The 55,792-nt window shown below is 62.5% G+C and carries 54 protein-coding genes and 1 tRNA gene; 35 read left to right on the top strand and 20 right to left on the bottom strand.

Features of this window, described 5'->3' with window-relative positions:
* Positions 1-275: 275 nt before the first annotated feature.
* From ftsZ to lpxC, 3 genes are all read left to right on the top strand, one after another.
* Positions 276-1,466 carry a cell division protein FtsZ gene (gene ftsZ, locus ACODSZ_RS12055; RefSeq protein WP_008334544.1) on the top strand — a complete coding sequence of 397 codons (1,191 nt, stop codon included), beginning with the start codon at positions 276-278 and terminating at the stop codon, positions 1,464-1,466.
* Between the two features lie 194 nt (positions 1,467-1,660).
* A complete protein-coding gene (locus tag ACODSZ_RS12050) occupies positions 1,661-2,167 on the top strand; it encodes a peroxiredoxin (RefSeq protein WP_175342922.1) in 507 nt (168 codons plus the stop codon).
* A gap of 196 nt (positions 2,168-2,363) precedes the next feature.
* Positions 2,364-3,299, top strand: a complete 936-nt coding sequence (gene lpxC, locus ACODSZ_RS12045; protein ID WP_008334548.1) for a UDP-3-O-acyl-N-acetylglucosamine deacetylase — start codon at positions 2,364-2,366, stop codon at positions 3,297-3,299.
* Between the two features lie 116 nt (positions 3,300-3,415).
* Here the strand turns inward: lpxC and ACODSZ_RS12040 are convergent, their stop codons facing one another.
* Complete coding sequence (locus ACODSZ_RS12040; RefSeq protein WP_175342921.1) at positions 3,416-3,970, bottom strand: DciA family protein; 555 nt, start codon at positions 3,968-3,970, stop codon at positions 3,416-3,418.
* A 53-nt stretch (positions 3,971-4,023) separates the two neighbouring features.
* On the opposite strand from ACODSZ_RS12040, the gene ACODSZ_RS12035 reads away from it, so the two are divergent.
* The 7 genes from ACODSZ_RS12035 (at position 4,024) to ACODSZ_RS12005 (ending at position 12,373) form a co-directional block, all read left to right on the top strand.
* The gene (locus ACODSZ_RS12035; protein ID WP_008334553.1) at positions 4,024-5,001 is read left to right on the top strand and encodes a M23 family metallopeptidase; all 978 of its coding nucleotides are present in this window, start codon (positions 4,024-4,026) and stop codon (positions 4,999-5,001) included.
* Between the two features lie 299 nt (positions 5,002-5,300).
* Positions 5,301-8,057 (top strand): preprotein translocase subunit SecA, encoded by a 2,757-nt coding sequence (gene secA / locus ACODSZ_RS12030; RefSeq protein WP_175342920.1) that lies wholly within the window; start codon positions 5,301-5,303, stop codon positions 8,055-8,057.
* Between the two features lie 172 nt (positions 8,058-8,229).
* Positions 8,230-9,036 (top strand): DUF2272 domain-containing protein, encoded by an 807-nt coding sequence (locus ACODSZ_RS12025; protein ID WP_175342919.1) that lies wholly within the window; start codon positions 8,230-8,232, stop codon positions 9,034-9,036.
* Positions 9,037-9,049: 13 nt separating this feature from the next.
* Positions 9,050-9,802 (top strand): SGNH/GDSL hydrolase family protein, encoded by a 753-nt coding sequence (locus tag ACODSZ_RS12020; protein ID WP_488927664.1) that lies wholly within the window; start codon positions 9,050-9,052, stop codon positions 9,800-9,802.
* Positions 9,803-9,837: 35 nt separating this feature from the next.
* Positions 9,838-11,073, top strand: a complete 1,236-nt coding sequence (gene argJ, locus ACODSZ_RS12015) for a bifunctional glutamate N-acetyltransferase/amino-acid acetyltransferase ArgJ (RefSeq protein WP_488927663.1) — start codon at positions 9,838-9,840, stop codon at positions 11,071-11,073.
* An 8-nt stretch (positions 11,074-11,081) separates the two neighbouring features.
* Positions 11,082-11,957 (top strand): ATP-binding protein, encoded by an 876-nt coding sequence (locus ACODSZ_RS12010; protein ID WP_008334570.1) that lies wholly within the window; start codon positions 11,082-11,084, stop codon positions 11,955-11,957.
* Positions 11,957-12,373 (top strand): NUDIX domain-containing protein, encoded by a 417-nt coding sequence (locus ACODSZ_RS12005; protein WP_175342916.1) that lies wholly within the window; start codon positions 11,957-11,959, stop codon positions 12,371-12,373. The genes ACODSZ_RS12010 and ACODSZ_RS12005 overlap by 1 nt, the downstream gene beginning before the upstream one ends.
* A 42-nt stretch (positions 12,374-12,415) precedes the next feature.
* On the opposite strand, the gene yacG is transcribed toward ACODSZ_RS12005, so the two are convergent.
* The 9 genes from yacG to ACODSZ_RS11960 form a co-directional block, all read right to left on the bottom strand.
* Positions 12,416-12,601 (bottom strand): DNA gyrase inhibitor YacG, encoded by a 186-nt coding sequence (gene yacG, locus ACODSZ_RS12000; protein ID WP_034351612.1) that lies wholly within the window; start codon positions 12,599-12,601, stop codon positions 12,416-12,418.
* Between the two features lie 36 nt (positions 12,602-12,637).
* Positions 12,638-13,393: a cell division protein ZapD gene (gene zapD, locus ACODSZ_RS11995; protein ID WP_008334573.1), complete on the bottom strand. Its 756-nt coding sequence runs from the start codon at positions 13,391-13,393 to the stop codon at positions 12,638-12,640.
* Positions 13,394-13,609: 216 nt separating this feature from the next.
* Complete coding sequence (gene coaE, locus ACODSZ_RS11990; RefSeq protein ID WP_488927662.1) at positions 13,610-14,230, bottom strand: dephospho-CoA kinase; 621 nt, start codon at positions 14,228-14,230, stop codon at positions 13,610-13,612.
* A 4-nt stretch (positions 14,231-14,234) separates the two neighbouring features.
* Entirely contained in the window at positions 14,235-15,098 is an 864-nt protein-coding gene (locus tag ACODSZ_RS11985) for a prepilin peptidase (protein ID WP_008334584.1), read from the bottom strand.
* A gap of 55 nt (positions 15,099-15,153) precedes the next feature.
* Positions 15,154-16,410: a type II secretion system F family protein gene (locus ACODSZ_RS11980; protein ID WP_488927661.1), complete on the bottom strand. Its 1,257-nt coding sequence runs from the start codon at positions 16,408-16,410 to the stop codon at positions 15,154-15,156.
* Positions 16,397-17,536, bottom strand: coding sequence for a GspE/PulE family protein (locus tag ACODSZ_RS11975; protein WP_488927660.1), 1,140 nt, complete (start codon positions 17,534-17,536; stop codon positions 16,397-16,399). The genes ACODSZ_RS11980 and ACODSZ_RS11975 overlap by 14 nt, the downstream gene beginning before the upstream one ends.
* 150 nt (positions 17,537-17,686) lie before the next feature.
* Entirely contained in the window at positions 17,687-18,979 is a 1,293-nt protein-coding gene (locus ACODSZ_RS11970) for an HlyC/CorC family transporter (RefSeq protein WP_034351614.1), read from the bottom strand.
* Between the two features lie 152 nt (positions 18,980-19,131).
* Positions 19,132-20,100: a 2-hydroxyacid dehydrogenase gene (locus ACODSZ_RS11965; RefSeq protein ID WP_488927659.1), complete on the bottom strand. Its 969-nt coding sequence runs from the start codon at positions 20,098-20,100 to the stop codon at positions 19,132-19,134.
* Positions 20,097-20,954, bottom strand: coding sequence for an IclR family transcriptional regulator (locus ACODSZ_RS11960; RefSeq protein ID WP_008334598.1), 858 nt, complete (start codon positions 20,952-20,954; stop codon positions 20,097-20,099). Before ACODSZ_RS11960 ends, ACODSZ_RS11965 begins: the two co-directional genes overlap by 4 nt.
* Positions 20,955-21,219: 265 nt before the next feature.
* On the opposite strand from ACODSZ_RS11960, the gene ACODSZ_RS11955 reads away from it, so the two are divergent.
* The 11 genes from ACODSZ_RS11955 (at position 21,220) to ACODSZ_RS11905 (ending at position 32,366) form a co-directional block, all read left to right on the top strand.
* Positions 21,220-22,305, top strand: coding sequence for an ABC transporter ATP-binding protein (locus tag ACODSZ_RS11955; RefSeq protein WP_008334600.1), 1,086 nt, complete (start codon positions 21,220-21,222; stop codon positions 22,303-22,305).
* A complete protein-coding gene (locus ACODSZ_RS11950) occupies positions 22,302-23,219 on the top strand; it encodes an ABC transporter permease (RefSeq protein ID WP_175342909.1) in 918 nt (305 codons plus the stop codon). Before ACODSZ_RS11955 ends, ACODSZ_RS11950 begins: the two co-directional genes overlap by 4 nt.
* Positions 23,220-23,222: 3 nt before the next feature.
* Positions 23,223-24,017, top strand: coding sequence for an ABC transporter permease (locus ACODSZ_RS11945; protein ID WP_008334602.1), 795 nt, complete (start codon positions 23,223-23,225; stop codon positions 24,015-24,017).
* Positions 24,014-24,328: a (2Fe-2S)-binding protein gene (locus ACODSZ_RS11940; RefSeq protein WP_008334604.1), complete on the top strand. Its 315-nt coding sequence runs from the start codon at positions 24,014-24,016 to the stop codon at positions 24,326-24,328. The genes ACODSZ_RS11945 and ACODSZ_RS11940 overlap by 4 nt, the downstream gene beginning before the upstream one ends.
* Complete coding sequence (locus tag ACODSZ_RS11935) at positions 24,325-25,776, top strand: NAD(P)/FAD-dependent oxidoreductase (RefSeq protein ID WP_175342908.1); 1,452 nt, start codon at positions 24,325-24,327, stop codon at positions 25,774-25,776. The genes ACODSZ_RS11940 and ACODSZ_RS11935 overlap by 4 nt, the downstream gene beginning before the upstream one ends.
* Positions 25,773-26,945, top strand: a complete 1,173-nt coding sequence (locus ACODSZ_RS11930; protein WP_008334608.1) for an NAD(P)/FAD-dependent oxidoreductase — start codon at positions 25,773-25,775, stop codon at positions 26,943-26,945. The genes ACODSZ_RS11935 and ACODSZ_RS11930 overlap by 4 nt, the downstream gene beginning before the upstream one ends.
* Positions 26,942-27,991, top strand: coding sequence for an ABC transporter substrate-binding protein (locus tag ACODSZ_RS11925; protein WP_008334609.1), 1,050 nt, complete (start codon positions 26,942-26,944; stop codon positions 27,989-27,991). Before ACODSZ_RS11930 ends, ACODSZ_RS11925 begins: the two co-directional genes overlap by 4 nt.
* Positions 27,992-28,500: 509 nt before the next feature.
* Positions 28,501-28,764, top strand: coding sequence for a translation initiation factor IF-1 (gene infA, locus ACODSZ_RS11920; protein WP_006713209.1), 264 nt, complete (start codon positions 28,501-28,503; stop codon positions 28,762-28,764).
* A 105-nt stretch (positions 28,765-28,869) separates the two neighbouring features.
* On the top strand, positions 28,870-29,130 hold the full coding sequence (locus ACODSZ_RS11915; RefSeq protein ID WP_488927658.1) for a hypothetical protein: 261 nt from the start codon (positions 28,870-28,872) through the stop codon (positions 29,128-29,130).
* Between the two features lie 577 nt (positions 29,131-29,707).
* Positions 29,708-30,784 carry an acyltransferase family protein gene (locus tag ACODSZ_RS11910; protein WP_175342906.1) on the top strand — a complete coding sequence of 359 codons (1,077 nt, stop codon included), beginning with the start codon at positions 29,708-29,710 and terminating at the stop codon, positions 30,782-30,784.
* Positions 30,785-31,166: 382 nt separating this feature from the next.
* Positions 31,167-32,366 (top strand): hypothetical protein, encoded by a 1,200-nt coding sequence (locus tag ACODSZ_RS11905; protein ID WP_488927657.1) that lies wholly within the window; start codon positions 31,167-31,169, stop codon positions 32,364-32,366.
* Positions 32,367-32,449: 83 nt separating this feature from the next.
* Here ACODSZ_RS11905 and ACODSZ_RS11900 read toward each other — a convergent pair whose 3' ends face one another.
* The 5 genes from ACODSZ_RS11900 to ispB form a co-directional block, all read right to left on the bottom strand.
* Positions 32,450-32,935: a PIN domain-containing protein gene (locus tag ACODSZ_RS11900; protein ID WP_488927656.1), complete on the bottom strand. Its 486-nt coding sequence runs from the start codon at positions 32,933-32,935 to the stop codon at positions 32,450-32,452.
* Complete coding sequence (locus ACODSZ_RS11895; protein WP_488927655.1) at positions 32,935-33,987, bottom strand: helix-turn-helix domain-containing protein; 1,053 nt, start codon at positions 33,985-33,987, stop codon at positions 32,935-32,937. The genes ACODSZ_RS11900 and ACODSZ_RS11895 overlap by 1 nt, the downstream gene beginning before the upstream one ends.
* 259 nt (positions 33,988-34,246) lie before the next feature.
* Complete coding sequence (locus ACODSZ_RS11890) at positions 34,247-34,450, bottom strand: hypothetical protein (RefSeq protein ID WP_488927654.1); 204 nt, start codon at positions 34,448-34,450, stop codon at positions 34,247-34,249.
* A gap of 153 nt (positions 34,451-34,603) precedes the next feature.
* Positions 34,604-34,680 (bottom strand) — tRNA-Pro (locus ACODSZ_RS11885).
* A gap of 16 nt (positions 34,681-34,696) precedes the next feature.
* The gene (ispB, locus tag ACODSZ_RS11880) at positions 34,697-35,626 is read right to left on the bottom strand and encodes an octaprenyl diphosphate synthase (protein WP_175342997.1); all 930 of its coding nucleotides are present in this window, start codon (positions 35,624-35,626) and stop codon (positions 34,697-34,699) included.
* A 379-nt stretch (positions 35,627-36,005) separates the two neighbouring features.
* Between ispB and rplU the strand changes: the two genes are divergently transcribed.
* The 4 genes from rplU (at position 36,006) to proB (ending at position 39,164) form a co-directional block, all read left to right on the top strand.
* Positions 36,006-36,317, top strand: coding sequence for a 50S ribosomal protein L21 (gene rplU, locus ACODSZ_RS11875; RefSeq protein ID WP_006713215.1), 312 nt, complete (start codon positions 36,006-36,008; stop codon positions 36,315-36,317).
* Between the two features lie 48 nt (positions 36,318-36,365).
* Positions 36,366-36,623, top strand: a complete 258-nt coding sequence (gene rpmA / locus ACODSZ_RS11870) for a 50S ribosomal protein L27 (protein ID WP_013232410.1) — start codon at positions 36,366-36,368, stop codon at positions 36,621-36,623.
* A gap of 201 nt (positions 36,624-36,824) precedes the next feature.
* Entirely contained in the window at positions 36,825-37,934 is a 1,110-nt protein-coding gene (gene obgE, locus ACODSZ_RS11865) for a GTPase ObgE (protein WP_008334622.1), read from the top strand.
* Between the two features lie 111 nt (positions 37,935-38,045).
* On the top strand, positions 38,046-39,164 hold the full coding sequence (gene proB, locus ACODSZ_RS11860) for a glutamate 5-kinase (protein WP_008334624.1): 1,119 nt from the start codon (positions 38,046-38,048) through the stop codon (positions 39,162-39,164).
* Between the two features lie 144 nt (positions 39,165-39,308).
* Here proB and ACODSZ_RS11855 read toward each other — a convergent pair whose 3' ends face one another.
* Positions 39,309-39,887, bottom strand: coding sequence for a CNP1-like family protein (locus ACODSZ_RS11855; protein ID WP_175342905.1), 579 nt, complete (start codon positions 39,885-39,887; stop codon positions 39,309-39,311).
* 5 nt (positions 39,888-39,892) lie between these two features.
* On the bottom strand, positions 39,893-40,483 hold the full coding sequence (locus ACODSZ_RS11850; protein WP_008334627.1) for an RNA pyrophosphohydrolase: 591 nt from the start codon (positions 40,481-40,483) through the stop codon (positions 39,893-39,895).
* 226 nt (positions 40,484-40,709) lie between these two features.
* Here ACODSZ_RS11850 and ACODSZ_RS11845 point away from each other — a divergent pair, with 226 nt between their 5' ends.
* Positions 40,710-42,437 (top strand): proline--tRNA ligase, encoded by a 1,728-nt coding sequence (locus ACODSZ_RS11845; RefSeq protein WP_488927653.1) that lies wholly within the window; start codon positions 40,710-40,712, stop codon positions 42,435-42,437.
* Positions 42,438-42,508: 71 nt separating this feature from the next.
* Here ACODSZ_RS11845 and ACODSZ_RS11840 read toward each other — a convergent pair whose 3' ends face one another.
* The 3 genes from ACODSZ_RS11840 to ffh all read right to left on the bottom strand — a co-directional run bounded on the left by ACODSZ_RS11840 (position 42,509) and on the right by ffh (position 45,497).
* Positions 42,509-42,925, bottom strand: a complete 417-nt coding sequence (locus ACODSZ_RS11840; RefSeq protein ID WP_175342903.1) for a hypothetical protein — start codon at positions 42,923-42,925, stop codon at positions 42,509-42,511.
* A gap of 331 nt (positions 42,926-43,256) precedes the next feature.
* A complete protein-coding gene (locus ACODSZ_RS11835) occupies positions 43,257-43,709 on the bottom strand; it encodes an SWIB/MDM2 domain-containing protein (protein ID WP_488927652.1) in 453 nt (150 codons plus the stop codon).
* A gap of 417 nt (positions 43,710-44,126) precedes the next feature.
* Positions 44,127-45,497 carry a signal recognition particle protein gene (ffh, locus tag ACODSZ_RS11830; RefSeq protein ID WP_008334631.1) on the bottom strand — a complete coding sequence of 457 codons (1,371 nt, stop codon included), beginning with the start codon at positions 45,495-45,497 and terminating at the stop codon, positions 44,127-44,129.
* A 319-nt stretch (positions 45,498-45,816) separates the two neighbouring features.
* Between ffh and ACODSZ_RS11825 the strand changes: the two genes are divergently transcribed.
* From ACODSZ_RS11825 to ACODSZ_RS11785, 9 genes are all read left to right on the top strand, one after another.
* Positions 45,817-46,782, top strand: coding sequence for an ABC transporter substrate-binding protein (locus ACODSZ_RS11825; RefSeq protein WP_008334633.1), 966 nt, complete (start codon positions 45,817-45,819; stop codon positions 46,780-46,782).
* Positions 46,783-46,798: 16 nt separating this feature from the next.
* Complete coding sequence (locus ACODSZ_RS11820) at positions 46,799-47,620, top strand: ABC transporter permease (RefSeq protein WP_008334639.1); 822 nt, start codon at positions 46,799-46,801, stop codon at positions 47,618-47,620.
* A 1-nt stretch (position 47,621) separates the two neighbouring features.
* Entirely contained in the window at positions 47,622-48,443 is an 822-nt protein-coding gene (locus ACODSZ_RS11815) for an ABC transporter ATP-binding protein (RefSeq protein ID WP_488927651.1), read from the top strand.
* Positions 48,444-48,579: 136 nt separating this feature from the next.
* Positions 48,580-49,392: a cytochrome C assembly family protein gene (locus ACODSZ_RS11810; RefSeq protein ID WP_008334647.1), complete on the top strand. Its 813-nt coding sequence runs from the start codon at positions 48,580-48,582 to the stop codon at positions 49,390-49,392.
* Positions 49,389-49,688: a PP0621 family protein gene (locus ACODSZ_RS11805; RefSeq protein WP_008334650.1), complete on the top strand. Its 300-nt coding sequence runs from the start codon at positions 49,389-49,391 to the stop codon at positions 49,686-49,688. The genes ACODSZ_RS11810 and ACODSZ_RS11805 overlap by 4 nt, the downstream gene beginning before the upstream one ends.
* Positions 49,689-49,690: 2 nt before the next feature.
* Entirely contained in the window at positions 49,691-50,314 is a 624-nt protein-coding gene (ampD, locus tag ACODSZ_RS11800; protein ID WP_175342899.1) for a 1,6-anhydro-N-acetylmuramyl-L-alanine amidase AmpD, read from the top strand.
* A gap of 398 nt (positions 50,315-50,712) precedes the next feature.
* Positions 50,713-53,697, top strand: a complete 2,985-nt coding sequence (locus ACODSZ_RS11795) for a ribonucleoside-diphosphate reductase subunit alpha (RefSeq protein WP_175342898.1) — start codon at positions 50,713-50,715, stop codon at positions 53,695-53,697.
* Between the two features lie 211 nt (positions 53,698-53,908).
* Positions 53,909-55,075, top strand: coding sequence for a ribonucleotide-diphosphate reductase subunit beta (locus ACODSZ_RS11790; RefSeq protein WP_008334654.1), 1,167 nt, complete (start codon positions 53,909-53,911; stop codon positions 55,073-55,075).
* Between the two features lie 503 nt (positions 55,076-55,578).
* On the top strand, positions 55,579-55,792 hold a 214-nt coding region (locus ACODSZ_RS11785; RefSeq protein ID WP_488927650.1), incomplete at its 3' end, for a hypothetical protein.

Raw genomic sequence — 55,792 nt, 5'->3', positions numbered from 1 at the left:
GTAAAAGCATTGGTTGTTGCTGGCGGTTCAGTTGTAGGGTTCTGGCAGTAAAAAAATGATGAAGACCGCAGCAAATTTGCAGCAGGGTTTTCTTGGAATAGCGGTATCAAGGCATCATTCGCAGTATTCGCAGTATTCGCAGCATTGGCAGTACGGCATTAGAAGAAACAACAGGGAATCAAGTACATAGACAGCAGTGATCAGTTGCTAGTCGTCACACCGCGTGATGCCTATCAACTGCCAGCTGCAGGACACATATATTTTAAGGAGTCATCATGGAAATCGATATGGTCGACAATGCGACGCTGGGTACGATCATCAAGGTCGTGGGCGTTGGCGGTGCTGGCGGCAATGCCGTGCAGCACATGATTAACAAGGGTGTGTCCGGCGTCGAATTCATCGCCGCCAACACGGATGCCCAGGCACTGAAGCAATCCAAGGCGCACAACGTCATCCAGATCGGCGACACCGGTCTGGGCGCCGGCATGCAGCCCGACGTCGGTCGTCGGCTGGCCGAGGAAACCCGGGCCCGCATCGAAGACTCCCTGCGCGGCGCGCACATGGTCTTCATCGCCGCCGGCATGGGCGGCGGCACCGGCACCGGCGCTGCTCCGGTGGTGGCGCAGGTGGCCAAGTCGCTGGGCGCACTGACGGTGGCCGTGGTCTCCAAGCCCTTCTCCTACGAAGGCCAGAAGTGCATGGACATCGCCGATGCCGGACTGGAAGAGCTGACCCAGCACGTCGATTCGCTGATCATCATCCTCAATGAAAAACTGGAAGAGATCTACGAAGACGACAGCATGATCGAATGGCTGTCTCACGCCGATGACGTGTTGAACAATGCGGTGGCCGGTATCGCCGAAATCATCAACGTGCCCGGCCACATCAACGTCGACTTCAACGACGTCAAGACCATCATGGGCGAGCAGGGCAAGGCCATGATGGGCACCGCTACCGCTGCCGGTGTCGACCGCGCCCGCGTGGCCGCCGAGCAGGCCGTGGCTTCGCCGCTGCTCGATGGCATCGATTTGTCCGGCGCGCGCGGCGTGCTGGTCAACGTCACTGCCAGCCGCGGCCTCAAGGGCAAGGAAATCAAGGAAGTCATGGCCACCGTGCGCGCCTTCGCCGCACCGGACGCCTCGATTGCCCAGGGCATCGCCTACGATGACAGCATGGGTGACGAGATCCGCGTGACCGTCGTGGCCACCGGCCTGGGCCGTGCCCGCAAGGCCGTGCAACTGGTGCAGACCCCGGTCATGCGCACCGGTACCCACAACGAGCCGATGATGGCCGTCGGTGGCGCCATGCCGCAAGGTACGGCACAACCGGCCGGTGCCACTTTCGGTGGTTTGAAGGCCCCGGCCGTGTGGCGTCGCGAGTCGGCTTCGGACACCGTGCGCGCCCTGGAAAAGAACGGCATGGAAACCTACGACATCCCGGCCTTCCTGCGCAAGCAGGCGGACTGATCGTCGTTGTCGAGGAGCGGTCGGCGGCTTCAAAGCAGGCCGGCCGGTTCCAAGGCATACTAACGCCGCGCCACGTGCGCGGCGTTTTTTCGTGCGCAGCGTGCCGGCAATTCATCTGCTGAATCGATCAATCGCGGCAGAGGCATCTGTTTCACCAATTAATTCACAGTCCTACAACCAGACGAGGAAACACCATGACCATCAAGATCGGCGACCGCCTGCCCGAAGGCACCCTGACCGAATTCATCGAGACCGAAACCGAAGGCTGCAGCCTGGGGCCCAATGCCTTCAAGGTGTCGGACCTGGTCAAGGGCAAGAAGATCGCCCTGTTCGCACTGCCCGGCGCCTTCACCCCGACCTGTTCGGCCAAGCACGTGCCGGGCTACATCGCCCTGGCCGACCAGTTCAAGGCCAAGGGTGTGGATGAGATCTGGTGCCTCTCGGTCAACGACGCCTTCGTCATGGGCGCCTGGGGCCGCGACCAGAAGGCCACCGGCATCGTGCGCATGTTCGGTGACGGCAGCGCCACCTTCACCAAGGCCCTGGGCATGGAATTCGACCTGACCGAACGCAACATGGGGGTGCGCTCGCAGCGCTATTCCATGCTGCTCGACGACGGCGTGGTCAAGCAACTGAACCTGGAAGCCCCGGGCAAGTTCGAAGTCTCCAACGCCGAAACCCTGCTGGCCCAGCTGGGCTGATGCGTCCGGGGAACTCCCCGGCCAGGCAGTGAGCGCAAGACGGCATGCTGCGGCATGCCGTTTTTCCTGGGGGAAAGATATTCATCGATCTGATTGCTCAATCCCCCCGCCGTTGCCTGTTTTACAGATAGGAACGATTTGCAACAAAGCCGTACCATACGGGGCGGGGCCGGGGCATCTTGGCTATAATGACCGGATGTTGAAACAGCGCACAATCAAGAATCTGGTCAAGACCACGGGCGTGGGCCTGCACTCCGGCACCAAGGTCGAGCTGACCCTGCGTCCGGCGGCAGCCGATACCGGCATCCTGTTTCGCCGCGTGGATCTGGACCCGGTGGTCGAGCTGCCGATGATCGCCACCGGCGTGGGCGATACCCGCATGGCATCGACCCTGACCAAGGATGGCGCCAAGGTGTCCACCGTCGAGCACCTGCTGTCGGCCTGCGCCGGCCTGGGCATCGACAATCTCATCATCGATCTGACCGCCGAAGAAATCCCCATCATGGATGGCTCGGCTTCGTCCTTTGTCTTCCTGCTGCAGCAGGCTGGCCTGCAGGAGCAGAACGCGCCCAAGAAATTCATCCGCGTGAAAAAGCCCGTGGAAGTGCGTGAAGGCAGCGGCGACAAGGAAAAATGGGCGCGTCTTGAACCGTACGACGGTTTCCGCCTGAAGTTCTTCATCGAATTCAATCACCCGGCCGTGGACGGCACCGGGCAGGTGGCCGAGGTCGATTTCGGCATCGACTCCTACGTCAAGGAAATCGCCCGCGCGCGCACCTTCGGTTTCATGCAGGATGTGGAAACCCTGCGCGGCATGGGCCTGGCCCGTGGCGGTTCCTTCGAGAACGCCATCGTCATGGATGAGTACCGCATCCTCAATGCCGACGGCCTGCGCTACGACAACGAGTTCGTGCGCCACAAGATCCTGGATGCCATCGGCGACCTGTACATCATCGGCCATCCGCTGCTGGCCAGCTACGATGCCCACAAGTCCGGCCACGGCCTGAACAATCTGCTGTTGCGTGAACTGCTCTCGCAACCGGATGCCTATGAAATCGTCAGTTTCGACCAGCTCGACCAGGCACCGCAGACCTATGTGATGCAGGCCCAGCAGGAGTGGGCACTGAACTGACCGATCCCCGCATCGACCCCATGAACGAACGCCCCGGCCTGGACCGGGGCGTTTGGTTTTCTGGCGATCTGACGAAAGAAATCTCGTAAATTTTTTATAAGGATTTCGTCAAGCGGCTATTTTCCCTCGGGAAATGGCGGATCTTCGCCTGCCTGTTTGGCCAATATGCGCTGGTCGCGGCGGCGTATCATGGCGTCGATGGCTTCCTTCAAGCCTTGGCTGCGCGGGTCGCGCGCCAGCGTACTGCTGAGTTCGGCAAAGGAGGAGAGGGCGTTTTCGGTCAGTTCCAGCACCCGTTTGGGCGCTGGGGGAGGGGCCGTCCGGCCAACTTGCACTTTGATTCGGATTGAATTAACCTGCCATCCGTCCTTCAGCAGGCGGTCCTGCAGCTTCGGGGTTTGCTGCTTCAACCGTGCCGCCAGCGCTGCATTGGGCGCGCTCATGACCAGCACGCCAGCTTCAAACTGCAAGATCTGACACGCGGCAAACATCGCCGGCAAGCTCGCGGCGACCGACTGCTGCAGCGTGCCCATGCGAGCCAGGGCGGGCAAGAGCGCCGCCATCGTCGAATTCGACCGCAAGAAATCCGCGGCTCCCTTCGTGCTCTTCGCCATGCGTTGGGCGCTCGTGGGAGCGGGCCGATAAGGGGTAAACGTAGATGGGACCTTCATCTTTAAACCTTATCACATCCGGTGTCTGACCGGCCGGAGACCAAGGAGCAAAGATGCAAATTATCCTGCTGCACCCCCGCTTTACCAAAGCCCGGTCTGTCACCCTCGGGACCCGGCACCTGCTGCTGATGATGTTGCTGCTGGTGGTGCTGATCGCCGCTTCCTCGCTGGGGATCACCTACTTCCTGATCAACAAGGCCACCGATCCGGATGCCGCGCCCATGCTGCACAAGCTGGCCGTCTCGATGAGCCAGGAAGAAGATGGCCGCAACGAGAAATTCCTCAAGGAAAACCTCGCCATGATGGCCGTGAAGGTCGGCGAGATGCAGGCCCAGATGATGCGTCTGGATGCCCTGGGCGAGCGGGTGCAGGGCCTGGCCGGCATCCGCCCCGAGGAATTCAACTTCAAGGAGTCACCCGGTCGCGGCGGCGCCGAAGTCTCCAGCCTGGCCGGACCCGGCCGCGACGTCGGCATGGACGAGCTGCGCCGCATGCTCGACACCCTGGCCGTGGACGCCGGTCACCGCACCGACTACCTCAACGCCGTCGAATCCACCCTGATGGGCGACAAGATCAAGTCGCGCCTGTTGCCGACCAATCAACCGGTCAACGTGGCCTACAACTCGTCGAGTTTCGGCTGGCGCCTGGACCCCTTCACCGGCCACAACGCCTTCCACGAGGGCCTGGACTTCCCGGCCCCGGTGGGCACCCCCATCGTGGCCGCCGCCGCCGGGGTGGTGATCGCCTCCGAATATCATTACCAGTTTGGCAACATGCTGGAAATCGACCACGGCAACAACATCATCACCCGCTACGCCCACGCCTCGCGGCTGTACGTGAAGGTGGGCGACATCGTCAAACGCGGTCAGCGCGTGGCCGATGTGGGTTCGACCGGGCGTTCGACCGGGGCGCACCTGCATTTCGAGGTACGTATCCGGGGCGTGGCCCAGGATCCGCGCAAGTTCCTGGCCTTGGGCGCCACCGGCGGCAACCAGCCCAAGCAGTTGCCGGTCTTCGTGGCGGGGCGCTAGGCCGGACGGGTGTTTCCGGCCAGGCGAGCCGTCTGCAGGCCGCATTCCCGGCAAATTGCTGCATGCCGGGCAAGCGCAATATGGCGATTTCTGCCAAATTGCGTCCCCCCATTGAAACCTTGCAAACACGCCCGATCTAAAGCGAATGCTGTGCGTGGCCGCCCCGGCGAGCCAATGCCTTCGGCCTGCGTGCTAGAATCCATGGTTTATTTTCGGGCGTTATCGGCTGGAATCCCGCGAGCCGGGAGCCCAACGTCATTCTGCCGGATCGTTCATCGGCGCTTTTATAGAATCCAAGCATGTCATTCCTGACCAAGATTTTCGGCAGCCGTAACCAGCGACTGCTCAAACAATATCAAAAAATCGTCCGCCAGATTAATGCGCTGGAGCCGTCGGTCGAGAAGCTGAGCGACGCCGAACTGCAAGCCAAGACGCCCGAATTCAAGCAACGCATCGCCGGCGGCGAGGCGCTGGACGCGATCCTGCCGGAAGCCTTCGCGGTCTGCCGTGAAGCTTCCCGTCGCGTACTCAAGATGCGCCACTTTGACGTTCAGCTCATCGGCGGCATGGCGCTGCACTTCGGCAAGATCGCCGAAATGCGCACCGGTGAAGGCAAGACCCTGATGGCAACCCTGCCGGCCTACCTCAATGCCCTGGCCGGCAAGGGTGTCCACGTGGTGACCGTCAACGACTACCTGGCCCAGCGCGATGCCGAAGACATGGGTCGCCTCTACAGCTGGCTGGGCCTGACCACCGGCGTGAACCTGTCGCAGATGGAACACGACGTCAAGCAGGAAGCCTACGCCGCCGACATCACCTACGGTACCAACAACGAGTTCGGTTTCGACTACCTGCGCGACAACATGGTCTTCGACGCCGATGACCGCGTGCAGCGCGCCCTGAACTTCGCCATCGTCGACGAAGTGGACTCGATCCTGATCGACGAAGCGCGTACCCCGCTGATCATCTCCGGCCAGGCCGAGAACCACACCGAGCTGTATCACAAGATCAACGCCGTACCGCCGCTGCTGACCCTGCAGATCGGCGAAGAAACCCCGGACGGCAAGGGCAAGATCGAAGTCCCCGGCGACTACACCAAGGACGAGAAGAGCCACCAGGTCCTGCTGACCGAAGCCGGTCACGACAAGGCCGAGGAAATCCTCACCCAGATGGGCCTGCTGCCCGAAGGCGCCTCGCTTTATGATGCCGCCAACATCACCCTGATCCACCATCTGTATGCCGCCCTGCGTGCACACACCCTGTATCACCGCGACCAGCACTACGTGGTGCAGAACGGTGAAGTGGTGATCGTCGACGAATTCACCGGTCGCCTGATGACGGGCCGTCGCTGGTCCGACGGCCTGCACCAGGCCGTCGAAGCCAAGGAAGGCGTGAAGATCCAGAACGAGAACCAGACCCTGGCCTCGATCACCTTCCAGAACTACTTCCGCATGTATGCCAAGCTGTCCGGCATGACCGGTACGGCCGATACCGAAGCCTACGAATTCCAGGAAATCTATCACCTGGAAACCGTGGTGATCCCGCCCAACCGTCCCAATGCCCGCAAGGACCGCCAGGACCAGGTCTACAAGACCGCGCAAGAGAAGTACATGGCCATGGTCAAGGACATCCAGGACTGCTACGAGCGCGGCCAGCCCGTGCTGGTGGGCACCACCTCGATCGAGAATTCGGAACTGCTCTCGGGCATCCTGACCAAGTCCAAGCTGCCGCACAATGTCTTGAACGCCAAGCAGCACGCGCGTGAAGCGGAGATCGTGGCGCAGGCCGGCCGTCCCAAGATGATCACCATTGCCACCAACATGGCCGGTCGCGGTACCGACATCGTGCTGGGCGGCAACGTGGGCAAGCAGATCCAGCTGATCGAAGCCGACGAGTCCCTGTCGGAGGCCGACAAGGCCGCCAAGTCGCAGCAGCTGCGCGATGAATGGCAGTCCCTGCACGACCACGTGGTCAATGCCGGCGGCCTGCACATCATCGGCACCGAGCGTCACGAATCGCGCCGCGTGGACAACCAGCTGCGTGGCCGTTCGGGCCGCCAGGGCGATCCGGGTTCCTCGCGCTTCTACCTGTCGCTGGACGATGCGCTCTTGCGCATCTTCGCCGGCGACCGCGTGCGCGCCATCATGGACCGCCTGAAGATGCCCGAAGGCGAACCGATCGAAGCCGGCATCGTGAGCCGCTCCATCGAGTCGGCCCAGCGCAAGGTGGAAGCCCGCAACTTCGACATCCGCAAGCAATTGCTGGAATACGACGACGTCGCCAACGACCAGCGCAAGGTCATCTACCAGCAGCGCAACGAGTTGCTGGAGTCGGTCGAGATGGCCGAGATGATCGCCTCCCTGCGCGAAGGTGTCTTCACCGACCTGTTCCGCCAGTACGTGCCGGCCGAGTCGATGGAAGAGCAGTGGGATATCCCCGGCCTGCAAGCGGTGCTCAACAACGAATGGCAGCTCGAGGTCGATCTGGAAGCCCTGCTCAAGGACGAGCCCGACATGGCCGACGACGAGCTGCTGGAACGCCTGCTCACCGCCGCCAAGGATGCCTACGAATCCAAGGTGGCCGTGGTTGGCGTGGAGGCCTTCGCCGGCTTCGAGCGCAGCGTCATGCTGCAGAGCATCGACAACCACTGGCGCGAACACCTGGCCGCGCTGGATCACCTGCGCCAGGGCATCCACCTGCGCGGCTATGCGCAGAAGAACCCCAAGCAGGAATACAAGCGCGAAGCGTTTGAGCTGTTCGCCCAGATGCTGGACCTGATCAAGAACGAAGTCATCAAGGTCGTCATGACCGTGCGCATCCAGAGCCGCGAAGAAATCGAGGCGGCCGAGGAAAGCATGTCCGGTGGCTCGCCCATCAACGTCAACTACCAGCACGCCGACTTCGACCCCGAAGCCGCACCGGAAGAACTGCTGGCACCGACCGCGCAGGCCGGGTCCGAGGACGATGGTTCGGAATACCCCAAGGTCGGCCGCAACGATCCCTGCCCCTGCGGCAGCGGCAAGAAGTACAAGCAGTGCCACGGCAAGCTGGCCTGAACCAGAGTCCCCGGTTCGGCCGCAAACTGGCCAGATGTGAAGAGGCTGTCCACCCAAGCGGGTGGGCGGCCTTTTTTACATCCTGCAGGTGAAGGCTTCTGCAAAATTGCCCCGGCTCCCCTTATGATGAGCGCTCCGGCAGCCAACGCCTGCCGCCCAGGAGAACAAGAAGATGTCCCTCGCCAAGATGTTTCGTGCGTCCCGTTCCGGCTTCACTGCCACCGCCATCGCCGTCTTGCTGGCCGGCTGCGCTTCCTCGCCGCTACCGCAATGGCGCGACAGCGATAACCCGGGCTATGCGCCCATCACTCCCTCCATCCCGGTGACCAACACCGGCGTGCCCGCCGTGGCCATCAGCACGGCTGCGCCCACGCGTGCGGCACTGGTGGAAGCGGCCAAGGCCGAGTGGGATTTCTTCGGCAACCAGCAGATCGACATGCGCCATGAGCCCTTCAGCGCCCCGCGCCTGGGCTTGCTGGAAGACGAGGGCGAGGCCGTGCAGCGGGTAGCCGAATACTGGCACGCGGTCGGCAAGAACCTGACCGGAGCGGACTGCCAGCAAGCCTGGTCGGCTGCCTTCATTTCCTGGCTGATGGTGAGCACCAATGTGCCGCCCCAGGATTTTGCGCCCAGCGAAACCCATTTCAATTACCTCAGTTTCCTCAAGGAGCGGCAGTCACGCCCCTCGCCGCAATTCGTCCTGCGCCCCCCCGAGAGCGAGCCGATTGCACCCGGCGACCTACTCTGCGCCCCGCGCGGCAACAACAACATCACCTCCATTGACGAGATCCGTCCCGGTCTGGCCGGCCACTGCGATATGGTGGTGGAGGTGCATGCCGATGATGGCTGGGCCGGGGTGATCGGCGGCAATGTCTTCAATTCGGTGTCCGAATCCCTGATCCCGGTGGATGAGCAGGGCCGCGCCCAGCCGATTGCGGCGCGTCCCTGGCTGGTGGTGGTCAAGAATCTGCTGCCCTGATGCGCAGGCTGTCATGCTGATACTGGCCAAGCTGCTGTTAGGTCCGCTGTTGCTGGCGCAGGCCAGACGCCTGCGCAAGACCGCGCTGCGGCTGCCGGAAGCGGCCGGTCCGCGCAGCGGCGTGGAGTTCGCCCCCCTGCGCGGGACGCTGGTGGCTGAACCTTTGCGCGTGCTGGTGGTGGGCGACTCTTCCGCAGCGGGCGTCGGCGTCGAGCATCAGGAGCAAGCCCTGGCCCAGCCGCTGGCGCGCCAGCTGGCCGAGCGCACCGGACATCCGGTGGCCTGGCAGTTGGTGGCGCAGAGCGGTGTCAATTCGCTGGAAGCGCTGGATCTGCTGGGACGCCACGAGATCGGCCCGGCCACCGTGCTGGTGGTGGCGCTGGGAGTGAACGATGTCACCTCGCAGATGAGTCCGCAGCGCTACGTGGCCAACCTGCGCCTGCTGTGCGAGCGTCTGATGGCGCAGGCCGGGGTGGAGCACATCGTCTTCTCGGGCTTGCCGCCCATGCACCTGCTGCCGGTGGCACCGCAGCCGCTGCGCTGGTATCTGGGGCGCTATGCGCGCAAGCTGGACCGGGCGCTGCGCGACTGGATCGGCGCCGACGCCGCGCTGCGCTACTGCTCGCTGCAATGGGCGCTGCCGCATGAGATGGCCATCGACCGCTTCCACCCTGGCCATGGCCAATATGCAGAATGGGCGAGGATGAGCGCCGAGATCATCGAAAGCGAGTTCCTGCGTCATCAGCCGGTGACGGAAAGTGTTTAAAATACGCGTTCCGATTTTTACGCTGAAAGCTCGCCATGGCCGTCAATTCCCCGATTCCCGTTCCTTCTGACCTGAAAGCCGTTGCCGGCATCGAACTCGGCCATGCCGAAGCGGGCGTGCGCAAGGCCAATCGCAAGGACGTGCTGGTCATGAAGCTGGCCGAGACGGCTACCGTGGCGGGCGTCTTCACCAAGAACCGTTTCTGTGCCGCCCCGGTGCAGATCTGCCAGGCCAACCTGGCGCAGCTGAGCGCCGGCAAGCCCATCCGTGCCCTGGTGATCAACACCGGTAACGCCAACGCCGGCACCGGCGAAGAAGGTCTGCAGCGCGCCAAGTCGGTCTGCGCCGCGCTGGCCCGGGAGATGGGCGTGGAGCCGCAGCAGATCCTGCCGTTCTCGACCGGCGTGATCCTGGAGCCGCTGCCGGCCGACCGCATCATCGCGGGCCTGCCGCAAGCCATCGGCAACCTCAAGGCCGACAACTGGTTCAACGCGGCCGAGTCCATCATGACCACCGACACCCAGCCCAAGGCCGCTTCGCGCACCCTGACCATCGGCGGCAAGCAAGTGGTGATGACCGGCATCAGCAAGGGGGCTGGCATGATCAAGCCCAACATGGCCACCATGCTGGGTTTCCTGGCCTTCGACGCCAAGCTGCCGCAGGCGCTGCTGAACCAGCTGGTCAAGGACGCCGCTGACCATTCCTTCAACTGCATCACCATCGATGGCGATACCTCGACCAACGATTCCTTCATCCTGATGGCCACCGGGGCCGGCGAACTGGAGATCACCAGCGCCGACAGCGAGGAATACAAGCAACTGGCCGCAGCCGTCACCGACCTGTCGCAGCATCTGGCGCACCAGATCGTGCGCGATGGCGAAGGCGCGACCAAGTTCATCGAAGTGGCCGTGGAAGACGGCAAGAGCATCGAGGAATGCCGCCAGATCGCCTATTCCATCGGCCATTCGCCGCTGGTCAAGACGGCCTTCTTCGCCTCCGACCCGAACCTGGGCCGCATCCTGGCCGCCATCGGCTATGCCGGTATCGATGACCTGGATGTGTCGAAGATCAACCTGTGGCTGGACGACGTGTGGGTCGCCAAGGATGGTGGCCGCAACCCGGATTACCGCGAAGAAGACGGCCAGCGCGTCATGAAGAAAGCCGAGATCGTGGTGCGCGTGAAGCTGGCGCGCGGCACCGCCAAGGCCTCCATCTGGACCTGCGACCTGTCGCATGACTACGTGTCGATCAACGCCGACTATCGTTCCTGAGCATCGCCATGACCCAGCTAGATCAATTCCTGCAGCGTGCCGAAGCCTTGCTGGCGCGCGTCGAAGCCATCCTGCCCAACGCCGCCGCCCGTGAACCCGACTGGAACGCCGCCGTCGCCTTCCGTTGGCGCGGCGCCACCGCGCAGCGTGCCGGTTACTTGCAGGCGGTGGGCCACATCTCCAGGATCGGCCTGTCGGACCTGCACAATATCGGTCCGCAAAAGGAACAGATTGACCAGAACACCCGCCAGTTCGTCGAAGGCCGCCCGGCCAACAACGTACTGCTGACCGGTGCGCGCGGTACCGGCAAGTCCTCGCTCATCAAGGCTTGCCTGAACCAGTACGCCGACCGTGGCCTGCGCCTGATCGAGGTGGACAAGGATGACCTGCACGACCTGCAGGACATCGTCGAGCTGGTGGCCTCGCGCCCGGAGCGCTTCATCGTCTTCTGCGACGATCTTTCCTTCGAGGAAGGCGAGGGCGGTTACAAGGCCCTGAAGGTGGCGCTGGACGGCAGCATCGCCGCACAGTCGGACAACGTGCTGATCTACGCCACCTCCAACCGTCGCCACCTGATGCCGGAGCGCCTCTCCGACAACAGCACCTATACCCACACCGAGGACGGCGACCTGCATCCCGGCGAGACGGTGGAAGAAAAGATTTCGCTCTCCGAGCGCTTTGGTCTGTGGGTGACCTTCTACCCCTTCAAGCAGGATGATTTCCTGGACATCGTGGCGCACTGGCTGCGCCACTTCGGTTGCAACGATGCCCAGATCGCCGACGCTCGCGCCGATGCCCTGCGCTGGGCCCTGCAACGCAGCTCGCGCTCGGGCCGCGTGGCCTGGCAGTTTGCGCGCGACTACGCGGGCAAGGCGCAAGGCTGATGGCGGCGACGCCATCCAGGCCCATCGACGTGGCCGTGGGCATCCTGATGCAGCCCAATGGCGACGTGCTGCTGGGCCAGCGTCCGGAAGGCAAGCCCTATGCAGGCTACTGGGAATTCCCCGGTGGCAAGGTGGAGCAGGGGGAAAGCATCTTCGCGGCCTTGCAGCGCGAGTTCAAGGAAGAACTGGGTATCGAGGTGCTCGATGGCGAACCCTGGTGCGGCGTCGAGCATGTCTATCCGCATGCCCATGTGCGTCTGCATTTCTACATCAGCCGCCAGTGGCGCGGCCAGCCGCAGAGCCTGGAAGGCCAGGCCTTTGCCTGGCAGGGCGGTGTGGACGTGGCGCCACTGCTGCCGGCCACCATCCCGCTGATCCAGTGGCTGGATCAGCTCAGGTACGGCGACAAAGGCTGAAAATAGGCGGGTTTGAGGCGATATGAAGGAAAAAGCCCGTGATCACTGCACGGGCTTGTCGCCTTCGTCTTCCAGGGGCAGGTTCACTGCGGGGATGGTGTACTTTTCTTCCGCCCAGGCACCCAGGTCGATCTGCTTGCAGCGTTCGGAACAGAAGGGGCGGTACTTGTTCTTCTCGTTCCATTCCACTTTGGTGCCACAGGTCGGGCAGTCTACGATCGTTGCCATACGTTTTACTTCACTTCATTTCATTCAGATTACAGGTCAAAAGCCGCACAGCGCCAGCTCGAAGGGCACTTCGCCATCGAAGGCACGCGGCTTTTCGTCGCCATCCTGCTGGGTGAACCGCACCCACAGCATGTATTTGTTGGCCGAGATCTCGGGAATTGCGCCGAGTTCAATGTCGAGCGACAGGCGCAGCATCTGGTAGACCTTTCCCTGCAGCATCTGCTGGTAACTGCCGCCTTCGGCGTTGATCTTGACGGCATGTCCCGATTCGCGCAGCAGCCGCATGACGATGCCGATGGCATCGAACAGCGGGATCAGCGGGGCGAACCAGTTGGAGATGTCCTGGAAACGGCGGTCGAATGGATGCTGTTGCCAGGCGTAATAGGCCGGCAGGTCGAATTCGCAGGCCCCGCCCGGGATGATGGTGCGTCCGCGGATGCTCATCAACCATTCATTGTCGCGGATGTTCTGCCCGGTCTTGCCCTGGGCGGCTGCGAGGGCGCTGCTGGCCTGGTCGACTTCGGCCAGGATGGCGCTGAGCATCTCGGGCTCGACATTGGGGTTGGACTGGTAGGCCAGCAGGATCTGCTTCTGTCGTTCCAGCTCTTGCAGCAGGTCGGACTTGAGGTCGGCGCGTCCGGCGACCTCCAGCATTTCGAAAATGGTGGCAAGGGCGATGTGATGCTGATGCGGGCTTTCCTGGTGCAGGAAGAAGACGAATTTCTCGTAGAGGTCTTCCAGTCGCAACAGCGTGCGAATACGCTCGTTGAAAGGGTATTCGTAGACGATCAAAGCATGATCCCTTTATTGGTTGAACCGGACTTGTTAGGCCGCTGACAGGCCGCGTGGGTGCAATAACCTCGTCAACATGTGCAATGTCTGTGATTCTGACCCATGCAGAAGAAAATTACAAATGCAGTCGGCATCAAATGAAGCTGCTTTGCCGGTTCGCCTTTGCCCGGCTGCCCGTGTGCATTGTCGCCTCATCAGGGGATGCCTGCCCGTGCTTCAGGACGCCCCCGCCAGCGCCAGGTAACGCGCATGCAGCGCACGGACCTGGTCCGGCAGCGCGGCATTGCTGCCACCGTTGTCGATGACATCCTGCGCCACGGCCAGGCGGGCCTGGCGGCTGGCCTGGGCGGCCATGATGGCTTCCACTTCTTCACGCTGCAGGCCATTGCGCTGCATGACGCGCTCGATCTGGACCTCTTCCGGGCAATCCACCACCAGGATACGGCTGGCGCGACCGACCCAGGTGCCGGACTCCACCAGCAGCGGCACCACGAAGATGACGTAGGGGCCGGTGGCGAGCTTGGCCTCGCGCATGGTCTCGCTGCGGATCAGCGGATGCAGGATGGCTTCCAGCGCATGACGCGCGCTCGGATTGCCGAACACGTGCTGGCGCATGCGGGTGCGGTCCATGGCGCCGTGGGCATCGATGAACTGGTCGCCGAAATGCGCGCGAATGGGCGCAATGGCCAGGCCCTGCGGTGCGGTCAGGGCATGGGCGATGGCATCGGTATCCACCAGCGCAGCGCCCAGCGCGCCGAACAGATTGGCCACCGTGGTCTTGCCGCTGCCGATGCCGCCGGTCAGGCCGATGGTGAAGCGTTCAGTCAGTGAGGTCATGGGGTCAGAAATCGTAGAGAAGCCGGGTGAGCCAGCCATGGCCCATCAGCAAGGTCAGCATGCCGGCGAGGGCCAGGCAGGGGCCGAAGGGAATCGCCTGGCCGCGCTGGTGGCGGCCCAGGCCCATCAGGAGCAGGCCCAGCAGCGCACCCAGCGCCGAGGCCAGCAGCAGGACCAGCGGCAGGGCTTGCCAGCCCAGCCAGGCGCCCAGCGCCGCCATCAGCTTGAAGTCGCCATAGCCCAGGCCCTCCTTGCCGGTGGCCAGCTTGAAGATCCAGAAGATCAGCCACAGCAGGACATAGCCGGCCATTGCGCCCAGCACCGCATCCTGCAACGGCACCAGGGGATGTACCAGATTGACCAGCAGCCCCAGCCACATCAGTGGCAGGGTGAGGTCGTCGGGCAGCAGCATGGTGTGCGCATCGATGACGGCCAGCGCAATGAGGAAGGCGGCGCATACCATCAGCGCCACCCCGTGCAGGCCCAGGCCGAAGCGCCAGCCCAGCAGGGCGAACAGCAGCGCGCTCAGCAGTTCCACCAGGGGATAGGCCGCGCCGATGGGGGCCGCGCAGAAGCCGCAGCGTCCGCGCAGCAGCAGCCAGCTCAGGAGCGGAATCTTGTGATGCAGCGCCAGCGGTCTGGTGCAATGGGGACAGGCGGAGGCGGGCAGCCAGAGGTTGTAGCGATCGGTATGCGGCATGGTCTCGCCACGTTCCTGGGCGACGAAGTTGGCAGTCTCGCGCAGCATCATGCGCGGCAGGCGATGGATCACCACGTTCAGGAAACTGCCCACCAGCAGGCCCAGCAGCGCCGCCACGGCCGCTGTGGCCGCATGGCCGGGGAGGGCGAGGGCATCGGGGAAAAACATCGTCGCGTTCAAGTCCGTGTCGATCGAGAAGGAAGCGGGAAGGCGGCCTGTCGTTTCATACCACCGCACCCATGCGGAACACCGGCAGGTACATCGCCACCACCAGGCCGCCGATGACCACGCCCAGCACCGCCATGATAACGGGTTCCATCAGGCTGGTGAGGGCCGTGACGGCATCGTCGACCTCGCGTTCGTTGAGCTCGGCGATCTTCGCCAGCATGGCATCGAGTGCACCGGCCTCTTCGCCCACGGCCGTCATCTGCACCGCCAGGTCCGGGAAGACGCCCGTGACCTGCATGGCCTCATGCAGCGAGGCGCCGTTGCGCACGGCATCGCGCACGGCCAGCGAGGCCTCGGCATAGACCACGTTGCCGGCGGCTCCGGCCACCGTCTCCAGCGCCTCCACCAGGGCGATGCCGGCCCCGAAGAGGGTGCCGAAGGTGCGGCTCCAGCGCGCCAGGGCGGCCTGTCGCAGCAGTTTTCCGAACAGCGGCAGCGACAGGCTCAGGCGTTGCGCGGCCCGTCGCAGCGCGGGATAACGTCGCCACGCCAGCGTTGCCGTTACGCCCGAGATCAGCAAGCCCAGCAGCAACAGGGGGCCATGGCGACCCAGCAGATGCGCCATGCCCATCACGATGCGCGTGGGCAGTGGCAGTTCGGCACCGAACTGCTGGAACATCTGCTCGAAGGCCGGTACGACCCACAGCATGATGACCACCGTCACCACGACCGCGACCAGCACCACCGCGCAGGGATAGGCCAGTGCCGCGCGCACCTTGCCGCGCAAGGCCAGCGATTTCTCACGATAGAGGGCGATGCGCTCCAGCATGCTATCCAGCATCCCGGCTTCCTCGGCGGCGCGCACCAGGTTGCAGAAGAGCGCATCGAACTGGCCTGGATGGCGCGCCAGTGCGGCATGCAGGCTGTCGCCGCGCGCCACGGCTTGCCGCACGTCGGCCAGCAGCGCGGCCAGCGCAGTCCTGGTCGCGCCCCGGATGGCGATGTCCAGCGATTGCAGCAGCGGCAGTCCGGCTTGCAGCATGGTGGCGAGCTGGCGTGTGAAGAGGGCGATCTGTTTGGCGGTGATGCGTCCGCGCATGATCGGGGTGCTACTGCCGTCCTGCGTGAGGTCGGCGGTGCGCGCGCCGTCATCGCGCCGCAGCCGTGCCACGCGCAGGCCCTGTTGACGCAGCCGGGCGCGTGCCTGGGCTTCATCGGCGGCGGTAAGGACGCCGCGCTGCGGGCGGCCGTGGCGGTCCAGTCCTTCCCAGCGGAAGGGGAGGCCGGAAGGCAGGCGATCAGGTGCAGGCAAGGATTTCTCCCATGCTGGTTTCGCCCCGCAAGACCTTCAGCAGCCCGGCCCGGCGCAGGTCGATGACGCCTTCGGCCTGCGCCTGCCGTCCCAGGTCCAGCGTGCCGGCCTGGGCCAGGATCAGCGACTGCATGGCCGCGCTGACCGGCATGACCTGGTAGATCCCGGTGCGTCCGCGAAACCCGGTCTGATTGCAGGCCGGGCAGCCCTGCGGCAGGAAGGTGGCGGGCGTGCCGCCGGCCGGACGGCGGCAGCGGCACAGCTTGCGCACCAGCCGCTGGGCCACGATCAGGCTGACGGAAGCCGCGATGTTGTAGGCCGGCACCCCCATGTTGAGCAGGCGCGTGAGCGTGGCGGGAGCGTCGTTGGTGTGCAGGGTGGAGAGCACCAGATGCCCGGTCTGCGACGCCTTGACCGCGATGTCGGCGGTCTCCAGATCGCGTATCTCGCCGACCATCAGTACATCCGGGTCCTGGCGCAGGAAGGCGCGCAACGCCAGGGCGAAGTCCAGACCGGCCCGCTCGTTGATGCTGACCTGGTTGATGCCGGGCAGGTTGATCTCCACCGGGTCCTCGGCGGTGGCGATGTTGATGCCCGGCTGGTTCAGCCGTTGCAGGCAGGCGTATAGCGAGACGGTCTTGCCCGAGCCGGTCGGACCGGTCATCAGCACCAGGCCGTGCGGCTTGGCGATGGCCTGCAGCAGGGCTTCCTGCTGGGCCGGTTCATAGCCGAGCTGGGCAATGGACAGGGTGGCCTGGGTGGTATCGAGGATGCGCAGCACGATCTTCTCGCCGAACTGCGTGGGCAGCGTCGAGACGCGGAAGTCCACCGTGCGCTGGTCCAGCGCCAGGCGCATCTTGCCATCCTGGGGCAGGCGCTTTTCGGCGATATCCAGCCGCGCCAGGATCTTGAGCCGGGTGGCCAGCTTGTCGCGCAGCGTCAGCGGCGGCTGCGCCAGTTCGTGCAGTACGCCGTCCAGGCGCAGGCGTACGCGGAAGAGATGTTCGAAGGGTTCGAAATGCAGGTCGGAGGCGCCCATGCCGACCGCATCGGCCAGCAGCTTGTGCAGCAGGCGCACCACGGGGACATCGTCGTCGGCCACGGCCGTGTCGGGAGCGGATTGCATGGGAGACCTCGCGCGCAGGGGCGCTGCCGCAGGGCAACGCACAGGGAGGGGAAGTCTCCCACGCGTTGCCGCTGCCCGGAAAGCGGAGCGGCGATTTGCGTGGGACAAATTCGGAGGACTTCGATACGGTCCGGCCCGGCGAGGGGCGAATCAGTCCGGTGTCTTCCCGTCAGCCGGCATGGCAATGAGCTTGACCATGCGGATGGCCTGGTTCTGTACCTGCACGATCTCGATCACGCAGCCATCGATCTTGACGGCCACGCTGGCTTCGGGGATGTCCTGCAGGGTTTCCAGCAGCAGGCCGTTGATGGTCTTGGGGCCATCCAGCGGCAGTTGCAGGCCCAGGCGCTTGTTGATGTCGCGCAGGGTGGTACTACCTTCGAGCAGGCAACTGCCGTCCTTGTCCCAGCCAAAGCCTTCCCCCGAGGAACCGGGCGAGGAGGTGGTGAATTCGCCGATCATTTCCTCGATGATGTCTTCCAGCGTCACCAGCCCCTGCACTTCGCCGTATTCATCGACCACGATGCCCAGGCGCTCGTGGTTTTCCTGGAAATATTGCAGCTGGGTGAAGACATCGGTCTCCACCGGCACGTAGTAGGGGGTCGAGAGCAGGGCGCGGATGTCGTCGTGGGTGATGTCGTCTTCCTGGCGGAACAGCGCGACCGTCTTGCGCACATGCAGGATGCCGGCGATATGGTTGATCTCGCCCTCGAACACCGGCAACTTGTTGTGATAGCAGGTGGCCAGCTGGTGCAGGATGTCTTCCACCGGCGCGGCCAGGTTCAGGGCCTCGACCTGGGCGCGCGGGGTCATGACGTCTTCCACCGAGATTTTTTCCAGGTCGAACAGGTTCAGCAGGATGCTCTTGTGTTTCTGCGGAATGAAGCTGCCGCCCTCCAGCACGATGGAGCGCAGCTCTTCCGGCGAGATGCGCTGCTCCGCCGCGCGGGAACCGGTCTTGATGCGCAGCACCTTGAGGATGGCCGATACGAAGATGTTGACGAACCACACCAGCGGCTTGGCCACCCGCATCAGCGGCTTGAGCACGAAGCTGGTAAACAGCGCAATGCGTTCCGGATGGGTGGCGCCGATCACCTTGGGTACGATCTCGGCGAAGACGATCAAGAGCGCCGCCACGAAGGCGGTGGCCGCCGTGATGACGCGCTGGTGGTTGCCGAAGGCAGCAATGGCCAGCGCCGTCACCAGGGCCGTGGCCAGTGCATTGATGACGGTATTGGCGATGAGGATCAGCGAGAGCAGCCGTTCAGTGCGGTCCAGCAGCCACAGGATGGTGATGGCGGCACGGTTGCCTTGTTTGGCCAGGTGCCGCAGGCGATGGCGATTGGCGGCCATCAGCGCCGTCTCGGTCATGGAAAAGAAGGCCGAGAGCAGGATCAGGAGCAGGAGTGCAAGAGCTTGCACCCATATGGGTACGGTATCCAAACGTTGCCGTCAGTGGGTTGCCCTCACGCATGGGAGGGAGTCGGCGGGCCTGTTCACCTGTCATCACGACAGGCAAGCCAGGGCGGCCAGCAAGCGCCAAAGTCTAGACGATGGGGGCGTATCCCGCAAGCCGTGCGGTCCCGACTTGCTTCTCAGTAACCCCGTGCGCGATCGTAGAGATGCGGTGGCGGCAGGCCGTTGAGCACGGCCGCCATCGCCACCGCCGCCTGTCGTGCGCGCTCGCGCCGCGAGGGGGTGGCCGCTGCATGGGGTGTGACCAGTACGCGCGGATGCCGCCACACGGCGGCCCCGGCGGGCAGCGGTTCTTCCTCGAATACGTCCAGCACCGCAGCCGACAAGTGAGCGCTGTCGAGCGCGGCCAGCAGGTCGGGCAGGCAGACGTGGCTGCCGCGTCCGACGTTGATGAGCGCCGCCCCCTTGGGTAACTGGCTTAGCAGTCCGGCATCGATGATGTGGCGGGTGTCGGCGGTCTCGGGCAGCAGGCAGATCAGGAGGTCGGTTCGGGCCAGGAAGGCCGGCAGCGCCTCGGCGCCGGCAAAGCAGGCCAGACCCTCTTCGCTGCGCGGCGAGCGCGCCCAGCCGGCCGTGTCGAAACCGACCGCCGCATGTATGCGTGCCGCCGACAGGCCCAGCGCACCCAGACCCAGTACGCCCACCCGGGTTTCGCGCGCGGTGCGCGGGGTGGAGAATTCGCGCCACTCGGCGCGCGCCTGCTGGGCGATGATGCGTGGCATGTCCTTCAACAGCATCAGGCTGCTCATGAGCGTGAATTCGGCCATGCGCTGCTGGGTTTCGGGGGTGACCATGCGCACGATGGGCAGCTCCGGCAGGTGCGGGTCGGCGAGGATGTGATCCACGCCGGCTGCCGCACTGAGGATGGCCTTCAGGTTGGGAAACTGCGCCAGTCTTCCCGCTTCGGGCTGCCACACCAGCACGAACTGCACACGCGCCGGATCGACTTCCGGATCGTCCCAGGCGCGCACTTCGAGGCCCAGCCCGGGCGCGAATTCATCAAAGCTGGCGCGCCACTCGGCCAGCGCGGCAGCACCGCCTGACTTGATCAGCAGCACGGGGGCAAGGGCAGAGGCGGGCGAGGTCATGCTTGCGGCTCCCCCGGATTGGCCTGGTGCATGGGCCGGCGCAAGGCAGGATCGAAGGGATTGATCCGGCGCGACAGGGCTGCCGCTTCCCGCTGCAGCATCTGCACCACGGTGGGTAGCCGTTCCTCGGTCAGACGCGAGGTCAGCGTGCCCACGCTCAAGGCGCCGACGATGCCGCCGGCGGCATCGAACAGCGGCACGCCCAGGCCCGCCATGCCATCGAGCAAACCGGCCTGGCGTGCCGCGTAGCCGGTTTCCCGCACCCGTTCGATCTCGGTACGCAGGTAGACCTCGTCATAGACACCGAACTCGCGCAGGCGCGGCACGTTGTAGCGGATCACTTCCTCGCGTTCTTCTTCCGGCAGGAAGGCGAGGATGGCCAGTGCTCCCTGTCCCACACCCAGCGCCACGCGTCCGCCGATGTCGCCGGTGAAGGCGCGGATCGGGAAAGGGCCATCGACGCGGTCCACGCACACCGCATCGAAGCGCGAGCGCAGCAGCAGGAAGACCGTATCGCCCAGGCTGCCGCACAGCCGCAGCAGGGCCGGACGGCACAGGCTGCGCACATCCGAGGCATTGCCGGCGCGCGCGGCCAGGGCGAACAGGTCCATGCCCAGGCGGTACAGCTTGCTGCGCTCATCCTGCTCCACCACGCCTTCGACGGCCAGCGATTGCAGCAGCCGGTGCGTGGTGCCCTGGGTCAGACCGATGGCCTTGGCCACCTGGGTCACGCGCATGCCTTGTGGTGGTGCATCGGCCAAGGCACGCAACACCGCGAAGGTGCGCTGGATGCCGTTGACCGGCAGGGAGGCTGGGGCGCTGGCCGCCGCAGCCTGGTCGTTGTGCTCGCTCATGAGGGGACTTTGTCTGCTGGGTGGAATCGGGGGTGGTCGGTCCGCCGATGTATTTCGTTGAACGGAATAAATATAAAAAATTTCCTGACAGTCGAAATACGATAGCAGAATTGGCACCGAAATTGCATCAATAACGAAACAGGAGACGCGCCACCCACCTCGCGCAGCGCCGCGGTGGCGTACTTGAAAGAATGCATCGGAGCGCCCGCCGGCCGACAAGCCCGCCAGCCGTGCAGCGCCCGAACCTTGCGACAGGGAGCTTGCAATGTCATTTCTTACGCTGACCAATGTCAGTAAGTTCTATGGTGATACCCAGGCGGTATCGGGTTTCAACCTCACGGTGGAAAAGGGCGAGTTCATCTCCCTGCTGGGGCCCTCGGGCTGCGGCAAGACCACCACCCTGCAGATGATTGCCGGTTTCGAAGCCGTCAGCGGCGGCCGCATCGAACTGGACGGACGCGACATCACGCACGCCAGGCCCAACAGCCGTGGCCTGGGTATCGTGTTCCAGACCTATGCGCTGTTCCCGCACATGACGGTGGAGCAGAACGTGGCCTTTGGCCTGGAGATGCGCAAGTGCGGCCGGGCGGAAAAACGTGACCGCGTAGCGCAGGCCCTGGCCCTGGTGCATCTCGAAAAACATGGCGCCCGCTATCCGCGCGAACTGTCCGGCGGCCAGCGCCAGCGGGTGGCCCTGGCGCGTGCGCTGGTGATCGCACCGCCCGTGCTGCTGCTGGACGAGCCCTTGTCCAATCTCGACGCCAAGCTGCGTGAGGAAATGCAGTTCGAGCTGCGCGACATCCAGCGCAAGGTCGGCACCACCACCATCATGGTCACGCACGACCAGAGCGAAGCCATGTCCATCAGTGATCGCGTGGTGGTGATGGAGGCCGGTCACATCACCCAGGTCGGGCGTCCTCTGAACGTGTATGAGCATCCGGCCAATCGCTTCATTTCCACCTTCGTGGGCAAGGCCAATCTGCTCGAGGGTCAGGTGGTCGGTGCGGCCGGCGAGCGCGCCGATATCGCCGTGGGTGGCATGATGCTGTCCCTGGAGAGTAGCGATACCGGCCTGCGCGGCGGTGGCCGCGTGGTGCTCGGCCTGCGTCCGGAAAAGATCCGCTGTACCGCGCCCGGCCAGGGCCGCTGCAATGGCGACGTGGTGCGCCGTTTCTTCCTCGGCAGCCAGTGGATGTATGAAGTGCAGACGCCGCTGGGTCTGCTGTCGGTGCTGTCGGCCAACGATGGCGCCGAGGCGCTGGAGCAGGGCGCTGCCGTCGGCCTGGCGTGGAGCGACTACAGTCTGCGCCTGGTCTCCACCGCCCGCAGCGATGAACAGGTGACGGCATGAGCGCGGCCGGCACGACTTCCGTAGCGCCACCCGCAGTGGCCCCCGGCGACAGCAGCAAGGTCCCCGGCCAGCGCAGCCTGCCCTGGCTGATGTCGGCCCCGGCCATCCTGCTGTGCACGGTGATGCTGCTGGTGCCGCTGGTGCTGACCCTGGTGCTGTCCTTCAACGCCTATGATGCCGAGACCGGCCCCAAGGCCGGCACCTTCACGCTGGAGCACTACTATGCGGTGCTGACCGATCCGTACTACTACGGCATCTTCTGGCGCACGCTGTGGATCTCGGGCCTGGTCACGCTGATCTGCATCGTGGTGGGCGCGCCCGAAGCCTACATCCTCAACCGCATGCGCAAGCCATGGCGCTCCGTCATGCTGTTGGTGGTGCTGGCCCCGCTGATGATCTCGGTGGTGGTGCGCGCCTTCGGCTGGAGCATGCTGCTCGGTCCCGAAGGACTCATCAACGGCACGCTGGCCGCACTGGGCTTTGCCCGGGTCAGGCTGCTCTACACCGAAACGGCCATTGTCATTGCGCTGGTGCATGTGATGTTGCCCTTCATGGTGATCCCGGTGTGGACCTCGCTGCAGAAGCTCGACGGTGGCGTGGCCAATGCTGCGCTTTCGCTGGGGGCCACGCCTGCCACCGTACTGCGCCGTATCGTGCTGCCGCAGATCATGCCCGGCATCTTATCGGGCAGCCTGATCGTCTTTGGCCTCTCGGCCAGTTCCTTTGCCATTCCGGGCCTCCTGGGCGGACGGCGTCTAAAGATGATGGCCACCATCATCTACGACGAATACCTGCACGAACTGAACTGGCCACTGGGCGCAGCCATCGCGCTGCTGCTGCTGGTGGCCAACCTGGTCATCATGCTGGGCTGGAACCGCATGATCGAACGCCGCTACAAGAAAGCGCTGGGCTGAACCATGAACAAGAACGGACCGATTGCATTGTGCTTCAATGCGCTGGTGATCCTCTTCACGCTGGCGCCGATCCTGGTGGTGTGCGTGATCGCCTTCACCCCCGAAAACACCCTGACCATGAACGGACCGGAATTCTCGCTGCGCTGGTTCAAGGCAGTGTTTGAATTCCCCGATTTCGTGACTTCCTTCTGGAACAGCCTGTGGCTGGCCCTGGCCGCCGCCACCATTTCCACCGGGCTGGCCATACCGGCGGCCATGGCGCTGGTGCGCTATCCGCATCGCTGGTCGGGCATGTTGCAGGGCCTGTTCCTGTCACCGCTCATCATTCCGCACCTGGTGCTGGGGGTGGCGCTGCTGCAGCTGTTCTCGGTGGTGGGCGGCGCCGGCAACTTCGGCTGGCTGGTGCTGGCGCACTCGCTGGTGGTGACGCCCTATACCATGCGCCTCATCATGGCCGCCCTGATCGGTTTTGATCGCAGTGCCGAGCAGGCGGCGCTGTCGCTGGGCGCTTCGCGCACGAAGGTATTGTTGCGCATCACGCTGCCGATGATCCTGCCCGGCATCACCGGTGGCTGGCTGCTGGCCTTCATCAACAGCTTCGATGAAGTCACCATGTCCATCTTCGTGACGGCGCCCTCGACGGTGACGCTGCCGGTGCGCATGTACATGTATGCCACCGAATCGATTGATCCGATGATGGCGGCGGTGTCGGCGCTGATGGTGGGCATCACGGCGGTGGCAATGATCATCCTGGACCGGGTCTATGGCCTGGACCGCGTGCTGGTGGGACGTTCATGACACCGACCTCCTCCCCGTCACAGGCCCAGCTGGTGCGGCTGGCCGAGCGTGATCGCGCCACGGTCAGCTTCACCCTGGACGGCCGTCCGGCCACCGCGCTCGAAGGCGACACCGTGCTGACCGCCGTGCTGACCAACGCGGGCAGCCTGCGTCGCAATGAATTCAGCGGCCAGCCGCGGGCCGGATTCTGCATGATGGGCGCTTGCCAGGATTGCTGGATCGCCACCGATAACGGTGAGCGCTTGCGTGCCTGTTCCACCTTCATCCGCGCCGGCATGCAGTTGCTGAGCGGGCAGGGGGAGACCGCATGAGGCGCCGTGCTCCCGTCATCGTCGGTGCCGGTCCGGCCGGTGTGCGCGCGGCCCAGACGCTGTTGGCACACGGCCTGCGTCCGGTCGTCATCGATGAAGCCGCGCGCGCGGGCGGCCAGATCTATCGCCAGCCACCGCGCGGATTCCTGCGCAGCCGCAAGACGCTGTATGGCTTCGAGGCCAGCCGCGCGCAATCGGTCCACGATACCTTCGACACCTTGCGCGAGGCCGTCGATTACCGGCCCGACACCCTGGTCTGGAATGCCCAGCCGGGTTTGCTGGATCTGATGGATGGCGGCGCACAATCGGCCTCCACCCTGGTCTGGGAAGACATCATCGTGGCCACCGGGGCCACTGATCGCGTGCTGCCATTCCCTGGCTGGACCACGCCGGGCGTCTACACGCTGGGTGGTGCGCAGGTCGCGTTGAAGTTCCAGGGATGTGCCATCGGCCGCTCGGTGGTACTGGCCGGCAATGGCCCGCTGCTCTATCTGGTGGCCTATCAATATGCCAAGGCCGGCGCGCATGTGGCGGCGGTACTCGACAGCAGCAGCCTGACCGACCGCATCGCCGCACTGCCGGCCATGCTGGGACAGCCCGCGTTGCTGGCCAAGGGCATCTACTACCTTGCCTGGCTCCGCCTGCATGGGGTGCCGGTGCATTCGCACGCGCGAGTGTTGCGCGTGGAAGGCGATACACGTGTGCAGGCACTGGCCTGGCGTCGCGAGCATCTGGCAGGCGCGGGCGGCAAGCCCGGCCCCGAGCAGCGCATCGCGTGCGATGCCGTGGGCTTCGGCTATGCACTGCGGTCGGAAACGCAACTGGCCGACCTGCTGGGTTGCCGCTTCCAGTTCGATGCCCTGCAGCGCGCGCATCTGCCGGTGCGCGACGCTAGCACCCGCAGCAGCGTGCCCGGCGTCTACCTGGCCGGTGACGGTGCCGGCATCATGGGCGCGGATGCAGCTGAACTGGCCGGCGAACGTGCCGCGCTCGCGCTGTTGCAGGATCGTGGCATCGCAGTCGATGCAGCACGGGTAGCGCAGATCGAGGCGGAGCTGGCGCGTATCGGTGCGTTCCGTCTCGGGCTGGAACGCGCATTTCCCTTCCCCGAACGTTGGGCGGCCACTGCACCGGATGATCTGGTGGTGTGCCGGTGCGAGAACATCCGGGCCGGTGAATTGCGCGCCGCCGTGCGCCAGCAGGGGGCCACGGAAATGAACCGGCTCAAGGCGCTCACGCGGGTGGGGATGGGCCGTTGCCAGGGCCGCATGTGCGGCGCGGCCGCGACCGAAATCCTGGCTCACGCGGCCGGCCTGCCGGTGTCGCAAGTGGGACGCCTGCGCGGGCAGGCGCCGATCAAGCCGATTCCCCTGGGCATGCACGTGCCCGCTCCCGAGCCTGTTCCGGCGCGGGTGATCGCGCTGCCTGTCCAGGAAGATGCCTCATGAAAACTCTTGCCACCGAAGTCCTCATCATCGGCGGCGGCATCGTCGGCGCCTCCGCTGCGCTGGTGCTGGCCAAGGCCGGACGTCGCGTGACCGTGCTGGAGCGCGACCTGTGTGGTGCACGCTCCAGCGGTATCAACTATGGCGGCGTACGGCGCCAGGGGCGGCCCGAAGTGCAACTGCCGTTGTCGCAGCGGGCGCATGAGATCTGGGGCCAGCTCCAGGACCTGATCGGCACCACCGGCGAATACGAACGCAGCGGTCACTTCAAGCTGGCCCGCAGCGAGGCCGACATGCAGTCACTGGCGCGCTATGCCGAACTGAGCCGTCCTTATGGCCTGGGCATCGAACTCATCAGCGGTGAGCGCCTGCGCCAACAATGTCCCTGGCTGGGCGGCGCGGCAGTCGGTGGCTCGTTGTGTCCGGAAGATGGCCAGGCCAATCCGCGCCTGATCTCACCGGCCTTCGCACGCGCTGCCGAGGCAGCCGGTGCGACCATCGTCGAGCGCTGCGAAGTGCTGCAGGTCGGCCATGATGGCCGCGACTTCGTGGCCGAAGCGCGACATGGGGAAAGTACCCTGCAGGTCCGCGCGGAAGTCCTCATCAACTGTGCCGGGGCCTGGGCCAACCGCGTGGCGCAAGCCTTTGGCGAAACCGTGCCGCTGACCAGCGGCCACCCCAGCATGGTGGTCACCGAACCGATTGCGCACTTCCTGCCCTGGAGCCTGGGTGTGGAGGGAGGCTCCATCTATTGCCGCCAGGTGGCGCGCGGCAACGTGGTGCTGGGCGGCGGACGTGGCTATGTGCTCGATGAGCAGCGCGCCCGCGCCTCGCATGATTCCATCCTCGGTCTGCTGCCGCAGGCGGCGGCCCTGCTGCCGGCACTGCGCCATGTACACATCATCCGGACCTGGAGCGGTGTGGAAGGCTACCTGCCGGACCAGCATCCGGTGATCGGCCCCAGCACTACGCAGCTGGGCCTGCTGCATGGCTTCGGCTTCTGCGGTGCCGGTTTCCAGATCGGTCCGGCAGCCGGCGAAGCGCTGGCAGAACTGGTGCTGCACGGTCGCAGCACCATTGCGCTGGATGCCTTCTCGATCGGCCGCTTCCTCCCGGCGCGTGCCGCTGTCGTCGACCTGTTGTCCTCCCACCCTGAAAGGAAGATCTCATGATGTCGCTCTCCCGCACCGCTGCCCTCGGACTCCTGCTGGCCACCGCCAGCGCCGGATCACAGGTGCAGGCACAGACCCGTACGCTGTATGTCGGCATGAATGGCGGCAACATGGAGAAGACCTTTACGCAGGCGGTGTTCGGTCCCTTCGAGCAGAAATACAACGTCAAGATCGCCGTGGTGCCGGGCGGTTCGGCCGACATACTGGCCAAGGCCCAGGCCGCCAGGGACAAGCCGCAGATGCACCTGATGTTTCTGGACGATGGCGTGATGGCCCGCGCCGTCGGCATGGGGCTGTGCGAGAAGCAGAAGCCCAATCCCAACCTGGCCGACCTGCTGCCGGTGGCGCACATCAAGGATGACATGGCCACCGGTGTGACCATCAGCGTCACCGGCCTGGCCTACAACACCAAGGTCTATGCCGAGAAGGGCTGGGCGCCGCCGACCTCTTGGCTGGATCTGGCCGATCCCAAGTTGAAGGGGCGCGTGGTGTTCCAGTCGCTGCCCTCGTCCACCTTCGGGCTGCATGCCTTCCTCGCCTTCAACCAGATCAAGGGCGGCACCGATGCCAATGTCGATCCGGGCTTCAAGGCCTGGCCCAAGACCATCGGTCCCAATGTGCTGGAGTACATCGCCAATTCGGCCAAGATTTCCGAGATGGCACAGACCGGCGAAGCCGCGCTGTTCCCCTATACGCCCACACTCTCCACGCTCCTCAAGAGCAAGGGTGTGCCCGTGGAATACGTGCAGCCCAAGGAAGGTGCCATCGTGCTGATGGTGGCGCAGTGCGTGATCGCCAACAACAGCGAGCCGCAACTGTCACAGGAGTTGGCGGCCTATCTGCTCTCGCCGCAGGCTCAGGCGCTGGCGCTGGAAAATGGCAACTACAACCCGACCAATACCAAGGTCCAGGTCAGTGGCGCGGCAGCCGCCGAGCAGACCCGCATGAACGCTTTCGTCAAGGCGGCCCGGGCGGTGGATTGGGATGAAATCAACAAGAATCGCGCGGTGTGGAATACCCGCTGGAGCCGCACCATCGAACGCTGATGACTGCCGCTCCACGGCGTGAAATGCGGAAATGATCTAAATGATTTATCTGGTTTTGCAGAATCTCTGGCAGTTTTTTGCGCCACCTTTGCGGTGGCGCTTTTTTCGATGAAGGCGTGCGGCGCAGTTTTTGTTTATCTGCGGCATCGATGAATCGATATCGATTGTGCAATGGCGTAGATAAGCCGCAGCAGGGCGGGCAGTGAGGCGCATTGGCGAGAGGGGCAAAAATCGCGTATAATGCCTGGATCGCTCAAGAACCGAGCGGAAATCCTGATCCCCACGCGCCTTGTCGTACCAGCACCCTGCAATCCGCGTGATTCGCATCTTCATCCGCTTCCCCGAGTAAAGCACCAGCGCTGCCGGCTTCGCCGCGTGCGCGGTCAACTGTCCTCCGACCTTAACGCTCCCGGCCTCCACTTGGCGTGGCCAGTCGTCAAAGCCAGAGAATGCAAATCCCCGAGCCCTTCCTCGCTGGAGGTCGCGCGCTCACGCACAAGAAAGAGAAAATGGCAAAAGAAGAACTGATCGAAATGCAAGGACAAGTCTCCGAAGTCCTCCCTGACTCCCGTTTCCGCGTGGCGCTGGACAACGGCCACTCGCTGATCGCCTACACGGCTGGTCGCATGAAGAAGAATTTCATCAAGATCCTGGCGGGCGACAAGGTTACGCTGGAACTGTCCCCCTATGACCTGAACAAGGGGCGCATCATCTTCCGTCACCTGGAACAGCGCGGCCCCAGCGGCCCGCGTCCGGGCTTCCGCCGTCGCTGAGCTTGGAGCGGCGTGATGCTGTGGCGTCGCGTCGCCTGATGCCCTGCGGCACGCCCAAGGCGCTGGCCTGCGCTCACATGATCGGTTTTGCGAAAGAAAAAAAATATGCAAGCTCCGGTCCACCATCAGGAGCAGTACAAGGGCTTCCACATTTCGCTGCGCTGTAGCGGCGCACAAGGTCTGTGGGGGGTGAGTGACGTGCACATTGCCCACGGCAGTGCAATGGCGCCGGCCCTCTTTCCGCGCCGCCAGTTGCCGGGTCGTTTCGAGAGCGCCGGACTGGCCATCGAGCGCGGCATGGGCTGGGCCAGGGCGGTGATCGACAATCTTGACCCGGCGCTCGATGGAGAGCGGACGGCCAGCTGAGCTGGCTGCTGCTCTTTCATCCAGCGCATCTCTGGCCGGATCGGCCATCTTCATCTACGCACCGCATTGATGTTCGACGTGGACATCTTCCTGGGCTTGTTCCCCTCTCCGGCCAGCCTGCTGGCGCTTCGCTCCTGCATTTTCTGCGGAACTAGTTGCCGCGCCGACTTTCAGTGGATTATCGCAACAGGCGCTGTCGACGGGATTGCGAGGCTATCGCCTCGACCCTGTCAGCGTCGCTTGTGGTCGGCGTGCTTCGCAACATAGAATAGCGCCGCGACTCATTCATTTTTGTTAAGTATTCGGGTGCCGGCTGAAGGCCATGCGGCAATGTTTTTCTGTGGCAATGCGTCGTCGAGATATCGGTCCCTATCCCGAATTTCCTTCCACCTGTGTCAGATCGGCAGATCTGCTCAAGAGCGCGGACGAATTGCGCCATAAACGCCATGCACATTCATTTCAGCCCATGCGCACATGATGCGTCCGGTAGCGCAGGCCACCCCGTGGTCGCGCAGTCTTGCGCATCGACGGGCTTGCAGCGCCGTGCTGCGACCCTGGTCAACCATGGAGGTGTGGCATGAGTATCCCGGTCATGTCGGAGAGTGGGGCAGGCGCCGCGCGTTTCACCGGCTATCGGCCGTGGCTCGATGGTGTCAGGGCGGTGGCCATCTTGCTGGTGCTGCTGGAACATACCAATCTGTTCAAGCAATTCAATCTGGGCGGTGTTGGCGTTGGCATCTTCTTTGCGCTGTCGGGTTATCTGATTACCGGTTTGTTATGGGATGAGTTTGCCCGGGAAGGGCGACTGGCGCTGGTGCCGTTCTACCTGCGGCGCTTCGCGCGCCTGGCACCGGCGCTGGTGATCGTGGTGGTGGTCGCGGGCGTGGCGTTTCTGGCGGAGGGGCAGCGGCGCGCTGCTTTCAATGGCTTGTTTGCCGTGACTTATACGGCCAATTACGCCGCCATCTTCAGTGGCCACCATCTGGCCGGATTCGGACATACCTGGTCGCTGGCGGTGGAGGAGCATTTCTATCTGGTCTGGCCACCGCTGATGCTGCTGTTGCTCCGACGCCTGCAGGCGCCCGGCTTCATCAAGGCGGTGCTGGCACTCTGCGTGGCGGTGCTGTGCTGGCGCGCCTTGCTGTTCGTGTTCTTCGGCGAGCAGGTCAGGCTCATGCTCTATGCGGGCAGCCTGGAGCGACTCGATTCCCTGCTCTATGGATGTGCCGCGGCGGTTGCCGTGCGTCGCGGCTGGCGTCCGGGCATCGGTGCGGTGCTGGCTGGGGTGGTCGCGGTTGCTGCCAGCATCGTGTGGCTGGCGCCCTTGAGCAGCGTATTCGGTCCTACCCTGATCGGTGCGGGTGGCGCCTTGCTGATTGCGGCGCTCGACTGCGAGCGCAGGGCCGTGATGCAGCAACTGCTGTCGGCAAAGCTGATGGTGCGCACCGGCATCCTCTCCTATGGCATCTACCTGTGGCATATCCCTTTGCTGCAACTAGTCACCAGGAACGGCGAGGGACCATTGCTCCATATTCTGGCGGCGATGGGGCTGGCAGTGATCCTGGCGTATGTGTCCTATCGGTATTGCGAAGTGCCGATCCGCGACAGTGTGCGGCGCCGGCTGGCGGGCAAGCCTGGTCCTGCGCCGATATGAAGGAAAGGGCCGTGTTCCGGGCGCTCAGGCTGGTACCTCGGGCGGGGCAGGAAATTGTCGGTGGTGGATGTGAAAAAACAGGCAGAAATCGGTCTGGCCCCTGATGGGGCTGGACACAGAAGATGCAGGCGGGACGCACAAAGAAAAACAGCGAGTTCAATAACTCGCTGTTTTTGCTTGGGTAATTCTGGTCGGGGTGAGAGGATTCGAGAGTCGGAATTCCCCGTCCCGTAGGCACTTTGCGACAAGTGGGTGTTACTGGTGGATGTATGTAGTGTAGCAGTTATGCGGGACGTGCGACACCTACACCACCGCATGTTTGCTCGGAGAAGCATTTGCCTCTAAGCTCAACCATTCAGTGAACTACGGAGCAAGGAGCGCAATGTTTGACTCAATTGTGTTTAAGAATGCTGTCGCACCCGGCCCGCTCGTAGACATCGGGGGAGTCGCGGAAGCATTACTCTTTTACGGGCGTGTCGCTCTGGTCGGAAATACCGCAACACTGAAAGATGTATTAGGACGCATCCCTCCGTATGTACTGCTTTCCTTGATGCAAAATAAGCGCATTGAGGTCTACTACGTATCCGACCAACTGGGCGTCGTTTCCACGCCGCAAAGCGACGGGCGTTCCCTTCAGGGATTGGTTCGTTTCTCGTCCCCAGACCACACCCTTGAAAAGGTCGGTGCAAGTACGTTCAAGGAAGCTGCTGGCGCAACAAGCCAAGCGAAGATTGGGGCCAGCAGGTTCACCAAGCTCCTGCGGCCAATCGATTACATAGGGTTCGATCAGCTTTCTGTGCTTCAAGCACTCACCGACAATGCCGCGACCCTAACATCCGTCAAATCACTTATTCAGACAATTGCCCCGGGCTTTCCAATACCACCCGACCTACGATTTAACATCGAACGAGAAGCCGGCGGATTGTTTGTTGATACGAATATAGACTTCACGCGGCTCAATGCTGAATATCATCGGACGGTTCCCCCATCACATTCATCTGTGACGGAGTCGTATATTCTGGCACTGCTGCAAGGTGCCTATGAGGCAACATACCTCGCTGGGACGCTAAATTCGGAGATCGCCGTTCAAGCCGTGGAACGTGTGGTCCAGGCAAAAGCCGTCGAAGCGATTGTCAACAGACGCGCCAACAGTGAGCATCAGATTGCGTCCTTCACCGAACTCACACTCGCCAATGGGCACTCGATCAGAGAAGCAGTTAACTCTGGAGCTGTCCCGTTCGCCGCCGTGGTCAAGCTACTGGATGCAGCCGATAAATTCCGGCACTGGTTGCATCAACAACCTGCTGATGGCAACCTCGTGAGTGCGTATTACCGTGAAGTTGTAAAAGATTCATGGGTCGAGAAGCTTCCATCCAAGTCTGTCCGCTGGGGTTTATTTACGTTGGCTGGAATGTTAATCGACGCGAACGTTGGTGGTGTGATTGGCACAACCGCAGGCGTAGCTGTCAGTGCCGTGGATTCATTCTTGCTCGATAAACTCATAAAGGGCTGGAAGCCCCACCAGTTTATCGAAGGTGAATTCAGATCATTGTTTGCACCAGAAGATCGGAAACAACGGTAGCTGCCGCCTAAAATTTGATCCAGATTTTTGCGGGGGCTAATGCGCCGCTGACCTACTCCCCGACCTGAAGGCAAGGGAGGACTTCAATTCCAATGCTCGAACCTAATCCTGCATTCTGCTGCCGGAAGTCGAGCATTGTTGTTCAACATCGTCTGCAGAGCTGCTGCCGCTCGATTTTGGGGCACTACCTTGTGCGCAACTAACTGGTCCAACAGCCAAAGTGCACCATGAACTTGGACAGACTCGTTTTTTGCCAGTGTCCGCAATTTCCCATCACCTGTCAGCAATGGCATTTGCCTTTCTTTCGCAAGGTAATAACAAGACATGTCCGCAAGAGATGGATTGTTGTGCTGCTGCGTGAGCTGTTCTAACTGTTGAATCTCTTCTCCGCTGAGAGGCTCAATTATCAGTCCTAGCTGAATTAATGGTATTAGGTTCGGTTCGTCCAGTTCAAAGGTCACAAACTCCGTACAGCATAATGAGAACGGGAGTTTGAAGAGTTCATTAAGGAGAGAGGCGTGGTGAAAATCTATCCAGATGTTTGTATCTGAAATATAAACCTTTGCCATCAGCCCTCCATGGCCAATGGATTAGCGTTCTCAACAGCAGATATTGGACGTTGCAGAAATTCGGCTGCACGAGAAAGAGTAATCAGACCTTCGGCAAGACCTCGGTAAACCAGAGAGGAGAACCTCAGAGGGTTTTCGCAAGGCATAGCTTCAGGCTCTGCAGTTTTCCATCCTCTTCTTGCAATATCAATGTTCAGCGCCTTGTAGCTTCCGTCATCAATAATGTGCAGGTCCTTCAATCGTCGTAGGGCGACCTGCATCGATACTCCATATCCACGCTTTGCCAACATCAACTCCTGCAACAGCACGCTTCGACGACGTCCGCCAAAATCAGCTTCGACGCGCTCCTTTGGATACAGAAGGGCGCCAGCAAATCGGTGGCAGCAAAGCTCTTGCTCTTTTTCGGGCATGTCCTCAGGTAATGCCATTATCCAGTGACCTAACTCGTGCGCTGCGGTGAAGCGCTGGCGCTCTCCTGCTCGCCTCCTATTTAAAGCGACCAAGACATGTTGTTGGTCTTTAGTGGCGACGCAGGCTCCGTCAAAATCATCAACTCCCTCAAGCAACGCTACCTTGATACCGTGCTCCTCAAGCAATTCGGTCAAGTTCGCAATGGCATCATTTCCAAGACACCACTCTTCGCGCAATTGTGAAGCAGCAGTTTCTGCTTCGTCTCGACTATTGACTCGAATTGAGCCGGCATGGCTCGGCTTCGAGTTTTTCTGTACAGAAGCGAAAATTTGCTCCAACGCGATGTAGCGTTCCAGGTGGTCGCGTGCTTGTTCAATGACCACTTGCTGGTCACGTTTTGGCATTTTGGATAGTTTGCGGAATTCGACCGGCGCGAGTTCAGTCGTGTCAGCCCGGAAGAAGTATTCGGGTTTCACATTCAGTGCTTTGGCGAGCTGGAGAATACGGGTTGAGTTGGGTAAAACGTCACCCTTCTCGAACTTGCTCAAAGCCTGCTTTGAGATATCCCCCATGAGCTGCGCCAAGGCCTCTAGACTCAGCTTGCGCAGTAGTCTGGCGCGTTGGATTCGATTGCTAATCATGAGTGGCTCCTTGTGGTTGACAAAATATATTTTTTCATTATTTTTGTCAACTAACGGCTGTGCCGACGCTCGGTGTCCTCTGCCGCTCGAGCTGACTTGCCCTTGTGCTTGGGCCCTTCTTCTTCCATGTAACGGCGGATAAGTTGAGCGAAAATGACCTGGTGCGCCTTGGTGTAGTCGATGAGCAGCCCTTGCCGACGCTCGGATTCAATACGGGAGATGCAGTCCTCGGCCTCTTGGGGCGAAGCAGCTTTAAAAATCAGTGGGGGCGGTGCCCCTTTTCGCGGATGCGGACGGTGAGGGCGCCTTCTAGTTGAGTCGGACGGGGCGTGGGCCGTTGCTTTTTCAGCTCTGCGCAATACGACTTCGCTTGAGCTAGCTGGTTGAAGGGGAAGCTCTGTTGGAGGTCTGTGCGATTCTTGACGGTGACGAGATAGTTGCTGCGGTTGCTGATATTAGCCATGATGGGGTCCCCAAAGTTGGGAAACCTGTGAAGAAAATGGTTTTATCCATTCGTCATATGGGCACGCAGGTCTGCTAGTGGAGCAGATGCCGACTAGAAAGCAAAAAGCCCAGCGTTTGCTGGGCTTTAAGTCCTTGAATTTCAAGGTAATTCTGGTCGGGGTGAGAGGATTCGAACCTCCGGCCTCTACGTCCCGAACGTAGCGCTCTACCAGGCTAAGCTACACCCCGTCGAGTGAGATCTAAGTCAGTGATTTCGATCTACTGCGAAAGCCGATAATTCTAACAGGGATTTTTTGAATTGGCTATCCGGAAGTGAAATAATTGCGTCCGCAGCCCGTCGCGCAGCGATTTCCGCCTGTTCGCGCGTATAGGCCAGGGCGCCGGAATGGGTGATGGCCGACAGCACTTCGTCGAAATGCTGCTCGTCACCATTCTCGATGCAGGTGCGCACCAGCTCGCGTTGCTGCGGCGTGCCATGCTGCATCAGCCAGATCAGCGGCAGCGTGGGCTTGCCTTCGCGCAGGTCGTCACCGACGTTCTTGCCGATCTCGGCGCTGTTGCCGGAATAATCCAGCACGTCGTCGATCAGCTGGAAGGCGGTGCCGATGGAGCGGCCATATTCGCCAGCGGCTTCAATGCCCGCCTCGTCGGCGCCGGCAATGAGCGCACCAATCTGGCTGGCCGCCTCGAACAGCTTGGCGGTCTTGGAACGGATCACCTGCAGGTAGCCAGCCTCGTCCACATCCGGATTGTGCATGTTGAGCAGCTGCAACACCTCGCCCTCGGCGATGACGTTGGTGGCATCGGCCACGATTTCCATCACGCGCGGATTGCCTACCGCCACCATCATCTGGAAGGCGCGCGAATACAGGAAGTCACCCACCAGCACCGAGGCCGCATTGCCAAACATCGCATTGGCGGTCTGCTTGCCACGACGCAACGACGATTCGTCGACCACATCGTCATGCAGCAGGGTGGCGGTATGAATGAATTCGATTACCGCCGCCAGCGCATGATGATGCTCGCCCTTGTAGCCGAAGGCATTGGCAATGAGCACGACCAGCACCGGGCGCAGGCGCTTGCCGCCCGCACTGATGATGTATTCGGCGACCTGGTTGACCAGCGGCACTTCCGAATACAGCTGCCGACGGATGACTGCGTTGACCGCCTCCATGTCGGCGACGATCGGATGCAGGATGGTTTGTTGCGAAGCGGTTTGTACGGCGGCAGACAAGGCGGAACCTGTGGGAAATGGTTATTGCCCGGATTATACGACGACAAGGCAGTGCCACGCCAAAGTGCCTCAGACCAGATGATGCCGCTTTTGCCTTGTCGAAATGAAAACATGCGTCCCGAGCGGGGTGGCTGACAGGGGCGCCCCTGTTCCTTGTCCGCCCGGAAACTCTGTTGTACAGAGGCCCGGCAAAGTGTCAAGTCTTTTGACCGTGCAGCTAAGTGCCTGTATAATTTGCGGTTTTCCTGTTTCGCCATGGGTTTTTGACGGGCGCGGCAAGGGAAAAATCGTTCTTATTCATTCATTCGTGAGGTTTCACATGTACGCGGTCATAAAAACCGGCGGCAAACAATACAAAGTTGCTGCTGGCGAAAAACTCAAAGTAGAACAGATACCGGCTGACATTGGCTCCGAAATCACTTTGGATCAAGTGCTCGCAGTGGGCGCAGGCGAAACCGTGAAGTTCGGTGCGCCGCTGGTCGCAGGTGCTACGGTGCTGGCTACTGTGGTAGCACAAGGTCGCCATGACAAGGTCCGCATCTTCAAGATGCGTCGTCGCAAGCACTACCAAAAGCGTCAAGGCCATCGTCAGAACTACACCGAACTGCAAATCGTCTCGATCAACGCTTGAGCGTTGACCCGAACGAACTGCTCATCCAAAGTCATCAAGGAGTTTTAAATGGCACACAAAAAAGGCGGCGGCACTACGCGCAACGGCCGTGACTCAGAATCGAAACGCCTGGGCGTCAAGGTTTATGGCGGCCAAGTGATCAACGCTGGCGGCATCATCGTCCGTCAACGCGGCACCCGCGTCCACGCTGGCGAAAACGTCGGCGTCGGCAAGGACCACACCCTGTTCGCCCTGAAGGACGGCAAGGTCAAGTTCGTTGTCAAGGGCCTGCAACAGCGTCAATACGCTACCGTCGTTCCGGCGTAAGCGTTCCTGTCATCCGGGTTCGCCCGGAACCAGGCATAAAAAAGGCTCTGCCGGTGGTGGAGCCTTTTTGATTTTTGAAGAGCCGTCAACAAAGCGCCGAGCCTCGGCTTGCATGGCAAGTGCAGGGGTGGGGCCTGACCCTGACCGGGCAGGTATCGACGTTTTGTTAGCGGCTCCCATGTCCCATGAGGCGTCCAAATCATGAAATTCATCGACGAAGCACGTATTGAAGTCGTGGCAGGCGATGGCGGCAACGGCGTCGCCAGCTTCTGCCGCGAGAAATTCCGCCCCTTCGGCGGTCCCGACGGCGGCGACGGCGGCAAGGGCGGCACCATCTGGGCCGTGGCCGACCGCAACGTCAACACCCTGATCGACTACCGCTACGCCAAGCTGCACCGTGCCGGTCGCGGCGAGAACGGTCGTGGCTCGGACTGCTACGGCAAGGGTGCCGATGACGTCTACCTGCGCATGCCGGTGGGTACGCTCATCGTCGACATCAACACCGGCGAGCACATCGCCGACCTGACCTTCCACGGCCAGACCGTGATGCTGGCCAAGGGCGGTGAGGGCGGCTGGGGCAACATCCACTTCAAGACCTCGACCAACCGCGCCCCGCGTCAGAAGACCGAAGGCAAGGAAGGCGAGCGCCGCGAACTGCGCCTGGAACTGAAGGTGCTGGCCGATGTGGGTCTGTTGGGCATGCCCAATGCGGGCAAGTCGACTTTCATCACGGCCGTCTCCAACGCGCGTCCCAAGATCGCCGACTATCCCTTCACGACACTGCACCCCAATCTGGGTGTGGTGCGCGTGAGCCACGAGAAGAGCTTCGTGATCGCCGACATTCCCGGCCTGATCGAGGGGGCTGCCGATGGTGCCGGTCTGGGCGTGCAGTTCCTGCGCCACCTGCAGCGTACCGGTCTGCTGCTGCACATCGTCGACCTGGCGCCCTTCAATGATGAAGTCGATCCGGTCAAGGAAGCCAAGGCCATCGTCCAGGAACTGAAGAAATATGACCAGTCCCTGTTCGACAAGCCGCGCTGGCTGGTCCTGAACAAGCTGGACGTCGTCCCCGAGGCCGAGCGCGCCAAGCGGGTGAAGGATTTCGTCAAGCGCTTCGGCTGGAAGGGCCCGGTCTTCGAGATCTCGGCCCTGAACCGCGATGGCTGCGAAGAACTCATCAACGAGATCTACAAGTACCTGGAAACCAAGCGTGCCGAAGAGCACCGTTCGGAAGAAACCCAGATGACCGAGGAAGCCCGCGCCATCTCCAGCATCGATCCGGACGATCCGCGTTTCAAGGTCCTGGACTGATTCCTCTCTTGCGTAGCCCCTGCCGGGGCTGCGCGCGGGGGCGGTTCGGGCTATCATCTCTGCCTGTCGGAATTTCCTCCCGCTCCCAGAAGAATCAGAACCCGGAACACTATGCAATCGGTCATTCAACGCGCCAAGCGACTCATCATCAAGGTGGGCTCTTCCCTGGTCACCAATGATGGCAAGGGCCTGGACGCCAACGCCATCGCCCGCTGGGCCGAACAGATCGCGCAACTGCGCGCGCTCGGCAAGGAAGTGGTGCTGGTCAGCTCCGGCGCGGTCGCCGAAGGTATGCAGCGTCTGGGCTTCGACAAGCGCCCGACCGGCATCCATCACCTGCAGGCTTGCGCCGCCGTCGGGCAGATGGGCCTGGCGCAGATCTACGAAACGAGTTTCCGCAAGCATGACCTGCACACTGCTCAGGTGCTGCTGACCCACGCCGACCTGGCCGACCGCGAACGCTACCTCAATGCCCGCTCCACCCTGTTCGCCCTGTTGCAACTGGGGGTGGTGCCGGTCATCAACGAGAATGACACGGTGGTCACCGATGAAATCAAGTTCGGCGACAACGACACCCTGGGTGCGCTGGTGGCCAACCTGATCGAAGCCGAAGCGCTCATCATCCTCACCGACCAGCCGGGCCTGTTCACGGCCGATCCGCGCAAGGATCCGACGGCTACCCTCATTTCCGAAGCGCGTGCCGGCGATCCGTCGCTGGAGCTGATCGCAGGCGGTACCGGTACCGGCATCGGCCGTGGCGGCATGCTGACCAAGATTCTGGCGGCCAAGCGCGCCGCCACCTCCGGCGCCCATACCGTGATCGCCTGGGGCCGTGAAGAGCAGGTCTTGACGCGCCTGGCGGCCGGTGAAGCCATCGGCACCCAGCTCAATGCCGAGACCGCGCAACTGACCGCGCGCAAGCAATGGATGGCTGACCACCTCAAGACCGCCGGTCGTGTGGTGCTCGATGCCGGTGCGGTGCAGAAGCTGAGCCTGGAGGGCAAGTCCCTGCTGCCCATCGGTGTGGTGGAAGTGTCGGGCGAGTTTGGCCGGGGCGATGTGATCACCTGCGTGGACGAGAGCGGTCGCGCCATCGCCCGTGGCATGAGCAACTACAACAGCTCGGATGCGCGCCGCATCATCCGCCATCCATCTGCCGAGATCCAGGCCATCCTGGGCTTCGTCGAGGAACCGGAACTGGTGCATCGGGACAACCTGGTGTTGCTGTGACGGCGCCGCGCCGACCTGCGTCGGATGGATGATTCATCGCCTATCGTATAAATCATTTATACGATATAAATGATGTAAATGATGTAAAGAAAAACGCGGCCGAGGCCGCGTTTTTTGTTGCCCGGTCCGGGCTCCTTGAGGCAATCAGCGACGCACCGGATCGAGGCGGGTCTGGGACTTCAGGCGGCTGAGGATGCTGCTGAGGTTCTCATTGTCGGCGATCATCTTGCCTTCGCAGAAATAATCCCTGAACAGCGCACCGTCGATGCGATTGACGCCAATATCGCGAATCGGCTGCCATTTGTCGCGGCGCGAGCGTGACCATGTGCCATCCGGGTGGCCGAAGGCGTAGGTCTTCTTTTCCCAGGTCTCGCAGCGCATGCCTTCGTAGATCACGTTCACCGCACCGCCTTCGGTCTTGGTCACGACCGTATAGCGCACCACCTTGTCGGTACCGATGGAGACCGAGTTCAGGTCGACATAGGCCTTCATGGTGGCTTGCGGGCTGAGGTAGAACTCGGCCAGGTTCTTCTCCTGCGGTGTGGGAGGCAGATGCACGGCGATTTCCTGCCAGGGCTTCTCCTCGTCGTCGAATTCTTCATCGAAGCTCTGCGCCAGCGTGCTGGCGCAGACCGCCAGCAGCGAGCAGGCGAGGACGGCGCGGCGCAGGCTGCGCAGGGTGAACGGGGAACGTTGGGTGTCAGCGTGCTGGGAAGAGGGCATGGAACTCACTTGGTTTCGGGCGTGCTCGCGCCGTTGCAGGACTGGCCTGTGGCGGCCTGGCCCGGATTTTTGTGGGGATGCGCAAGGCGTCCGGCTTGCTCGGCGCGGCGCTGGCCGTGCGCTGGCCGGTTCAGGAAGCGCGACAATTCCTGCAGTGCCTGCTGGTAGACCTCGCGTTTGAATTCGATGACCACGTCCAGCGGCACCCAGTAGTCATGCCAGCGCCAGGCATCGAACTCCGGATGCGAGGTGCCGCGCAGGTTGACATCGCAATCGCGCCCGACCATGCGCAGCAGGAACCAGATCTGTTTCTGGCCGCGGTAATGGCCGCGCACTTCGCGCTTGATGAAATGGTCGGGGACTTCGTAGCGCAGCCAGTCACGGGTGCGGCCGATGATCTTGACGTGCTCGGCACGCAGGCCGATCTCTTCTTCCAGTTCCCGGAACATCGCCTGTTCGGGGGTCTCGCCGTGCTTGATGCCGCCTTGCGGGAATTGCCAGGAGTGCTCGCGTACGCGCTTGCCCCACCACACCTCGTTATTGGCGTTGAGCAGGATGATGCCGACGTTCGGGCGGAAGCCTTCTCGATCCAGCATGGTGATCCTCAAACTTTCTGCGGCTGGAAGTCCCTTTCAGGCAGGCTCGTGCGACTGCGGGCATACACGGAAAACCGGTACGCCAGGCGGGTCAGGAGCAATCACATCGATGCACGGATGTCATTGAAACTGGGAGCAAATCTGCAAAGAAAGGGCGCATCAGCCAGCTAATCCTTTAAAATTGGAATGATTATAACCCTCCTCTTTTTAAAAAGAACCGACCGTCATGCGCGCCTCACGTTTTTTTATTTCCACCCTGAAAGAAGCCCCTTCCGACGCTGAAATCGTGAGCCACAAGCTGATGATGCGCGCCGGCATGATCAAGCGTCTGGGCGCCGGCATCTACACCTACATGCCGATGGGGCTGCGCGTGATCCGCAAGGTCGAGGCCATCGTGCGCGAGGAAATGAACCGCGCCGGTGCCGTCGAGCTCCTGATGCCGGTGGTGCAGCCAGCCGAGCTGTGGCAGGAAACCGGCCGCTGGAACAAGATGGGCGCCGAGCTCATGCGCGTGAAGGATCGCCATGGCCGCGACTTCGCCATCCAGCCGACCTCGGAAGAAGTGGTCACCGATGTGGCCCGCACCGAGCTGCGCAGCTACAAGCAATTGCCGGTCAACTTCTATCACATCCAGACCAAGTTCCGCGACGAGCGCCGTCCGCGTTTCGGCCTCATGCGCGGCCGCGAATTCACGATGAAGGATGCCTACTCCTTCGACCGCGATGTCGATGGCTTGAAGAAGTCCTACCAGGCCATGTATGACGCCTACGTGCGCATCTTCACCCGCTTCGGCCTGGAGTTCCGCGCCGTGGCAGCCGACAACGGTGCCATCGGCGGTTCCGGTTCGCACGAATTCCACGTCATCGCCGCCACTGGTGAAGACGCGCTGGTGTATTGCCCCACCTCCGATTACGCCGCCAACATGGAAGCGGCCGAAGCGCTGCCCGTGGACAGCAGCCGCGCTGCCGCCACCCAGGCGCTGGAAAAGACCGCCACGCCCGGCAAGTCCAAGTGCGAGGCCGTGGCTGAACTGCTGGGCCTGCCGCTGGCACGTACCGTCAAATCCATCGTGCTGGCAGTGGACAACGAAGATCCGGCCAAGAAGGAAATCTGGCTGCTGCTGCTGCGCGGCGACCATGAGCTCAACGAAGTGAAGGCCAGCAAGATCCCGGGCCTGTCCACCTACCGCTTCGCCAACGAAGCCGAAATCGTCGAGTGGTTCGGCACGCCGCCGGGCTACCTGGGCCCGATCGGCACCAAGAAGCCGGTCAAGGTCGTCGCTGACCGCACGGTCGCCAACATGGCCGATTTCGTCTGCGGTGCCAACGAAGCCGATTTCCACTATACCGGCGCCAACTGGGGCCGCGACCTGCCCGAGCCGCTGGTGGCCGACATCCGCAACGTCGTCGAAGGCGATGCCTCGCCGGACGGCCGTGGTGTGCTGGCGATCCAGCGCGGCATCGAAGTGGGTCACGTGTTCCAGCTGGGCACCACGTATTCGGAAGCGATGAAGGCGACCTACCTGGATGAATCCGGCAAGCCGCAACCGCTGGTGATGGGCTGCTACGGCATTGGCGTCACCCGTATCCTGGGCGCGGCCATCGAGCAAAACTTCGATGATCGCGGCATCATCTGGCCGACCTCGATTGCGCCCTTCGAAGTGGTGCTCTGCCCCATGGGCTATGACCGCAGCGAAGCTGTCAAGACCGAGATCGACAAGCTCTATGCGCAGTTGAGCGAAGCCGGTGTGGACGTGGTGCTGGACGACCGAGGCGAACGTCCGGGCGCCATGTTTGCAGACTGGGAGCTGATCGGCGTGCCGCATCGCATCGTGGTGGGCGACCGTGGCCTCAAGGATGGCAACATCGAATACCAGGGGCGTCGTGATACCGAAGCGACCCAAGTGCCGCTGGCCGAGGCGCTGGCCTTCATTCGGGGTAAGCTGGCCGCCTGATCTTTCCAGAGGTAGCAATGACAAAGGCGGGCGCCATGGGCGTCCGCCTTTGTTTTTGGGGAGGGATCGGCTTACCTGGCCGGTACGATGGTCACGGTCTCGCGCAGGATACCGCCCGAGGCGACGCTACCTTCGCTGCTGCCCTGGCCATTGACGCGTTTTTCGCAATCGATGCGATCCGACTGCGGCAGGCCTTCGCAGCGACGCAGGGCGTTTTCCTTCAGTTGCGCCGGGCTCGGGTCGGTCAGCGTGCCGCGTGCGGCGGCTTGCTGGGCGGCGCCGGCTTCACGCAGGCAGGTGGCGCGGTCCTCGGTGGAAGCACCGCTCTTGCAGGCGGCGATCTGTTGCTGGTATTCCGAATTGCCGGCCTTGCCGGCGGCAAATACGTGCGAGGCGCCGCCCAGCGCCGCCAGGCCGATCACGAGGGCGCTGGCCGAGCGCAGCAGTTGGTGGCGCAAGGATGCGTTGGGCGCGGTTTGGTTTGGCATGGTCATTTCCTTTCTCTTGGTCATGAGCGTCCAGGCTCATCAGTGGATGGCACAGGGGTAGACCCGGTTGACGGTTTTCGGTTCTTTTATTCAGTTCTGCGGGAAGCCATATGATCGGGAAAGTTTGTTACCAGGCTTTGCGGCCTCTGCCCCATCACGCAGAACCGCCATGATAGGCGCTTGCAGGCCGGGCCGCCATCAGAGAAGCGCCGCAAGGACCGTCAGACAAGAGGAAAACCCGACTGCGCCTGAAACATCCGGAAACAAAAACGCCCGCATGGCTTCTGCGGGCGTTTTTGTTTGCAAGTCGCTTGCAAACCGCGGGCGTCGATCAGCTCAGGTGAGCCGAGATCAGCTTGGTCATTTCGAACATCGTGACTTGCTTCTTGCCGCCGAAGATTGCCTTGAGCTTGTCATCGGCATCGATGTTGCGCTTGTTTTCGGCGTTTTGCAGCTTGTGCTTCTTGATGTATTCCCACACCTTCTTGGTCACCTCGGTGCGCGGCAGCGGCTTGGCGCCGACCACTTCGCCCAGGGCTGCCGATGGGGTCAGCGGCTTCATGAAGGCGGCATTGGGAGTACGTTTTGCGGCGGGCTTTGCTGCGGCTTTCTTGGGAGCGGCTGCCTTGGGGGCTGCCTTCGGTGCGGCTTTCGGCGCTGCCTTGGCGGCCGGTTTCGCTGCGGCCTTGGGGGCTGCCTTGGCAGCAGGCTTGGCGGCTGCTTTGGCGGCCGGTTTTGCTGCTGGCTTCTTTACTGCGGCTGCTGCTTTTTTTGCTGTGGCCATCGGAAAGACTCCTCACAAGAATGAGATGAATGCGTCATTTACGCACCGCTAATAGTGGTGCTGTTTGCACGGCCACGCAAGTATTTTTTAGTGGATTTTCCTGCGAATGCGCCAGGAAACAACGAGCCACCCCCATCCGCCGTCAAGCCGCGCCGGTAAAGGGATCGCGGCGGATCACCGGCGTCCGGGAAAGGACCGCTTTCGGGACTGCGAAGGCGATGCAAAAGCGATGAAAGAAGGGCATGTTTTCATGAGTCGCAAGCGGGCAGAAAATCGCATCCGCGAGCGCCGGGTCAGGCCAGGAAAACGGGGGGGTAATAGCGAAGGGGGGGCGGGACTGCGGCGGCAGAGGTGCCGCCGGAAATCTTGCAGCAGATGCGCAAAGCCTTTCCCAGCAAGGCTTTGCGACCGATGCCGTCAGCGCATGCCGCCGGGCAGCATGCCCTTCATGCCGCGCATCATCTTCATCATGCCGCCGCCCTTGAGCTTCTTCATCATCGATTGCATCTGCTCGAACTGGGACAGCATGCGGTTGACTTCCTGCACCTGCACCCCGGCACCGGCGGCGATGCGGCGCTTGCGGGTGGCCTTGATCAGTTCCGGCTTGGCGCGCTCCTGCGGGGTCATGGCGTTGATGATGCCTTCCATGCGGCGCACCTGCTTTTCGGCCTGGTCCATGTTGGCGTTGCCGGCAGCGGCCTGCATCTGGGCCGGCAGCTTGTCCAGCAGGCTGGTGAGGCCGCCCATCTTCTTCATCTGCGACAGCTGCGCCTTGAAGTCATTGAGGTCGAACTTGCCGCCGCCCTTGATCTTGTGCGCCAGATCCTGCGCGGCTTCCATGTCCACACCCTTGCGCGCTTCTTCCACCAGGGCCAGGATGTCGCCCATGCCGAGGATGCGGTTGGCCATGCGCGAAGGGTCGAAGGCTTCCAGGCCATCGAGCTTTTCGGCCACACCGGCGAACTTGATGGGCTTGCCGGTGATGTGGCGCACCGACAGCGCAGCACCGCCGCGCGAGTCGCCGTCCAGCTTGGTGAGCACCACGCCGGTCAGCGGCAGGGCATCGTTGAAGGCCTTGGCGGTGTTGATGGCGTCCTGGCCCAGCATGGCGTCGACCACGAACAGGGTTTCGATGGGCTTGATGGCGGCGTGCACGGCGCGGATTTCATCCATCATGGCCTGGTCGATGCCCAGACGGCCGGCGGTGTCCACGATCAGGACTTCGTGGTGGTGCTTCCTGGCGTAGTCCAGCGCGGCCAGGGCGATGTCGACCGGCTTGTCGGTCGGCTGGCTGGGGAAGAAGTCGGCACCGGCCTGCCCGGTCACGGTCTGCAACTGGCCGATGGCGGCCGGGCGGTAGACGTCGGCGGAGACGGTCAGCACCTTTTTCTTCTTGTTCTCGCGCAGGTACTTGGCGAGCTTGCCGACGGTGGTGGTTTTACCGGCACCCTGCAGGCCGGCCATCAGGATGATGGCCGGCGGCTGGGTGGCAAAGTTCAGTTGCGAGGCTTCGGCACCGAGGTCGGCCCCCATCAGGCTGGCCAGTTCGCGCTGGACCACGCCCACCAGCGCCTGGCCGGGGGTGAGCGAGCCGATGACCTCTTCGCCCATGGCTTTTTCCTTCACCTTGGCGATGAACTCGCGCACGGCCGGGAGGGCCACGTCGGCCTCCAGCAGGGCCAGGCGCACTTCGCGCAGCATCTCGGCGGTATTGGATTCGGTCAGTCGCGCCTCGCCGCGCATGGTTTTGACGACTTTGGCGAGGCGTTGGGTCAGGTTGTCTAGCATGGTGATATCTGCAAATAGGTGGATGGCCGCAGGCCGGGACGAAACGGGCAGGCGCGGCGGCGGGCAATCCTGCATTCTAACCGATCAGACCTGCTGCGCCCCCGCCGGCGCGTGCGGCCCAGATGGGGGGGATACGTAAAATTAACAGCTTGTACAGCCCGCGCTCTTTGTGTATACATGGGCGCTGAATTTCCAAGCGCACAGAACAACCAAGGTCCCCTGCCACGCAGCAGGGGCCAACGCCAGAGAGACTGCCGGCCCCGCACTGCTGGCGCCGGCGCGCCGTATCAACAACGATACACACAAGAGGAGAGTGGAAATGCAAAAGCAAAAGCAATGGATCGCCCTGGCCCTGCTGGCAAGTGCCGGCTTCTCGGCCGCCAGCCATGCCGCCGATGACGTGATTCGTCTGGGCAACCTGAAGTTCGCCCACTATGGCGCGGTGTCCTATATCAAGGAGATCGCTCCCAAATGCGGCATCAAGGTCGACGAGAAGGTCTTCGCCAAGGGGCCGGACGTGATGCAGGGCATTCTGGCCGGGGAGCTGGATGTGGGCACGACCGCGTCGGAAGCTGCCATCTCGGGACGCGCCAACGGTGCGCCGATCTATGTGGTGGCCGGTTTCGCCAAGGGCGGCGCGCGCCTGGTGGCGGGCAAGGATTCGGGCATCAAGTCGGTCAAGGACCTCAAGGGCAAGAAGGTCGGCGTGACCCGTGGCGGCATCCATGAAGTGCTGCTGGACGCCGAACTGGGCCAGAACGGCCTGTCGCCCAAGGATGTGACCATCGTCTACCTGGCCTTTGCCGACCTGAACCAGGCCCTGCTGGGCAAGAACATCGACGCCATGATGCAGAGCGAGCCGCAATCCTCGCAGGCCATCAACAAGGGCTTCGGGGTGGAAGTGATGAAGCCCTACGACACCCCCATCGGCGAGCCCTACCGCACCATGGTGATGACGGAAAAGTTCTATACCGAGAAGCGTCCACTGGCCGAGAAGTTCATGCGCTGCTTCCTGGAGGCGACCAAGACCTTCATCGACAAGCCGGAAGTGGCCGAGAAGTACGTGCGGGAAGTGATCTTCAAGAACCAGATCACCAAGGAAGACTTCTATGACGCCATCGGCAATTCCCCCTACGCCTACGACATCACCCCCGAGCACATCCAGGTGACGACCGACACCATGGCCAAGTATGGCACCGGCAAGATGGCCAAGCCGCCCGTGGCCAAGGATTGGGTCAGGACCGATCTGCTGGAGCAGGCCAAGAAGAGCATGAACCTGAAGTAAGCCGGGGGAATCTCGCATGGCAAAGCAAAACAAGGGCAGCTTCCTGCAGGGGCTGCTGGTGCCGATCCTCGTGATCGCCTTGTGGGAGGGGGCGTCACGGGCAGGCTGGATCAATCCGCAGATCCTGCCTTCGCCCTGGGCGGTGCTCAAGAAATGGGTGGAATACGCCACCCCCCTGAAACCCTATGATCCGCAGGAGGGCAGCTGGCTGGCCTGGGCCTTCTCGGGCGAACTGATCATGGATGCCATCGGCAGCCTGTACCGGGTGGTGGCCGGTTTCCTGATCGGTGCCGGGCTGGCCCTGCCGCTGGGCTTGCTGATGGGTTCCAGTCAGCGCATTTACGGGCTGATGAATCTGACCGTCCAGGTGATCCGTCCGATTCCGCCGATTGCCTACATTCCGCTGGCCATCCTCTGGTTCGGGCTGGGCAATCCACCGGCGCTGTTCCTGATCGCGCTGGGGGCCTTCTTCCCGGTGCTGATGAACACCATCGCCGGGGTGCGCCAGGTCGACAGCATCTACCTGCGCGCCGCCCGCAACCTGGGGGCGAGCCAGTCCACGCTGTTTCTGCGGGTGATGCTGCCGGCGGCGGTGCCCTACATCCTCTCGGGGGTGCGCATCGGCATCGGGACCGCCTTCATCGTGGTGATCGTGGCCGAGATGATTGCGGTGAGCAATGGCCTGGGTTTCCGCATCATGGAGGCGCGCGAGTATTTCTGGTCGGACAAGATCATCGCCGGCATGATCACCATCGGCCTCTTGGGCCTGGCGATCGACCTGGGCATGAGCCGCCTCAACAATTACATGCTGCGCTGGCATCGCGGACTGGAGAACTGAGATGAACCAGGCAATCAATCAGGCCAATGCCTTGCCCCGTATTCGTATACAGGGCGTGCAGAAGGTCTTCAAGACCGATGACCGCGAGGTCGTGGCCCTCAAGGACATCAACCTGGACATCCCCGATGGCCAGTTCGTCTGCCTGCTCGGCCCCTCCGGTTGCGGCAAGTCGACGCTGTTGAACGCCATCGCCGGCTTCGCCCTGCCGTCGTCGGGCCAGATCCTCACCGACGACAAGGTGGTCAGCGAGCCGGGGCCGGACCGTGGCATGGTGTTTCAGGAATATGCGCTCTTCCCCTGGATGACGGTGGAGCAGAACGTGGCCTTCGGGCTGGAGATCAAGGGCCGGCCCAAGGCCGAAATCCACCAGCGCGTCACGCAACTGCTGGACAAGCTGGGCCTGATCGACTTCAGCACCCGTTTCCCCAAGGACCTCTCGGGCGGCATGCGCCAGCGCGTGGCCATTGCCCGGGTGCTGGCACTGGATTCGCCCATCATGCTCATGGACGAGCCCTTTGGCGCCCTCGATGCCCTGACCCGCCGCAACCTGCAGGACGAGTTGCTGCGCATCTGGGACGAGTTCAGGAAGACCATCGTCTTCGTCACCCACAGCATCGAGGAAGCCATCTACCTGGCCGACCGCATCGTGGTCATGACCTACCGGCCCGGCACGGTCAAGCGCGACATGCTGGTGAACCTGCCGCGCCTGCGCGATCCGGCCGATCCCGAGTTCAATGCCTTGAAGCGCGAACTGGGTCAGCTGGTGATGGAGGAGCAGCAGCGCCATCACAACGCGGAGATGAAGTCGGCCGCCGTCGACTGAGGCGGTTTCGTCCTGCGGCAATGCCGCTACCGACACGGCAGGCACGCCCTGCCGTGTCGCTTTTGACGGGGACGATTCGCCTGCGGGCTGACCCGGCGCAAGCGGACGGGGCACCGAGATAGTGTAAACTCGGGTGATGCAAACTTATTTTTTCATCCTGGCTGCGCTGCTCTATCTGGGCTGCGCCTTCATGCCTTCGCAGCGGCGCGTGCCGATTTCGGCGGGCATCGTGGTCGGCTGGGTGCTGCATGGCGGGGCGCTGCTGTCGGACATGTTCGCGCCGGAAGCGCTGCGGGTGGGCTTTGCGGTCATGCTGTCGTCCACGCTGTGGATTTCGGTGGCGGCCTACTGGCTGGAAAATCGCAATTTCTCGCTAGACAGCATGCGCGTGCTGGTGCTGCCGGTGGCCGCCGTGGCGGTGGTGCTGCCCAGCATCTTCCCCGGCAACATGGTGGCGCTGGCCGGCAAGTCCGACTGGTTCCTGGCGCATATCGCCGTCTCCATCCTGGCCTACAGCACGCTCACCATCGCCGCCTTCCATGCGGTGCTGATGGTGCTGCAGGAGTCGCGCCTGCATACCCGCCCCGGTCCGGCGGCGCAGTCCAGCTGGTTCGGACTGGCGCTGGATCGCCTGCCGGCGCTCTTGACCATGGAAAAGCTGCTGTTTCGCCTGATCGCCTTCGGCTTCAGCTTGCTGACGCTGACGGTATTGTCGGGTGTCGTCTTTTCCGAGCAGTTGTTCGGGACACCGTTGAAGTGGGACCACAAGACGATCTTCACCATGCTGTCCTGGCTGCTGTTCGGCCTGCTCCTGGCCGGCCGTCGCTGGCAGGGATGGCGGGGGCGGACCGCGCTGAGCTTTACGCTGGCCGGTTTCGCCATTCTTTTATTGGCTTATGTGGGCAGCCGGTTCGTGCTTGAAGTCGTGCTGCATCGGGTTCTGACATGAAATATCTGATCTGGCTGGTCGTGCTGCTGGCCGTGGTGGTGTGGCTCCAGCGCGCCAAGAAATCCATGCTGGCCGGCAGCGACCCTGCCGCCGAGCGCAATGCCAACGCAGGCGAGCCCGAGCCTGGCATGCCGCGCCCCAAACCTTCGCGTTTCCGCCGCCGTGGCGACAGCAATGTCGAGACCATGGTGCAGTGCGCCCATTGCGGCATCCATTTCCCGTCCTCCGAGGCGGTGGTGCATGCCTCCGGCGCGCACTACTGCTGCGAAGAGCATCGCCGCCTGGCTTCCTTCTGAGCATGGACACCACCCCGTCCGAGCTCGACGCCTGGATCATCGATGGCGACGGCTGGTGCGATCACGCCCGCCGCGAAGCCTCGCCCAACTGCGACGAGCGTCCCGAGGGCGTGGCCGCCGAGCTGCTGGTGATCCACAACATCAGCCTGCCGCCCGGTGAGTTCGGTGGCCCCTACATCGCCGATCTGTTCTGCAATCGGCTCGACTTCGACGCCCATCCCTATTTCGACCAGTTGCGCCCGTTGCGGGTCTCGGCCCACTTCCTGATCCGTCGCGATGGCGAGGTGGTGCAGTTCGTAGCCGCGCATCGCCGTGCCTGGCACGCGGGCGTGTCCAGCTTCGAGGGGCGCGAGCGCTGCAATGACTTTTCCATCGGCATCGAACTGGAAGGGACCGACTTCGAGCCCTTCACCGAGGCCCAGTATACGGCCCTGGTGGCACTATCCCAGGCGCTGGCAAGACGCTACGGCCTGAGCGCCGTGACCGGTCACGAGCACATCGCGCCGGTGCGCAAGACCGATCCGGGCCCCTTCTTCGACTGGGCAGGCTATCACAACAAAATGGCGGAAATAATGAATACGGCGCAATTGCGCTTCCCTCTTGGCCTTCACAAAAGTCAAGCTTGAACGGCAGAAAAATTCTCGAAATAGCGGTTGCATCTGCCCGGACCCGCTACTAGAATTAGTCCCAATCGATGTTTTGATACTAGATGTAGTGCTCAGTTGAACTTATTGTTGTATTCGGGTCTGCACCCACAGCAGGCCCGTTCCAGGCAGTGCTTCAGAAGGTACCAGACCCGCGAGGCAGTAACCAAGTACGACAACGCCCCCGGTTCTCCTTCTTTTAAATCCGTTCCACACATCAGTTTCAAGCAGTTTTGCGTCAGCATGAATGTCCACGCAAGGGACAGTCATTGTGGGGCGCTTCTGTCGTTCGCCGGTCCGTGCAGTACGGTTCCGATGTAGTTATTAGCAACGCAGGCGGCAACCCCCGGCCGCCTGTCCCATGTACCCCAGGAGGCTAAGTGCGCTCAACCCAAGAAATGTCCGTCAAATCGCCCGCCCCGTTTGGCACGTCCGCCGAGCTGGAAGGCTCCGCCGAAGGCCAGTCCATCGTGTCCCAGACCGCAGGCCTGGGCGAGTACCGCATCATCCGCCGCAATGGCGCCGTGGTCGGTTTCGAGCCCTCCAAGATTTCCATCGCCGTGACCAAGGCCTTCCTGGCCGTCAACGGTGGCCAGGGTGCCGCCTCGGCGCGCGTGCGCGAGATGGTCGAGCAACTGACCACCAACGTGGTGTCGGCGCTGGTGCGTCGTCAGCCCACCGGTGGCACCTTCCATATCGAAGACATCCAGGACCAGGTCGAGCTGGCCCTGATGCGTTCGGGCGAGCATGACGTCGCCCGTGCCTACGTGCTCTACCGTGCCAAGCGCATGGAAGAGCGCGCCCAGCAAGGTGCCGCCACCAAGACCGAGGTGGCCGCACCGCAGCTTCACGTGACTGAAGATGGCCAGAGCCGTCCGCTGGACATCAATGAAGTGCGCTCCCTGATCGCCGCCGCCTGCGTCGGTCTGGACGCGCACGTGGACGCCGAAGCCATCCTGGCCGAGACCGTCAAGAACCTGTACGACGGTGTGCCCGTCGAAGAGCTGTACAAGTCCGCCATCCTGGCTGCCCGCGCGCTGATGGAGAAGGACCCTGCGTATAGCCAGGTGACTTCGCGTCTGCTGATGCACACCATCCGCAAGGAAGTGTTCGGCAAGGAAGTGGCTCAGGCCGATGCGCCCGCCGAATACCTGGAATACTTCCCGCAATACATCAAGAAGGGGATCGACGCCGAGCTGCTCGACACCAAGCTGGCCCAGTTCGACCTGGCCAAGCTGGCAGCCGCCATCAAGCCCGAGCGCGACCTGCAGTTCGGCTACATCGGCCTGCAGACCCTGTATGACCGTTATTTCCTGCACATCGGCGGTACCCGCATCGAGATGCCCCAGGCGTTCTACATGCGTGTGGCCATGGGCCTGGCACTGAACGAAATCGACCGCGAAACCCGCGCCATCGAGTTCTACGACCTGCTGTCGTCGTTCGACTTCATGAGCTCGACCCCGACCCTGTTCAACTCGGGCACCCAGCGTTCGCAGCTGTCCTCCTGCTACCTGACCACAGTGGCCGACGACCTCGACGGCATCTACGAAGCCATCAAGGAAAACGCCCTGCTGGCCAAGTTCGCCGGCGGCCTGGGCAATGACTGGACCCCGGTGCGCGCCCTGGGCGCCCACATCAAGGGCACCAACGGCAAGTCGCAAGGCGTGGTTCCCTTCCTGAAGGTGGTCAACGATACCGCCGTGGCAGTCAACCAGGGTGGCAAGCGCAAGGGCGCAGTGTGCGCCTACCTGGAAACCTGGCACATGGACATCGAGGAATTCCTCGAACTGCGCAAGAACACCGGCGACGACCGCCGCCGCACCCACGACATGAACACCGCGAACTGGATTCCCGACCTGTTCATGAAGCGCGTGATGGAAAAGGGCGAGTGGACCCTGTTCTCGCCCTCCGACACCCCGGACCTGCACGACAAGTTCGGCCGTGCCTTCGAAGAAGCCTACACCGCCTATGAAGCCAAGGCTGCCCGTGGCGAGCTGAAGCTCTTCAAGAAGGTGCAAGCCAACGACCTGTGGCGCAAGATGCTGTCGATGCTGTTCGAAACCGGCCACCCGTGGATCACCTTCAAGGATCCCTGCAACATCCGCTCGCCCCAGCAACACGTGGGCGTGGTGCACAGCTCCAACCTGTGCACCGAGATCACCCTGAACACCAACGAGAGCGAGATCGCGGTCTGCAACCTGGGTTCGGTGAACCTGCCGGCGCACCTGGTCAATGGCGAGCTGGACCATGCCAAGCTGCAAAAGACCATCCGCACCGCCATGCGCATGCTGGACAACGTCATCGACATCAACTACTACGCCGTCAAGAAGGCACGTGATTCCAACCTGCGCCACCGTCCGGTGGGCATGGGCATCATGGGCTTCCAGGACTGCCTGCACATCAAGCGCGTGCCGTACGCCTCGATGGACGCCGTCGAATTCGCCGACCGCTCCATGGAAGCCGTCTGCTACTACGCCTACATGGCCTCGACCGAACTGGCTGAAGAGCGCGGCCGTTACGCTTCCTACCGCGGTTCGCTGTGGGATCGCGGCATCCTGCCGCAGGATTCCCTGAAGCTGCTGGCGCAAGAGCGCGGCGGCTACCTGGAAACCGACACCACCGAGACCCTGGACTGGGCCGCCCTGCGTGCGCGCATCGCCGAACACGGCATGCGCAACTCGAACTGCGTGGCCATTGCGCCGACGGCGACCATCTCCAACATCATCGGTGTGTCCGCCTGCATCGAGCCGACCTACCAGAACCTGTACGTGAAGTCGAACCTGTCGGGTGAGTTCACCGAAATCAACGAGTACCTGGTGCGTGACCTGAAGGCCCGTGGCCTGTGGGACGAAGTGATGGTCGCCGACCTCAAGTATTTCGACGGCAGCCTGGCCAAGATCGACCGCATCCCGCAAGACCTGCGCGACATCTACGCCACCGCCTTCGAAGTGGATCCGTCCTGGCTGGTGGAAGCCGCCTCGCGTCGCCAGAAGTGGATCGACCAGGCCCAGTCGCTGAACATCTACATGGCCGGTGCCTCCGGCAAGCGCCTGGACGAGACCTACAAGCTGGCATGGCTGCGCGGTCTGAAGACCACCTACTACCTGCGCACCATCGGCGCCACCCACACCGAGAAGTCCACTTCCCGTGCGGGCGCACTGAACGCAGTGGCTGTCGATGGCGGTGCCGGCAGCATGGCCTCGGCCTCGGGCAATGCGGTTCCCGCTGCGCCCATCGCCTCGGCCGCCGCGGCATCGGCTGCCTATGTGATGCCGAACCCGGGTGCTTCGATCGAAGCCGACGGTCCGGTCTGCACCATGCGTCCGGGCGATCCGGGCTTCGAAGAGTGCGAAGCCTGCCAGTAAGCAATCCGGGTGGGGCCCGGGCGGCCTGCTGATGAGGATGATCAAGGTCATCCAAGATGACGGCAGCACCACTGTCTGATGTCCCACCCACCCTAGCCGGCGCATCGCGGTGAACTTCACCGGATGCGCCGTTGTCACCTGATAGATACCCGCCGCGCCACGGTCATCCGACCTCGCCGGCAGCGACCGATAAAGTAAAGAGGAACCACAGATGCTTTCTTGGGATGATGAAGTCAAGCAAGCGCCCCAGGCGCCGCGTACCCCCAACCTGCAGCCGCAACTGCAACCGGCCTTTGGTCAGGCCAATGCCGCGCTGAACCCGGCGCTGATGGCCGGCAACAGCGAGCAGGTCGACACCACCCGTCGCGTCAATGCCGCCGACAAGCGCATCATCAACGGCCACACCGACGTCAACCAGCTGGTGCCCTTCAAGTACAAGTGGGCCTGGGACAAGTACCTGGCCGGCTGCGCCAACCACTGGATGCCGCAAGAGATCAACATGCAGCGCGACATCGAGCTGTGGAAGAACCCCAACGGCCTGACCGAAGACGAACGCCGTCTGGTCAAGCGCAACCTGGGCTTCTTCGTCACCGCCGACTCGCTGGCCGCCAACAACATCGTGCTGGGCACCTATCGCCACATCACCGCACCGGAGTGCCGCCAGTACCTGCTGCGCCAGGCATTTGAAGAAGCGATCCACACCCACGCCTACCAGTACATCGTTGAATCGCTGGGCCTGGATGAAGCCGAGATCTTCAATGCGTATCACGAGGTCGCATCGATCCGCGACAAGGACGAGTTCCTCATTCCCTTCATCGATACGCTGACCGATCCCGAGTTCAAGACCGGCACGATGGAGAATGACCAGAAGCTGTTGAAGTCCCTGATCGTCTTCGCCTGCATCATGGAAGGTCTGTTCTTCTACGTGGGCTTCACGCAGATCCTGGCACTGGGTCGCCAGAACAAGATGATGGGCGCGGCCGAGCAGTACCAGTACATCCTGCGTGACGAATCGATGCACTGCAACTTCGGTATCGACCTGATCAACACCGTGAAGATGGAGAACCCGCACCTGTGGACGCCTGAGTTCCGCGACGAAATCAAATCGTTGTTTTTACGCGCGGTGGAGTTGGAATATCGTTACGCAGAGGATACAATGCCGCGAGGCGTGCTCGGGTTGAACGCTACCATGTTCAAGGGCTACCTGCGATTCATCGCAAACCGCCGCGCACAGCAAATCGGATTGGACCCGCTGTTCGCACAAGAAGAAAATCCGTTCCCGTGGATGAGCGAGATGATCGACTTGAAGAAGGAGCGCAACTTCTTTGAGACCCGCGTCATCGAATACCAAACCGGGGGCGCACTGAGTTGGGAATGATGTGCAGTCTTGAAGTTCTCTTCATCGAGACATGATGCACAACAGGAGCCGGGTAGCTTGCAAGATGCCCGGCTGCTGAAACGGAAAAGGCCTACGCCAAATTAATGAATAGTCAGAGACCGAATCCATCTTCTCTGTTATCGCCGCTTAACCCCATCTTGTCGGGTCAGGCGGCTTTTCCTTTGAAAAACACCAAGGTTTTTCAGGAACGCGATTCCGACGCTAGCGTTTGAACACGCTGGCGTTTTTTTTGGTGTCGCGCCTGCTCCCGTAGTCGCATCTTCCTGCGCCATCGCGCGGGCACTACCGGAGGGGCGTCGCCAAGATAGCTGAAGCGCTGCATAGGTGAGGGGATGCAGCAGTTCAGCTGGTGCCGAATTCATTAGCGCAAGCCACAGGCGGCTTGTGCCGATGAATAGCTCGCCCGCGTCATCGCGATGTCGCGTGCGGGTTGCTTATATCAAGCTTGATTTTTTCCATTCACGTGAAGAAGGAGAAACAAAATGGCAACAGCAGCAAAGAAGACCGCGGCGAAGAAGCCGGCGGCAAAGAAGGCGGCAGCCGCCAAGGAAACCACCAAGAAGGTAGCAGCGCCCAAGGCCGCAGCCGCCAAGAAGACCGTGGCCAAGGCCGCCGCCAAGCCGGCAGCAGCCAAGAAGGTTGCAGCACCGAAGGCAGCAGCCAAGAAGGTTGCAGCACCGAAGGCAGCAGCCAAGA

Source organism: Herbaspirillum sp. FG34, assembly GCF_057809315.1.
This window is presented reverse-complemented; position numbering and strand designations above follow the sequence as displayed.

Excerpts from the sequence above, each read along its gene's own strand:
- ftsZ (WP_008334544.1), top strand. The coding sequence starts at position 276 with ATGGAAATCGATATGGTCGACAATGCGACGCTGGGTACGATCATCAAG.
- ACODSZ_RS12050 (WP_175342922.1), top strand. The coding sequence starts at position 1,661 with ATGACCATCAAGATCGGCGACCGCCTGCCCGAAGGCACCCTGACCGAA.
- lpxC (WP_008334548.1), top strand. The coding sequence starts at position 2,364 with ATGTTGAAACAGCGCACAATCAAGAATCTGGTCAAGACCACGGGCGTG.
- ACODSZ_RS12040 (WP_175342921.1), bottom strand. The coding sequence starts at position 3,970 with ATGAAGGTCCCATCTACGTTTACCCCTTATCGGCCCGCTCCCACGAGC.
- ACODSZ_RS12035 (WP_008334553.1), top strand. The coding sequence starts at position 4,024 with ATGCAAATTATCCTGCTGCACCCCCGCTTTACCAAAGCCCGGTCTGTC.
- secA (WP_175342920.1), top strand. The coding sequence starts at position 5,301 with ATGTCATTCCTGACCAAGATTTTCGGCAGCCGTAACCAGCGACTGCTC.
- ACODSZ_RS12025 (WP_175342919.1), top strand. The coding sequence starts at position 8,230 with ATGTCCCTCGCCAAGATGTTTCGTGCGTCCCGTTCCGGCTTCACTGCC.
- ACODSZ_RS12020 (WP_488927664.1), top strand. The coding sequence starts at position 9,050 with ATGCTGATACTGGCCAAGCTGCTGTTAGGTCCGCTGTTGCTGGCGCAG.
- argJ (WP_488927663.1), top strand. The coding sequence starts at position 9,838 with ATGGCCGTCAATTCCCCGATTCCCGTTCCTTCTGACCTGAAAGCCGTT.
- ACODSZ_RS12010 (WP_008334570.1), top strand. The coding sequence starts at position 11,082 with ATGACCCAGCTAGATCAATTCCTGCAGCGTGCCGAAGCCTTGCTGGCG.
- ACODSZ_RS12005 (WP_175342916.1), top strand. The coding sequence starts at position 11,957 with ATGGCGGCGACGCCATCCAGGCCCATCGACGTGGCCGTGGGCATCCTG.
- yacG (WP_034351612.1), bottom strand. The coding sequence starts at position 12,601 with ATGGCAACGATCGTAGACTGCCCGACCTGTGGCACCAAAGTGGAATGG.
- coaE (WP_488927662.1), bottom strand. The coding sequence starts at position 14,230 with ATGACCTCACTGACTGAACGCTTCACCATCGGCCTGACCGGCGGCATC.
- ACODSZ_RS11985 (WP_008334584.1), bottom strand. The coding sequence starts at position 15,098 with ATGTTTTTCCCCGATGCCCTCGCCCTCCCCGGCCATGCGGCCACAGCG.
- ACODSZ_RS11975 (WP_488927660.1), bottom strand. The coding sequence starts at position 17,536 with ATGCAATCCGCTCCCGACACGGCCGTGGCCGACGACGATGTCCCCGTG.
- ACODSZ_RS11965 (WP_488927659.1), bottom strand. The coding sequence starts at position 20,100 with ATGACCTCGCCCGCCTCTGCCCTTGCCCCCGTGCTGCTGATCAAGTCA.
- ACODSZ_RS11960 (WP_008334598.1), bottom strand. The coding sequence starts at position 20,954 with ATGAGCGAGCACAACGACCAGGCTGCGGCGGCCAGCGCCCCAGCCTCC.
- ACODSZ_RS11955 (WP_008334600.1), top strand. The coding sequence starts at position 21,220 with ATGTCATTTCTTACGCTGACCAATGTCAGTAAGTTCTATGGTGATACC.
- ACODSZ_RS11950 (WP_175342909.1), top strand. The coding sequence starts at position 22,302 with ATGAGCGCGGCCGGCACGACTTCCGTAGCGCCACCCGCAGTGGCCCCC.
- ACODSZ_RS11945 (WP_008334602.1), top strand. The coding sequence starts at position 23,223 with ATGAACAAGAACGGACCGATTGCATTGTGCTTCAATGCGCTGGTGATC.
- ACODSZ_RS11940 (WP_008334604.1), top strand. The coding sequence starts at position 24,014 with ATGACACCGACCTCCTCCCCGTCACAGGCCCAGCTGGTGCGGCTGGCC.
- ACODSZ_RS11935 (WP_175342908.1), top strand. The coding sequence starts at position 24,325 with ATGAGGCGCCGTGCTCCCGTCATCGTCGGTGCCGGTCCGGCCGGTGTG.
- ACODSZ_RS11930 (WP_008334608.1), top strand. The coding sequence starts at position 25,773 with ATGAAAACTCTTGCCACCGAAGTCCTCATCATCGGCGGCGGCATCGTC.
- ACODSZ_RS11925 (WP_008334609.1), top strand. The coding sequence starts at position 26,942 with ATGATGTCGCTCTCCCGCACCGCTGCCCTCGGACTCCTGCTGGCCACC.
- infA (WP_006713209.1), top strand. The coding sequence starts at position 28,501 with ATGGCAAAAGAAGAACTGATCGAAATGCAAGGACAAGTCTCCGAAGTC.
- ACODSZ_RS11915 (WP_488927658.1), top strand. The coding sequence starts at position 28,870 with ATGCAAGCTCCGGTCCACCATCAGGAGCAGTACAAGGGCTTCCACATT.
- ACODSZ_RS11910 (WP_175342906.1), top strand. The coding sequence starts at position 29,708 with ATGAGTATCCCGGTCATGTCGGAGAGTGGGGCAGGCGCCGCGCGTTTC.
- ACODSZ_RS11905 (WP_488927657.1), top strand. The coding sequence starts at position 31,167 with ATGTTTGACTCAATTGTGTTTAAGAATGCTGTCGCACCCGGCCCGCTC.
- ACODSZ_RS11900 (WP_488927656.1), bottom strand. The coding sequence starts at position 32,935 with ATGGCAAAGGTTTATATTTCAGATACAAACATCTGGATAGATTTTCAC.
- ACODSZ_RS11895 (WP_488927655.1), bottom strand. The coding sequence starts at position 33,987 with ATGATTAGCAATCGAATCCAACGCGCCAGACTACTGCGCAAGCTGAGT.
- ACODSZ_RS11890 (WP_488927654.1), bottom strand. The coding sequence starts at position 34,450 with ATGGCTAATATCAGCAACCGCAGCAACTATCTCGTCACCGTCAAGAAT.
- ispB (WP_175342997.1), bottom strand. The coding sequence starts at position 35,626 with ATGGAGGCGGTCAACGCAGTCATCCGTCGGCAGCTGTATTCGGAAGTG.
- rplU (WP_006713215.1), top strand. The coding sequence starts at position 36,006 with ATGTACGCGGTCATAAAAACCGGCGGCAAACAATACAAAGTTGCTGCT.
- rpmA (WP_013232410.1), top strand. The coding sequence starts at position 36,366 with ATGGCACACAAAAAAGGCGGCGGCACTACGCGCAACGGCCGTGACTCA.
- obgE (WP_008334622.1), top strand. The coding sequence starts at position 36,825 with ATGAAATTCATCGACGAAGCACGTATTGAAGTCGTGGCAGGCGATGGC.
- proB (WP_008334624.1), top strand. The coding sequence starts at position 38,046 with ATGCAATCGGTCATTCAACGCGCCAAGCGACTCATCATCAAGGTGGGC.
- ACODSZ_RS11855 (WP_175342905.1), bottom strand. The coding sequence starts at position 39,887 with ATGCCCTCTTCCCAGCACGCTGACACCCAACGTTCCCCGTTCACCCTG.
- ACODSZ_RS11850 (WP_008334627.1), bottom strand. The coding sequence starts at position 40,483 with ATGCTGGATCGAGAAGGCTTCCGCCCGAACGTCGGCATCATCCTGCTC.
- ACODSZ_RS11845 (WP_488927653.1), top strand. The coding sequence starts at position 40,710 with ATGCGCGCCTCACGTTTTTTTATTTCCACCCTGAAAGAAGCCCCTTCC.
- ACODSZ_RS11840 (WP_175342903.1), bottom strand. The coding sequence starts at position 42,925 with ATGCCAAACCAAACCGCGCCCAACGCATCCTTGCGCCACCAACTGCTG.
- ACODSZ_RS11835 (WP_488927652.1), bottom strand. The coding sequence starts at position 43,709 with ATGGCCACAGCAAAAAAAGCAGCAGCCGCAGTAAAGAAGCCAGCAGCA.
- ffh (WP_008334631.1), bottom strand. The coding sequence starts at position 45,497 with ATGCTAGACAACCTGACCCAACGCCTCGCCAAAGTCGTCAAAACCATG.
- ACODSZ_RS11825 (WP_008334633.1), top strand. The coding sequence starts at position 45,817 with ATGCAAAAGCAAAAGCAATGGATCGCCCTGGCCCTGCTGGCAAGTGCC.
- ACODSZ_RS11820 (WP_008334639.1), top strand. The coding sequence starts at position 46,799 with ATGGCAAAGCAAAACAAGGGCAGCTTCCTGCAGGGGCTGCTGGTGCCG.
- ACODSZ_RS11815 (WP_488927651.1), top strand. The coding sequence starts at position 47,622 with ATGAACCAGGCAATCAATCAGGCCAATGCCTTGCCCCGTATTCGTATA.
- ACODSZ_RS11810 (WP_008334647.1), top strand. The coding sequence starts at position 48,580 with ATGCAAACTTATTTTTTCATCCTGGCTGCGCTGCTCTATCTGGGCTGC.
- ACODSZ_RS11805 (WP_008334650.1), top strand. The coding sequence starts at position 49,389 with ATGAAATATCTGATCTGGCTGGTCGTGCTGCTGGCCGTGGTGGTGTGG.
- ampD (WP_175342899.1), top strand. The coding sequence starts at position 49,691 with ATGGACACCACCCCGTCCGAGCTCGACGCCTGGATCATCGATGGCGAC.
- ACODSZ_RS11790 (WP_008334654.1), top strand. The coding sequence starts at position 53,909 with ATGCTTTCTTGGGATGATGAAGTCAAGCAAGCGCCCCAGGCGCCGCGT.